The organism is Sporosarcina jeotgali (assembly GCF_033304595.1).
Classification (GTDB): Bacteria; Bacillota; Bacilli; order Bacillales_A; family Planococcaceae; genus Sporosarcina; species Sporosarcina jeotgali.
On record NZ_CP116341.1, the window covers coordinates 624,042 to 681,712 of the forward strand.

Annotated in this window: 43 protein-coding genes and 1 pseudogene (1 of these 44 only partly in view); 24 read left to right on the plus strand and 20 right to left on the minus strand. The window is 43.3% G+C overall.

From position 1 onward, the window contains the following. Positions 1-87: 87 nt before the first annotated feature. The gene (locus PGH26_RS02910) at positions 88-1,308 is read right to left on the minus strand and encodes a polysaccharide deacetylase family protein (RefSeq protein WP_323693455.1); all 1,221 of its coding nucleotides are present in this window, start codon (positions 1,306-1,308) and stop codon (positions 88-90) included. 295 nt (positions 1,309-1,603) lie between these two features. Between PGH26_RS02910 and PGH26_RS02915 the strand changes: the two genes are divergently transcribed. The 6 genes and pseudogenes from PGH26_RS02915 to PGH26_RS02940 all read left to right on the plus strand — a co-directional run bounded on the left by PGH26_RS02915 (position 1,604) and on the right by PGH26_RS02940 (position 8,155). Continuing rightward, complete coding sequence (locus PGH26_RS02915) at positions 1,604-3,004, plus strand: MBOAT family O-acyltransferase (RefSeq protein ID WP_323692534.1); 1,401 nt, start codon at positions 1,604-1,606, stop codon at positions 3,002-3,004. Positions 3,005-3,017: 13 nt separating this feature from the next. Further along, positions 3,018-4,073: a hypothetical protein gene (locus tag PGH26_RS02920; protein WP_323692535.1), complete on the plus strand. Its 1,056-nt coding sequence runs from the start codon at positions 3,018-3,020 to the stop codon at positions 4,071-4,073. Positions 4,074-4,204: 131 nt separating this feature from the next. Further along, on the plus strand, positions 4,205-5,608 hold the full coding sequence (locus PGH26_RS02925; protein ID WP_323692536.1) for a tetratricopeptide repeat-containing diguanylate cyclase: 1,404 nt from the start codon (positions 4,205-4,207) through the stop codon (positions 5,606-5,608). Positions 5,609-5,678: 70 nt separating this feature from the next. Further along, positions 5,679-6,017: pseudogene (locus PGH26_RS02930) on the plus strand (SDR family NAD(P)-dependent oxidoreductase); the annotation flags it as partial. Positions 6,018-6,404: 387 nt separating this feature from the next. Further along, entirely contained in the window at positions 6,405-7,499 is a 1,095-nt protein-coding gene (locus PGH26_RS02935; protein ID WP_323692537.1) for a hypothetical protein, read from the plus strand. A 14-nt stretch (positions 7,500-7,513) separates the two neighbouring features. Next, positions 7,514-8,155: a class D sortase gene (locus PGH26_RS02940; RefSeq protein WP_323692538.1), complete on the plus strand. Its 642-nt coding sequence runs from the start codon at positions 7,514-7,516 to the stop codon at positions 8,153-8,155. 52 nt (positions 8,156-8,207) lie between these two features. Here the strand turns inward: PGH26_RS02940 and PGH26_RS02945 are convergent, their stop codons facing one another. After that, positions 8,208-9,614 carry a trypsin-like peptidase domain-containing protein gene (locus PGH26_RS02945; RefSeq protein WP_323692539.1) on the minus strand — a complete coding sequence of 469 codons (1,407 nt, stop codon included), beginning with the start codon at positions 9,612-9,614 and terminating at the stop codon, positions 8,208-8,210. A gap of 307 nt (positions 9,615-9,921) precedes the next feature. On the opposite strand from PGH26_RS02945, the gene PGH26_RS02950 reads away from it, so the two are divergent. The 5 genes from PGH26_RS02950 (at position 9,922) to PGH26_RS02970 (ending at position 16,291) form a co-directional block, all read left to right on the plus strand. After that, positions 9,922-11,175 (plus strand): hypothetical protein, encoded by a 1,254-nt coding sequence (locus PGH26_RS02950; RefSeq protein ID WP_323692540.1) that lies wholly within the window; start codon positions 9,922-9,924, stop codon positions 11,173-11,175. 28 nt (positions 11,176-11,203) lie between these two features. Further along, positions 11,204-13,351 (plus strand): hypothetical protein, encoded by a 2,148-nt coding sequence (locus PGH26_RS02955; protein ID WP_323692541.1) that lies wholly within the window; start codon positions 11,204-11,206, stop codon positions 13,349-13,351. Positions 13,352-13,585: 234 nt separating this feature from the next. Then, the gene (locus PGH26_RS02960; protein WP_323692542.1) at positions 13,586-14,665 is read left to right on the plus strand and encodes an S-layer homology domain-containing protein; all 1,080 of its coding nucleotides are present in this window, start codon (positions 13,586-13,588) and stop codon (positions 14,663-14,665) included. Positions 14,666-14,836: 171 nt separating this feature from the next. Next, the gene (locus tag PGH26_RS02965) at positions 14,837-15,130 is read left to right on the plus strand and encodes a hypothetical protein (protein WP_323692543.1); all 294 of its coding nucleotides are present in this window, start codon (positions 14,837-14,839) and stop codon (positions 15,128-15,130) included. Between the two features lie 93 nt (positions 15,131-15,223). After that, positions 15,224-16,291 (plus strand): S-layer homology domain-containing protein, encoded by a 1,068-nt coding sequence (locus PGH26_RS02970; RefSeq protein WP_323692544.1) that lies wholly within the window; start codon positions 15,224-15,226, stop codon positions 16,289-16,291. A gap of 318 nt (positions 16,292-16,609) precedes the next feature. Here PGH26_RS02970 and PGH26_RS02975 read toward each other — a convergent pair whose 3' ends face one another. From PGH26_RS02975 to PGH26_RS02985, 3 genes are all read right to left on the minus strand, one after another. Next, positions 16,610-18,463 carry an LTA synthase family protein gene (locus tag PGH26_RS02975; protein WP_323692545.1) on the minus strand — a complete coding sequence of 618 codons (1,854 nt, stop codon included), beginning with the start codon at positions 18,461-18,463 and terminating at the stop codon, positions 16,610-16,612. A 113-nt stretch (positions 18,464-18,576) separates the two neighbouring features. Then, positions 18,577-21,090, minus strand: a complete 2,514-nt coding sequence (locus PGH26_RS02980) for a phosphodiester glycosidase family protein (protein ID WP_323692546.1) — start codon at positions 21,088-21,090, stop codon at positions 18,577-18,579. Between the two features lie 295 nt (positions 21,091-21,385). Continuing rightward, positions 21,386-22,006, minus strand: coding sequence for an S-layer homology domain-containing protein (locus tag PGH26_RS02985; protein WP_323692547.1), 621 nt, complete (start codon positions 22,004-22,006; stop codon positions 21,386-21,388). 252 nt (positions 22,007-22,258) lie between these two features. On the opposite strand from PGH26_RS02985, the gene galU reads away from it, so the two are divergent. Beyond that, positions 22,259-23,143: a UTP--glucose-1-phosphate uridylyltransferase GalU gene (galU, locus tag PGH26_RS02990; protein ID WP_323692548.1), complete on the plus strand. Its 885-nt coding sequence runs from the start codon at positions 22,259-22,261 to the stop codon at positions 23,141-23,143. A gap of 43 nt (positions 23,144-23,186) precedes the next feature. Here galU and PGH26_RS02995 read toward each other — a convergent pair whose 3' ends face one another. The 4 genes from PGH26_RS02995 to PGH26_RS03010 are packed head-to-tail and all read right to left on the minus strand — an operon-like array spanning position 23,187 to position 26,537. Then, positions 23,187-23,528 carry an EamA family transporter gene (locus PGH26_RS02995; RefSeq protein ID WP_323692549.1) on the minus strand — a complete coding sequence of 114 codons (342 nt, stop codon included), beginning with the start codon at positions 23,526-23,528 and terminating at the stop codon, positions 23,187-23,189. Further along, complete coding sequence (locus tag PGH26_RS03000) at positions 23,518-23,862, minus strand: EamA/RhaT family transporter (RefSeq protein ID WP_323692550.1); 345 nt, start codon at positions 23,860-23,862, stop codon at positions 23,518-23,520. The genes PGH26_RS02995 and PGH26_RS03000 overlap by 11 nt, the downstream gene beginning before the upstream one ends. Then, the gene (locus PGH26_RS03005) at positions 23,855-25,600 is read right to left on the minus strand and encodes a DUF6020 family protein (protein WP_323692551.1); all 1,746 of its coding nucleotides are present in this window, start codon (positions 25,598-25,600) and stop codon (positions 23,855-23,857) included. The genes PGH26_RS03000 and PGH26_RS03005 overlap by 8 nt, the downstream gene beginning before the upstream one ends. Before the next feature lie 4 nt (positions 25,601-25,604). Beyond that, positions 25,605-26,537, minus strand: a complete 933-nt coding sequence (locus PGH26_RS03010; RefSeq protein ID WP_323692552.1) for a glycosyltransferase family 2 protein — start codon at positions 26,535-26,537, stop codon at positions 25,605-25,607. Positions 26,538-27,038: 501 nt separating this feature from the next. Here PGH26_RS03010 and PGH26_RS03015 point away from each other — a divergent pair. Then, positions 27,039-28,763, plus strand: a complete 1,725-nt coding sequence (locus PGH26_RS03015; RefSeq protein WP_323692553.1) for a phospho-sugar mutase — start codon at positions 27,039-27,041, stop codon at positions 28,761-28,763. A gap of 309 nt (positions 28,764-29,072) precedes the next feature. Next, positions 29,073-31,598 carry an S-layer homology domain-containing protein gene (locus tag PGH26_RS03020; RefSeq protein WP_323692554.1) on the plus strand — a complete coding sequence of 842 codons (2,526 nt, stop codon included), beginning with the start codon at positions 29,073-29,075 and terminating at the stop codon, positions 31,596-31,598. Between the two features lie 67 nt (positions 31,599-31,665). On the opposite strand, the gene PGH26_RS03025 is transcribed toward PGH26_RS03020, so the two are convergent. The 3 genes from PGH26_RS03025 to PGH26_RS03035 all read right to left on the minus strand — a co-directional run bounded on the left by PGH26_RS03025 (position 31,666) and on the right by PGH26_RS03035 (position 33,089). Continuing rightward, positions 31,666-32,154: a YflT domain-containing protein gene (locus PGH26_RS03025; RefSeq protein WP_323692555.1), complete on the minus strand. Its 489-nt coding sequence runs from the start codon at positions 32,152-32,154 to the stop codon at positions 31,666-31,668. A 149-nt stretch (positions 32,155-32,303) separates the two neighbouring features. Then, entirely contained in the window at positions 32,304-32,528 is a 225-nt protein-coding gene (locus PGH26_RS03030; protein ID WP_323692556.1) for a hypothetical protein, read from the minus strand. Positions 32,529-32,597: 69 nt separating this feature from the next. Then, the gene (locus PGH26_RS03035) at positions 32,598-33,089 is read right to left on the minus strand and encodes a VanZ family protein (RefSeq protein WP_323692557.1); all 492 of its coding nucleotides are present in this window, start codon (positions 33,087-33,089) and stop codon (positions 32,598-32,600) included. Positions 33,090-33,817: 728 nt separating this feature from the next. Between PGH26_RS03035 and PGH26_RS03040 the strand changes: the two genes are divergently transcribed. The 3 genes from PGH26_RS03040 to PGH26_RS03050 all read left to right on the plus strand — a co-directional run bounded on the left by PGH26_RS03040 (position 33,818) and on the right by PGH26_RS03050 (position 37,142). Continuing rightward, positions 33,818-34,843 (plus strand): acyltransferase, encoded by a 1,026-nt coding sequence (locus PGH26_RS03040; protein ID WP_323692558.1) that lies wholly within the window; start codon positions 33,818-33,820, stop codon positions 34,841-34,843. A gap of 301 nt (positions 34,844-35,144) precedes the next feature. Next, positions 35,145-36,107 (plus strand): 2-hydroxyacid dehydrogenase, encoded by a 963-nt coding sequence (locus PGH26_RS03045; RefSeq protein ID WP_323692559.1) that lies wholly within the window; start codon positions 35,145-35,147, stop codon positions 36,105-36,107. Between the two features lie 303 nt (positions 36,108-36,410). After that, on the plus strand, positions 36,411-37,142 hold the full coding sequence (locus PGH26_RS03050; RefSeq protein WP_323692560.1) for a uracil-DNA glycosylase family protein: 732 nt from the start codon (positions 36,411-36,413) through the stop codon (positions 37,140-37,142). A gap of 43 nt (positions 37,143-37,185) precedes the next feature. On the opposite strand, the gene PGH26_RS03055 is transcribed toward PGH26_RS03050, so the two are convergent. After that, positions 37,186-38,661, minus strand: a complete 1,476-nt coding sequence (locus PGH26_RS03055; RefSeq protein WP_323692561.1) for a phytoene desaturase family protein — start codon at positions 38,659-38,661, stop codon at positions 37,186-37,188. Positions 38,662-38,955: 294 nt separating this feature from the next. On the opposite strand from PGH26_RS03055, the gene PGH26_RS03060 reads away from it, so the two are divergent. Continuing rightward, positions 38,956-39,909, plus strand: a complete 954-nt coding sequence (locus tag PGH26_RS03060) for a calcium/sodium antiporter (RefSeq protein ID WP_323692562.1) — start codon at positions 38,956-38,958, stop codon at positions 39,907-39,909. Positions 39,910-40,025: 116 nt separating this feature from the next. Here PGH26_RS03060 and PGH26_RS03065 read toward each other — a convergent pair whose 3' ends face one another. The 3 genes from PGH26_RS03065 to PGH26_RS03075 form a co-directional block, all read right to left on the minus strand. Next, positions 40,026-41,816 carry a M3 family oligoendopeptidase gene (locus PGH26_RS03065; RefSeq protein WP_323692563.1) on the minus strand — a complete coding sequence of 597 codons (1,791 nt, stop codon included), beginning with the start codon at positions 41,814-41,816 and terminating at the stop codon, positions 40,026-40,028. A gap of 219 nt (positions 41,817-42,035) precedes the next feature. Further along, positions 42,036-42,317, minus strand: coding sequence for a hypothetical protein (locus PGH26_RS03070; protein WP_323692564.1), 282 nt, complete (start codon positions 42,315-42,317; stop codon positions 42,036-42,038). Positions 42,318-42,352: 35 nt separating this feature from the next. Next, on the minus strand, positions 42,353-43,141 hold the full coding sequence (locus PGH26_RS03075) for a serine hydrolase (RefSeq protein WP_323692565.1): 789 nt from the start codon (positions 43,139-43,141) through the stop codon (positions 42,353-42,355). A gap of 528 nt (positions 43,142-43,669) precedes the next feature. Between PGH26_RS03075 and PGH26_RS03080 the strand changes: the two genes are divergently transcribed. From PGH26_RS03080 to PGH26_RS03095, 4 genes are all read left to right on the plus strand, one after another. Then, positions 43,670-47,146: a right-handed parallel beta-helix repeat-containing protein gene (locus tag PGH26_RS03080; RefSeq protein ID WP_323692566.1), complete on the plus strand. Its 3,477-nt coding sequence runs from the start codon at positions 43,670-43,672 to the stop codon at positions 47,144-47,146. 457 nt (positions 47,147-47,603) lie between these two features. Further along, positions 47,604-48,497, plus strand: a complete 894-nt coding sequence (locus PGH26_RS03085; protein ID WP_323692567.1) for a polysaccharide deacetylase family protein — start codon at positions 47,604-47,606, stop codon at positions 48,495-48,497. A 30-nt stretch (positions 48,498-48,527) separates the two neighbouring features. Further along, positions 48,528-49,166 carry a YkyA family protein gene (locus PGH26_RS03090; protein WP_323692568.1) on the plus strand — a complete coding sequence of 213 codons (639 nt, stop codon included), beginning with the start codon at positions 48,528-48,530 and terminating at the stop codon, positions 49,164-49,166. Positions 49,167-49,534: 368 nt separating this feature from the next. Further along, positions 49,535-50,824, plus strand: coding sequence for a Zn-dependent hydrolase (locus PGH26_RS03095; protein ID WP_323692569.1), 1,290 nt, complete (start codon positions 49,535-49,537; stop codon positions 50,822-50,824). Between the two features lie 121 nt (positions 50,825-50,945). Here PGH26_RS03095 and PGH26_RS03100 read toward each other — a convergent pair whose 3' ends face one another. The 3 genes from PGH26_RS03100 to PGH26_RS03110 are packed head-to-tail and all read right to left on the minus strand — an operon-like array spanning position 50,946 to position 55,199. Next, complete coding sequence (locus PGH26_RS03100; RefSeq protein ID WP_323692570.1) at positions 50,946-51,323, minus strand: carboxymuconolactone decarboxylase family protein; 378 nt, start codon at positions 51,321-51,323, stop codon at positions 50,946-50,948. Between the two features lies 1 nt (position 51,324). Continuing rightward, positions 51,325-52,959, minus strand: a complete 1,635-nt coding sequence (locus tag PGH26_RS03105; RefSeq protein ID WP_323692571.1) for a thiamine pyrophosphate-binding protein — start codon at positions 52,957-52,959, stop codon at positions 51,325-51,327. Positions 52,960-52,982: 23 nt separating this feature from the next. Next, the gene (locus PGH26_RS03110; RefSeq protein ID WP_323692572.1) at positions 52,983-55,199 is read right to left on the minus strand and encodes an EAL domain-containing protein; all 2,217 of its coding nucleotides are present in this window, start codon (positions 55,197-55,199) and stop codon (positions 52,983-52,985) included. A 438-nt stretch (positions 55,200-55,637) separates the two neighbouring features. Here PGH26_RS03110 and PGH26_RS03115 point away from each other — a divergent pair, with 438 nt between their 5' ends. Next, positions 55,638-55,895 (plus strand): PepSY domain-containing protein, encoded by a 258-nt coding sequence (locus PGH26_RS03115; RefSeq protein ID WP_323692573.1) that lies wholly within the window; start codon positions 55,638-55,640, stop codon positions 55,893-55,895. Between the two features lie 133 nt (positions 55,896-56,028). Continuing rightward, on the plus strand, positions 56,029-57,042 hold the full coding sequence (locus tag PGH26_RS03120) for an NADP-dependent oxidoreductase (RefSeq protein ID WP_323692574.1): 1,014 nt from the start codon (positions 56,029-56,031) through the stop codon (positions 57,040-57,042). Positions 57,043-57,113: 71 nt separating this feature from the next. Here PGH26_RS03120 and PGH26_RS03125 read toward each other — a convergent pair whose 3' ends face one another. Then, positions 57,114-57,671: the final stretch of a PepSY-associated TM helix domain-containing protein gene (locus PGH26_RS03125; RefSeq protein ID WP_323692575.1), read on the minus strand. Its footprint extends 813 nt past the window's final position; 558 of the gene's 1,371 nt are visible here — the last part of the coding sequence; its start codon lies beyond the right edge, outside the window; it ends in the stop codon at positions 57,114-57,116.

Here is a 57,671-nt window from a genome sequence, read left to right on the forward strand (position 1 = left end):
CCAAAAGAGTCTCCGTGACAAAGATTATTTAATGAAAGAAAACAAAAAACAGAGGCACGCTTGCACCTCTGTCTAAAAATCTATAAATTAGTATGCTCCGTATAACTTCTTTTCAAAGTCGTTCAGCGAATGAATCGGAGAAATACCTTGGCGTTTCAGTTCATAACGATTGTCACCAAGTTTTACATTTCCAGGATTCGTTGTAAAGGCCATCCGGATGCCTGCAGCAGAAATCGCTTTTTTACTTGTCTCATTAAATTGACCGAACGGATAAGCGAGATAACGAATATTGGGATCTTGCATATCGAAAGCTTTCGAAACTTGGAAACGTCCGAGATCAATATCAGCTTTAATTTCATCAGAGGTGGCCGTTGTTAAATAAGGTTCACGTGTTGCAGGTCTGCGTAAATGCATTCCGTGTGTGTGATGTTGAAACGAAAACACATCAACAGTTTCGCGAATCTCTTTTAGTCCTATATATTGGAATGCTTGGTCATCCCATGGCTGAGCTTGTTGTTTGATGCGCGATGTAATAAGAAATGACGTTGCTTGAAAGCCGTTTTCCGACAGTAATGGATAGGCGTATTTTTGAAGGGAAAGCAGACCGTCGTCAAAAGTGATTAAAACAGTTTTATCCGTCAAGTTTTTCCGCAGCAATAGCCAGTTATCTAAATCCTCGGGAGTAATCGTCTTCCAGCCATTTACTTTCAAATAGTTCATTTGCTGCTGGAATGGAGCTAAGTCAATCACCATATGATTGTCAGCGAAAGGCGTTGATGCCCTGTTCTCCACAATTTGGTGATACATAAGAACCGGAATTCCCGGATCCGCAGTCACGAGCGTTTTGGGAATGAATCCGCGAACACCGCCGAGGTTCACTTGGACGTGGGTTTTGGTTTCTGCAATCACTGGAAGGCGCTGTCCCGGATTAATATACCCAACACGATACCCCCCGCGCAGTGCGCTTGCCACTGACACGCGACTTTGGATAATCACAGTTTTGCGTCCTTTTGGCAAAGGCCTTTCTTTAGTTGGAGGAGCAGGTTGAACAACATGGATCGGCACAACTAATTTATCGTTTCCAAATGACAAATACCCGTATTTTTCATCTTGCGCAACCATCTCATAAGGAACACCTTTCATGAAAGTGGCAGTACCAATCAATTGATCTCCTTCTATTGCATAACCTCCCGTGGCTTTAGATAACGTGACAGTTGAACTTCGCGCAGCAGCTTGAGTGTTCGGGAGGATCAAAATTACTAGAAAACACGCAAATAGACTAGTCCATAAAACGGACCAGTTTCTCATTTTAAACACATGCAACATTCCTTTATATATAATAGTAAGCAGTTCAAATTCCTTAGATGATTATACCATAAAAGATTCAGATATTTGGATGGAATTAGAAAAAGATGAGAATATTTTCAGGTCAACCATGAAGGGACGAATCTCTATTGATGCGTGAAGTATTAAAAAATACTTAAACAGTTCTATTCTTAAATAAAGGTCCGGGACAACTTTATATTTACTTGCCGAACCTTTAGCGCTGTATGGTATACTTCATGACAGATAAAACTAACTAAATTTGTATGTGGGGTATCCTATGATCTTTAACTCGTTTGAATTTATATTTTTATTTTTGCCAGTCGTTTGGATTGTATTCTTCCTTGTAGGCAGAATCGCGCCGCCATTCGCAAAAACATGGCTATTGCTTGCTTCACTGTTTTTCTATGCATATTGGAATCCTGCCTACTTACCGCTGATTGTCGGCTCCATGATTGTGAATTACATCATAGGAGTGTTTCTTGGTAAAAACAAATGGCTCCCGACACGTAAAGGAATTCTGACACTCGGTATTTTGTTCAACGTCAGTCTGTTAGGGTATTTCAAATACAGGGACTTTTTTGCTGAGAATTTGAACGCCGTCCTTGGGACTGAGATTTCGCTGGTACAGCTGATTCTCCCTTTAGCAATCAGTTTCTACACATTCCAGCAAATTGCATACCTTGTCGACTCATACCGGCTTGAAACCAACGAATACAATTTCCTGAACTATGGATTATTCGTATCGTTTTTCCCGCAGCTGATTGCAGGTCCTATCGTGCATCATGGAGATATGATGCCGCAATTCAGTGACCGGAAAACCTATCGCATCAATTATGAAAACTTGTCAAAAGGACTCGTGATTTTTTCGATCGGTTTGTTTAAAAAGGTTGCGATCGCGGACACTTTTGCCGGGTATGCAAATAGCGGATATGGTTCTGTTGAAGCACTGACGATGGTCAGCGGATGGTTAACATCGCTTTCTTATACGCTGCAGTTATACTTCGATTTCAGCGGTTATTCGGACATGGCGATCGGCCTTGCATTATTCTTCAACATCCGATTGCCCATCAACTTCAACTCGCCATACAAAGCACTCGACATACAAGATTTTTGGCGTCGTTGGCACATTACCTTGTCCGGATTTTTAACAAAGTACATTTATATACCTCTTGGCGGAAGCCGTAAGGGCATTCCACAGACGTACATAAATATCTTTATCATCTTCCTGATCAGCGGTTTTTGGCATGGAGCTGGCTGGACATTCGTCATATGGGGGATTCTGCATGGTCTTGCAAGTGTCATCGCACGGATCTGGAAACGTTCTGGCGGCAGATTACCCAAGCTCTTGGCGTGGGCCGTTACCTTCTTATTTGTACATTTAGCATTCGTTATTTTCCGAGCTCCGGATGTGTCCGTTGCACTAAGTGTCTACAAAGCCATGTTCGGTTTGGAAGGAATCCAGCTAATGGGCATCAGCGTGCTATTCAATGAAGACCTGACACACTTAGCACTTGTCATCCTTTTGGGATTAGGCATCGCCTTATTTGCAAAAAACTCTGTTCAAATTATGGAAACACAAAAACGGACACCGCTCATGATGCTCTTTGTCGTCATGCTGCTCTATTACAGCGCGATGCAGCTTCAGCGTGTCAGTGAATTCCTATACTTCAATTTCTAAGGCGGTGAGTCAAATGACAGATAAAAAATTTGCACGAACAGCATTATTCCTATTCCTGGCATTGGCCGCCGCTACTGCGGGTGTCAATTACTGGATTGATCCACTTTGGCACTATGGACATGCCAACGCATTTAACTCGATACAAAAAGTGACGAATGAACGTGAGCAGAAAATTGCCATGCTGCACTATGGACCTCATGATTACGATACTCTGCTCATCGGAAGCAGTCGATCTACGTATATCCACCCAACCGCGTTTGAAGGATGGGATGTATTCAATTTTTCCGTTGCGAATATGTCGGTGCGGGAAGTGCATAGTATGATGCTTTACAGCCAATCTCAACTTCCTGATTTGAAACGGTATTTAATCGGGGTAGACTTCTTCAAATCCAGTGAGAGAGAAGCTGCGGCTCCAAGAGCATTGACGAATTACGAAAATAAAATCAACCAGCCTTTCTATCGTACAAAAAACTTGCTGTCATTGGATTCACTCGAAATCTCTATCCAAAATTTCAAGAAATCGGTAACAGACACGATTGATGAAGATCGTCTTTACAACCGGAAAGGGGAAGCGTTCGCAAATCGACTGACGGAAGAAGAAGTGGAGAAAAGTACGGAGTCAAAAATCAGACGGTTTGAAAATGTGTTTTATGGAAACAATTATACGTACTACAAAGACTATCCGATGATTCTTCAAAAAATCAAAGACGCAGCTGGAGATGACACGCTGACTTTTTACACTACACCTATTTCAACGGGGTTATTTGTTTCATTAGTTGAAACTGACCTTTTGGATGATTACGAACAGTGGATCCGGGATCTGGTCGATGTAAACGGGGGGATTTGGAATTTCATGTATCCGAACACGATAACGAATGACCAGATGAATTACATTGACGGACATCATTTTTATCCTGAAATCGGAACAATGCTTGCAAAGAGAATACAAAATAATAACGCTTCAGATATCCCCACCGATTTTGGGGTGTACGTGACTCCGGATAATGTAGATGAACATCTGGAAGAAGTTCGCAGATTAGCTGAAAAAGCAGTCAAGGAAAAGAATTGAGTCAATAGTCTTGATTTGAACAGTGTTGTTTTCGAAGTGTATGTGAGTCTATAGTCTATGCGCATGTTTATTGTTCTAGTCCTATGGGTATAAAATAAGGACTAAATAGAACAGTACAGGAGAACGTGGATATGAGCGAACATATAATAAATTTACAACAATCCATTCAGTCGCTTCGAAACCAAGGCAGATACAACGAAATGATAGAAAGTTGTTATCAGCTTTTACAATGTGCAACTGATATTGAAGATCGTCAGTTGCAAATGGATGCTTACGCTAACTTTGCGCTGGGATTTTATAAGATTGGTGACATTAAGGACGCTTTTTATTATATCGAAAAGCATGCAATGCTGTGTGAAATCTATGGGGACAAAGAAGACGAAATGGATTCCAATCACATTTTCTTCTTGTTATATGAATACACGGAAAACTACATGAAAGCCAAAGAAGTACTCGAGAATAGTATTGAACTGGCTTCGAAACTTAAAAAGTTTAACCTTGTCAGCGAAAATTGCAGTGAACTTAGTTCCGTGCTGAGCCGTATGGGGAAGTATGAAGAAGCTTTACGGGTAGGAAAAAAAGGGGCAAGCACTGCGGTAGAGCTTGAACCCTACTGCCCGTTTTTGGTAACGAAAGCAATTCTGGCAGTGGCGCAAGCATTTCTCGGCAAGTCTGATTTTGAAACAGCCGATGCACTGCTGCAGTCGGTAGTTCGAGATCCTATTTTGCACGATTACGCGAAAGAAAAAACAAAATGCTACCGTCTGCTTGCGCATCTGCAAAGATTGCAGCATCAATTAAAAGCAGCGCTGGAAAATTTGGCAATTGCAAATGAAAGCGCTATAAGTTCAAATAATTATAAACAACAAAAAGAAATCCAAGAAGTACAAATTGAGCTTTATCGAGAACTTAAGGACTTTGAAAAAGGATTCGAAATTCAAGATATGCATATCCGGCTTCTTGAAGAAATTCATCGCCAAGATACTGCAAATGCAGCGATGAAGCTTGAAATGAAAGTGAAACTGCAAGAGCTGGAAAGACAGGCGAATACCGACTTTTTAACGGAAGTGGCCAGCAGAAGAGCATTGGAGGAAACCGCAAACGAGTGGTTAGGCCAAGCTGCTCTATCCGAGGAAAATGTGGTTTGTATTGCTTTTGATATTGATAATTTAAAGACGTTGAATGATACGTATGGCCATCCATTTGGTGATCAGGTGATTCGTCTGGTCGCGCAGGAGTGCAGCGATCTGCTGCGCAGAAGCGACAAAACAGGAAGAGTGGGCGGAGATGAATTCGTTTCTATTTTAAGAGGGATTTCGCTCGAAGATGCATCTAAAAAAGCGCATCAAATGCTTGATACTGTAACAAACCTCTCACTTGAGCACAGTGGGGAGAGAATCCCGTTAACTTTAAGTATCGGGGTAGCTGAAAACTCAAATGGAAAGATAAAAGAGTACGACAAGCTATACCACAAAGCAGACATCGCATTATATCGCGCAAAAAACAATGGAAAAAACCAAGTTTGTATTTATTAATAGGGAACATAGTTTAGAACTCGATGTTTTATTATGAGTTCTTTTTTTTTGTAGATTGAAATGAACGAACATTCCTCATATGCAAAAAGCAGGCGGCGGTTCAATCATCAACACAGCTTCCACTGCTGCTGTAGCTGGAGATGCAATCCGTTCAGCATACGGTGCCTCTAAGACAGCTGTAACTGGTTTGACTCGTTACATTGCAACTCAATACGGAAAAGACAAAATCCGGTGTAACGCAATCGCACCCGGGTTAATCTTAACTCCTGCTGCAAAAGAAAACTTGCCTGCAGAAGTACGCGAAATCTTCAAGAAGTATAACGCGCTTCCATACCACGGAGAGCCGGAAGATATCGGTCACACTGTTCTGTTCTTGGCTTCAGATGATTCTAAATTCATGACAGGTCAATTTAATGCGTATGCAGCCAGCATGAAAAAATAAGGGTGAGTGAACGAACTCCTTCTTTGCCAATTTAGTTTGGTGAAGTAGGGGTTTTTTTATGTGAGTTTGGAAGGGACGGGTTTGAGTTGCGCTTCACGCGGACGCTTTCCCAGGGGCTTGCCCTAAGCCGTTCCTTCGCTTATTCCTAAGGAGTCACCGCATTCCATTTCAATCAAGGGAACATATGGGAAGTAGTTACTTCATTACAAGTTTTGAGAATAGGAATTAAAAGATGAAGTTGAAAAGAAAATATACAATGGAAAGTCCATCTGGGGTGTGAGAGAGGTAGGTTAGGAAAGAAGAATTAAGGGAATATTTCTGTAACTGCTTTATTTAGGAAGAGGGGGATGATCGGTGAATAGAGTGATGGTGTTGGTGGTTGCGGGGAGTTTGGTGTTTGGAGGATCGGGACCGGCGCTAGCGAATGAGGATGAAAGTGTACAGGCTTATGAAGAGGATTTGGCGTGTGTAGCGTTAGAAATTCCAGGTGACGTACCGCCAAGATCGGAGGAGACCGTTTCTAATGATGAAGGAGAGTTAAAGAGACTTAATTCAGAGGAATGTAAGAATGCAGATGCAGAACTAAAGCATGTACATAAAACGGATGATGAAATAGAAAGATCAAGTTGCCTGGATATGGATTTAAAGACTGCAGAAGATCCCGGGAACGAAAGGTATATTGCGAGTATACTGTCCGAAGAGGATCCTTTAACGGAAGTGCATATCAGCACGGACAGCGAAAAGGAAGAAGAATCGAACATAACTGATGAGGATGATGAGAAGCAGTTTTGCTCTGAAACGATAGCACCGGAAGATATTGATAGTGATGAAGGTGACCAAGAAGAGACAATAACTGATCAAATTCAAGATGGAGAAGAGCTTATTAGCAATAAAGAAGAACCGAGTGAAGAAACAATTGTTCCAGAATTAAGTAATGATCTTGATTCCACATTAGAATCTTCAAATGAACTGACGGAAGAGCAAGATGTCGAGTCTGTCTCAAATGACGATAGAGTAAATGACCTGGATGCAGACGATGTTACCGAAATTGAAGCACCGACCACAATCACAAAGGAAGCAACAGCGGATACTGTGAAGACAGCCAGTGTGGAAAACAGCCCCATCATCCAGACAGAAATTGAAATTGATACGATCACACACAAAAACACATCGAGCACGGATTCATCAAGTCAGTCAAGTGGTAATGGGGACTACTCAAATTCGAATGATATGCAAAACCGACCTGACAAAGGAATGGTAAATAAGTTTACCAACTTATCCTCAAATCACGGCTCTCAAAAACAAGAGGATTCAACTATGAACAGTGAACGGCTTCCTCAAACGGGCGGTATTTTGAATCAGACCAATATGCTGATGTTAAGCATAGCATTCATACTAGCGGGCGCAGCACTCCGAATAGGTTCATCAACAAAACGTCATTGCAAGTAAGGGGAGGAGAGAAAATGAAAAAGACAGGACGGTGGATCGGCAATGTTTTGCTCCTTATAGGAGTCTGTCTTCTAGTCTGGCAATTTGTCGGAACAAAGCGTACGGAAAATGTGCGGGATCAGCAGTTAGATGCATTTGCCAACCTGAAAGCTCAGGCAGAAACTGAAGAAAAACCAATTGAACCAAAAGATAAGGAAACTCAAATGCAGACTGAGGAAGGGGCAGCTTCTGATAAAGTACGTGAGAAGGACGTGGGAGAGCTGGTGGGTGTACTTTCCATTCCGCAAATCGACATTCACGCCCCGGTGTCCTATGGCGCAACACCCAGTATTTTAGACAGCGGATTTGGTGCGATACCAAGTAACTATGAGCCGGGTGTGCAAGACGGAAGTTATGCCATCGCCGGTCACCAGTCGCACGTATTCGGACAGTTTTTTAATCGTTTGGATGAACTCAAAACAGGCAGTCGATTCGATTTGGAAACAGTGAATGAAACACAAACCTATGAAGTGTATGAAACCCGCATCGTCTTTCCTGAAGAAGTAGAGGCGATTGCGGAAGAACCGGGAATTTCAAAACTATCTCTCGTCACCTGTTATCCACAGAACAGTAATAAACATCGGTTAATCGTCATGGCGAAACGTGTGGATAATTGAGATAAAGTCAAATCAAAAAGCAGACGGATTGCCCGCCTGCTTTTTGGTTTGATTAGTTATCAATTACGTTGCTGATCTGGTAGTACCCTTCCGCATCCATAACAATGGTATACGTCTTTGACTTTTCAATGTAATTCTCTTCACCGGCGCTATCTGAAACCGAATAGGAAAGGTCCAATGTAACAAGTGCTTGGTTTGCTTGGATAGTAATATCTGTTATATCTGTTGAGAAAAACTGATAGATCCTTCCATCCGAAGCCACTTCCTGTATAAATGTCTGGAACTCCCTAGTAGTTGGTGCACCGGGCAGCAAATAACTCATAAGAAAAGTAGAATCGCCCGCTTGTATGGACATTTCATATTCTTCCCGGAATGAAGTCATGAAATCTCTTAAGTTCTCTTCATAAAATCCACCTTCATAGGACGAGTCCTCATCATATAAGTCATCGGGAACAACTTCATCTTCCTCCTCGACTTCATAGAATTCCGTGTATTCATCATCGTAAGCGATGTCACTATCATAGTCGTGACTAGCTGTATAAGTATCATACACACCAAACAATGAGGCTATGGCAATTTCACTCATTGGAGAAGATGCCCAACGGTCTACGAGACTTATCACGCTATGCATCGGGATGGAGAAGCCGAACAAGTTATTTTCTTTGTACAGCAACGAATTGATGCCAATAACTTTGCCTGTCTTCGCATCAAGTAATGGGCCGCCGCTGCTCCCTTTATCAATCTGTGCATCGATTTGATAAATCTTTTCATAGACGAATCCCAGTTCCATATCCCTGTTCAAACCAGTCAAATAACCGACTGAAGCAGAGTTTTCAAATCCTTGCGGGCTCCCAAGGGCAATCACTTCAGTACCAATTGGTGTTTCTTTGCTTTCCATACCAAGTGGAGGCAAGTTGCTGAATGCATCCGCACGTATTAACGCGACATCATATCGATCCGAAATGCCAATGACTTTTCCAGCTGCATCTTTCCCATCGGAGTTCCGGACGACGACATCGGTGAATCCCGCTACGACGTGAGCGTTCGTTACAATAAGTCCGCCTTTCTTGTATAGGAAGCCCGAGCCGAGCCCGTCGCGTGTGAATATCGTAAATACACGCGGCAGAGATTCTTTGATGACCTCTGTCTTTTCTTTATCAGGTTTTACAGTCTTTGTCTTAATTTGTTGCGAAGAGATTGGCTTCAATGGTTTCTCTTTTTCGACAATTACTTCTTTAATAGGTGCAGGTGAGGCATCATCTGACAGATGCAGCAGCTTTCCATAATTCCAATCTGCAACATAACCAATCCCTGCGATTGAGCCGAGCAAGACAATCATGGAACTAAGAGCAACGGGTAACATCCAACTGTTTTGTTTCTTTGTTTTAAGTGGCTTCCCGCAATTCGAACAGAACTTCGAACCTTCATCATTTTGCGTTCCGCAATGTGGACAAAACATAAATCATTCCTCCTGTCATATGAAATAATTGTTAATTATATAGTATCATAGGTTTAGTTTGAATGAACTATATAGTTTGAGTATCTGCTTAATTTTTTTATGCTTAAATTGGGAGATAAAAAAATGTATGAAGAAAAATCTGACTAGCACAAAATTATTTTAATTGTGTGTAACAGTATAGGGACATGTATTCATGGAAATGTAATGGAAATGATAGGTTTAACAGATATACAGCTGGGTATGAGCGAGAGTAACGGGATTCTAACTATTTAAAATCCTTTACGCTGAAGACGAGGGAGGTGAATACGTGCGCAACTTCATAGTAGTCTTATGTACTAGTCTTTTTCTGATGGTAATGCCAAGTGTTGGCTATGCAAATGAAACGCCGCAGGATCAGCCTGAGGACAAACCAAAGAGGGGTCTTGTTGGAGGGTTATTAAATCAAGTGAAAAACACTGTGGATAAAACAGTGAAATCTACAGGGGAGCTTGTAGATGAAACGGTTAAATTCACAGGCGATACTGTCGAACGTACAGTGGAGTTAACGACTGGGACCGTCAACACAGTTGTGGATCCAAAGCAGAAACCGGTGAAAACGATCGTTGAAAATACGACGAATTTTGTCGGGGAAACTGTTGAAAAGACAGTTCCGGTTGTGGAGCAGACGACCAAAACCGTGCAAACTGTTACTAACGAAACTGTAAAAGTGACGAAACCGCTTCCGAAAGTGCCTGTCGTGACACCTGTTGTTGATAAAACAGCAGAAACTGTCGATAAAGCAACGGCGCAAGTGAAGAAAACGGTCGATGAAACGGCAGGAACTGTGGCAGAAACAGTTTCGAAGCCTCTTCAAAAGCAACCGGCGACAAATACACTACCTGCAGTCGGTGAAAAGCCTAATCAGGATTTATCCAGTGACTCTTCAGGAGGACAAATGGAACAGCCGAGTCGCCCGATCGTGACTGAAAAGCCGCGTCAGGAACAATTTCCTGCAGCAGAGGAAAACCAATCTGAAATACCAGGTGGGACCCGGCCGTCACAAGAAAAACTGCCAGAGCAGAAGCCAGAAGCGGATAACGAGACCAAATCTCCCGCTAAAAACAATGTCAAAAGCGATTCTGCTATCTCGAAAGACCCGGCAGTAAGCGCAGAGATTACACAAGTCAATACTTATTCAACACAAGGCGTAAAACCGATTGAAGAGAAGTTTACGGTGGAGCGGAAAGCGCTGCAAGAAGGCAAGCAGCAAAAGGTGTCTTCAAATAAGAGCGAAACGAGGAAGACCAGTTCAAACGATGCGTATCCACTGAAACCATCTGGCAAAAGTTCTTGGATATCCAATGTTCAACTGATAACCGGATCATCTTCAATTAGTGTACCTGCACCATCGATTTCTTCAGGAATAAGTGGAGTAGGTGCAGTCATCTCAGATGATTGGTTGATGAAAGCGGAGATTACTCGCCAGAAATGGTATTTAGAAGACATTATAGGAACTCTTCAATGGAGCCATGCACCACCAGGACAACCACCCCAATCCACTCCTTTTTTATACGTGATTTAAAAAACGATAAAAAAGGAGAGAGATTAATATGAAAACGAATTGGATGAAATACGTTGGAATGACGGCTTTGGCTGGTGCTGTAATCGTATCAATGCCTGCTGCTGGTTTTGCGGATGAAGGAGAACAACATACAGGTCAACAGAAAGAGGAAAAGTCATTACTCAATATTCAATTGGAGGATTTTCCGATTGTGGGTGACGTGTCTGTTGAGTTGCCAAATCAAACCGGGACAGAAGAAAACTCATTGGCGAAGGTCCAAGTAAATGATGGGATTTTGGACAATGTGCAAGTTGATGTTGCTCCTGTTACGAAAACGCAAAACGAAGAAACGAGTTCGGAAAAGCGTACTGTTGCCACTGTAAAAGTGGACACCGCGCTAACGGATTCGGTGCAAGCAGATGTTGCAGCGAAGAAAAACAGCCAGGATAAAACGAGCAGTGAGTCAAGTACTGCACTCGTAACTGTTGAAGCGGAAGAGTTACCTGCAGTTGGCGAAACGACTGCTAATATTGTCTCAAAAGACGTCAGTCAAAAAGACGGCGTAACGACAGTTGACAACGGGGCGGTCCAAGCGGATCTCAAAGAATCTGAACTACTTGGAGATACACATGTCGGGGTTATTGAAAACCAAGCAGAAACAGATGAAGATGGATCTGCTCAACTGGATCAATCGTTAGTAGAAGTAACTGTCGATGACGCTCCAATTCTAGAAGACACGCATGTGGGTGTGGTAGATAACCACGTGAAGGAAACGAAAGACGGTTCATTCAATAAAGACGGAGGCGCAGTGGACGCAACTGTCGGAGAAGCACTCGGAGGTGTGTTGGAAAATACGCATGTCGGAGTATTGGATGAACATGTTGCGGTGACTGAAGACGGTTCGTTCAATAAAGACGGAGGCGCAGTGGACGCAACTGTGGGAGAAGCGCTCGGCGGCGTGTTGGAAAATACGCATGTCGGAGTATTGGACGAGCACGTAGCGGTGACTGAAGACGGTTCGTTCAATAAAGACGGAGGCGCAGTGGACGCAACTGTCGGAGAAGCGCTCGGCGGTGTGCTGGAAAATACGCATGTCGGAGTATTGGATGAGCACGTAGCGATGACTGAAGACGGTTCGTTCAATAAAGACGGAGGCGCAGTGGACGCAACTGTCGGAGAAGCGCTCGGCGGTGTGCTGGAAAATACGTATGTCGGAGTATTGGATGAGCACGTAGCGGTGACTGAAGACGGTTCGTTCAAAAAAGACGGAGGGCTAATCGACGGTGTCGTCACTGATCTATTAGGACTTGGCGGACTTCACCTTGGTGTACTCGATGAGCATATTCGTCACACAGAAGAAGAAACGAGTCGTTCAAACGGTCTGCTGCAGTTAACCCTATTAGACAAATTACTTGGAAATACGGCTGTCAATCTGCTTGCGAATAAAGAGCGAACGACAGAAGATGGCACTTATCAAAAACAAGGTATCGGAATGATTACAATCGATTTGCCTTTGCTTGGAGCTATCGATCTTGACTTGCTAACACGTGAATCTTTCGTTACTGCTGCGGCCGAATTACCTGGAGAAGATACGGAAGAACCAACTCCTGAACCGGGTGATGGAGATTCAGGCACTACGCCTGATGAGGATACAATTATTCCAATCATTCCCATAGTTCCCGCTGAACCGAACAATCCCGATGGCGGAAATGGAAACCCCGATGAAGGAACAGATGAAGCCGATGACAGCACAACGACTCCTGAAGGTGAAACCACTGAACCTGAAGAAGGAGGCGGAGAAGCTGAAGATGGTACTGCAACTCCTGACGGTGGAAGCGAAAACACACCGAATATGCCTGAAGGCACGCAAGATGGAGATGATTCGATGCTGGATTCGGATGACGGGAAAAAAAATACGGAAGATGATGGTGTGACTTCAATTCCTGGAAACTCATCTGATACTAGCATGAACGATGGAATGTATAACGGAATGGATTCAAAAGATGACACGGGAATGTCCGAGAATCCTACAATTGCTCAATCCGGGTTCGGATTCAATGGGGTTGGAGACTCTTCTAATTCCATGATGTCGAAACTGCCGCAAACAGGCGGTCTGCTCGATGGATTCAGCATGTTGTTGATTGGTGTTCTCACATTGCTGTCTGGAGCATTTATACGCAAATGGTCCATCCAATAAAATTACTTGCTGGATTCCTGATCAGAATCTAGTAATCATTGCAGAGTTTTGATGCATAGACTGACAAGGCGCCATCCAATCCGGACGCGGAATGGATGGCGCTTTAGTGTGCCAAATGACATATATAGCTATTAATATTGTAGGCGGAAAATAGGAAATAACTGAAAATAATAGAACGTATGGAAATGAAATGGTACACTGAATTTACCAAATAATATATCGAGGAGAAATGAAATGAAACGTATTTCAACAATGATTACGGCGCTTGCACTTACACTTGTTCTAGCAGGTCAACCAGCAGCTGCAGCCGCAAGTTTCCCGGATGTTCCAAAATCCAACAGATTTCACGATGAAATAAACTATCTAGTGGGTCAACAAATTATTAGTGGCTATTCAAATGGTAATTTCCAGCCTAAGCGCAATGTAACACGCGGAGAAGCTGCAATTATGATTGGACGTACGTTAAAGCTGGATGGAACAAAGCGCAATACGAAATTTAAAGACGTACCGAAAAGTAATGGGGCAAGCGGTTATATCGCTGCAGCAACGGAAAAAGGGATTATCGGAGGATATCCGGATGGAACATTCCAACCAAACAAGCCAATCTCCCGTGGAGATATGGCGATCATTCTATCGCGCGGATTTGATTTGCAACTTGGAGGTAAAAGAGATTTCAAGGATGTTGGATATAATATGAAAGCATCGGAAGCGATCAATCACATGGCCGGAAATTACATTACAACAGGTTATCCTGATAGTACCTTCCGCCCGAATGGTCTGGTAACACGTGAACAATTCGCTGCTTTTGTAGCGCGCGGACTAAGTCCGGAATTCAAACAGCGTACGCAAAAGAAAGATGGTTATGCATACGATCTAACTAAAAAATATGTATACGGGCAATCTGATGGAGATCTTGAAGTAACTTATAAAAAAGTGTCTACAAAGTTTGCTGAAACTTCGTTTACAGGCTTCCTTTGGGAATTTAAAAATACGGGCACGGGGAAAATAACCTATTTAGCTCAAGACGAATCTGATGAAGGGTTATTGCTGGCTTATCCTTTCTCAAATGGTATATGGGAACTAATGTATCCTGTAAAAGTGAACTCGAAATGGCAGCCTGAGTTAGATATGCAGGAACGGAAGACAATCACAGGGATTAGCAAGTCAGTAAAAACACCTTATAAAACGTTTACGAATGCAGTCGAAGTAACAGATAATGATGGAATGAAACATTACTTTGTAAAAGGAATCGGTGAAGTCAAAGTAATCGCAAAATCAGGAAAGACAATTACAGAATTGAAGTCGATTCAATAAACGTTTTATTCATTTGTCCAATATAGGGAGGAATGAGAATGAAAAGACTTACAACATTTTTAGCAGCAGGAACCCTGTCACTTGTCTTAGCAGTCCAGCCGGCTGCAGCTGCAGCACAAAGGGTTTGCTTGGAAAGGAACAAATCTGAAAACAGGTGAAGTGGATTATTCATTGCAGGAGGAAACATCGGATGAATTGATAACAGGCTATCCTTTTTCAGAATACTATACTGACTTGAAGTTTCCACTTAAGGCAGGCGTTCCTTGGTTTAACGGTACGGGTGAAGGGACAGCTAAAATTACAAATTTATCTAAGACTGTGAAAACGCCTTACAAGACATTCACGAATGCGGTGGAAACGACTTCTGAGACGGGTTACAAGGTCTACTATGTAAAAGGTGTAGGCAGCGTTATGACAATCGACCAGGCAGGAAAAGTAGTACGCGAATTGAAATCTATGAAGTAAAGAAAAGCGTCAGCCTGGAGCTGGCGCTTTTTCCATATTAAAAAGTAGAGTTTTGGTATACTAGTTTTATTCATAATAAAGAGGAGTGAGTCCATGAAACGTCTATTTCCAATCGTCACAATTCTACTAGTATCAATTTTGCTAGCAGCACAACCTGCCGCGGCCGCTGTCAGTTTCCCGGACGTTCCGAAATCGAACCGGTTTCATGCTGAAATTCAATATCTTGTATCCAAATCTATCATCTCGGGGTATCCAGATGGCACGTTTGCTCCGAAGAAAGAAGTTACACGTGCAGAAGCAGCGATCTTTATCGGCCGCCTGTTAAATTTAGATGGAACAAAACGTGCAACTCAGTTCAAAGACGTAGGTAAGAATTTATCTGCAAGTGGATACATTGCCTCTGCTGCAAAAGAAAGCATAATTAACGGATATCCGGATGGTTCCTTTAAGCCGGATGCGCTTATTTCACGTGGAGATATGGCGGCAATCGTAGATCGTACATTCGACTTGCAATTCACGTCACAGTTTTTGTTTAGCGATGTCGGTCAGAATATGCGCGCAGCCATTGCCATCCGAAAGATTTCAGCAGCTTCGATTACTGCGGGATACCCGGATGGAACATTCAAGCCAACGGGGAACGTATCACGGGAACAATTTTCCGCTTTCTTAGCGCGAGGCCTTTCTGCAGAATTCAAGCAGCGTTCCGCAATTGCTGACACGTTTGCTCATGACAAAACGAAGCAGTACACATATGGAGGAGCCGCAGGTGACCGACTTCTAACTTATGTGAACAGTACGCTTCAAATCTCTGGCAGTAAGCTGGGGTTCGTTTGGCAGGAAAAGGACGTGAAAACAGGAGAGAGCCAGTACTTCATTGAGGATGAAAGTTATCAAGGCTTTGCAACTGGGCTTCTTCAATCCGACTACTATACCGAATTGCTTTATCCAATTGAAACGGGCAAGTCATGGAGCTACTATCAGGAAAAGAGTACGTACACAGCTGTGCATAAGACAGTGGCAACACCTTACAAAACATTCGCGAATGCAGTGGAAGTGACCACGTCAACTGGGTACAAAAACTATTATGTAAAAGGCGTTGGCCTTGTTAAAGTGATTGATAAAAACGGGGATACTGTGTCTGTCCTGAAAGGAATTAAGTGAGTTGATTTGTAGAGTGCACTTAAGTTCTTGTAGTCCGGATAAAACCTTGGAAAGCGATCATAAACATGCGGAAGTGATCATAACCCATGGAAAGCGCTCATAAACATGCAGAAGTGATCATAACCCGTGGAAAGCGCTCATAAACTTGCAGAAGTGATCATAACCCATGGAAAGCGCTCATAACCATGCAGAAGTGATCATAACCCGTGGAAAGCGCTCATAAACTTGCAGAAGTGATCATAACCCATGGAAAAAGCTCATAAACACACAAAGCCGCCACCCCTTACCCCAGGAGTGGCGGCTTTGTGCAGTCAAAAATCACTGCACAGCATCTTTTCCATACTGTTTCCCAAACAACAAATCATACTGCAGCAACTGATACTCTTTGCTCAGCGTCTTCACAGTAGCGGGCGTCTCGCGGGACAGTTTGCCATCCGCGTCAATCTTCACATCGCGTGTGAACCCTGGCATCTCTGCACCGAACTGCTCAAGCAATTCATAGTATGCAGGCTTACGGATCCCAGCCATCGTAAAGACTGCGGGTCCAAGCTGGTTCGGGCTCAAATGGTCGATGTCCGGAATTGGGGCATCGAAGTTATTCCACATCATTAAAGGAGTGGAACGCGTCTTCTCGAAATCACCTAAATCCCACTGACTTTCACCTAGCCCGCGAGGAACAAAGTCGGCAATTTTATACAATCGATAATCTTGTCCAATCGCTGGTAAATGATCTCCGAAGAAAGCAATTACTGTCGGTTCATCGGACTCTTTATAATGCGCAATTAATTGTTCCAATGCTTTATCCGCATCATAAACACCTTGTGTATACGAGCGCAGCAATACGTTATAAACGTCATCGATCCCTTCCGGCACGGTTGTCTGTACGTCAAAGTTTTCGTATTTATCTTCCGCATAGCCGGTGTGATTCTGCATCGTTACGGCATAAATGAACATTGGATCATCAGACGCATCTGTCCGCTCAATAATCGTCTTCGTCACTTGTTCGTCTGAAATGAACGGCCCTTTGTAAATGGGATCTTTAAATGAAGCATCGTCCAGGAATTCGTTGAATCCAAAATGCTTATACACATTCTCTCGATTCCAGAACCATTTTGCATACGGGTGGATTGCAAGCGTTTCATATCCAAGCCCTTTCAAATAATTCGGCATCGCAGCTGGCTGTTTTTCTTTAACGTATTGCTGATAGGGGACAGATCCTACTGGCAAGAAGTTGTTGGAAAAACCGGTCAGCACTTCAAATTCAACATTACTCGTTCCGCCGCCAAAGGTAGGGGACAGCAGCCAGCCTGTCTGATTTTCTCGGATGAACGGCATTGGATCAGGGGCAAATTGGATTTTCTCCAACAGCGTCGGGTCCCAGAATGATTCGTTCATCACAAAAATGATATTTGGTTTTTCATCAGAGGCAGTTGTCTCTTCTGAAGCCTCTTTTTCCAGTTTCTTTACGATATCTTCAATCGCTGATTTACTATAGCCATTGGGTGCCAGCACGATCGCACTTTGCATATTAAGCATGAACGCTCCATAAAAACCATTTTGCTGATAATTCCGTTCCTGGTTAAACGTAATGTTCGTAATCTCTGCTTTTTTAAGCGCTTCCTCCATATTTGGAAATGTTCGATAGAAGATGAACGCGCACATATAAGTAGCACCGAGCCCCACAAATAGGACGCGAACCCACCAAGGCAAACGCATAATGGGCTTGGGACGTTTCCTCAGCATATAGACAAACAGTCCAATGAGGATGGCAAGAACAACAATGATCCCAGCAAGCGCTGCTCCGACATTCGCTTCTTTATAAATATTCGGCAATAAGTTAAAGACATTATTAGCCAGCAATAGATCCCATGGAAATAAGTTCTCGCCAAGGAAGCTGAATTTGAAATAACTAAATACGGCAAGCAATATCGCGATGACATTCGTCACTATGAAACTGACGACAAAACGATTGATCACGCCCATTAGAATCAAGAATAAAGCAAATACGATGAGGACATTCAACAAGTAGGTTGTTGTCCGCTCTTGACTCCATGTCAACGCTTGTTCAAATGTACCAAGCAGGAAGGATTCCACGCCTATGATGAGGAGGAGGAACCAAATCATCGCAAATAGCATAGCGATAAAAGACTTTACATCAAATTTAAATTTCACGAAGGACACCTCTTCTCGAGTAGCAGATTTTCATTCCTCTATTGTAACATATTGGTCTCCATCACAACTTTCAGCAATAAAAAACCCTGCAGTTTCACACTGCAGGGTGACATTCATCGAACTTTAAATTCAGTTACACTGTCTTTGACCATCGATACACCTTGCGCATTTTTTGCGAAGTGAGTGACAACGAGACGATAGTTTTTGCCAGCTGTATACCCGGAAGCCGGTGCTTTTACGCTGACTTTACGAGCATCAGCTGTTTTGGAAACAGTAACGGGTTGACGCTCTCCGAATTCATTTTCTACATAAACATACTGATTCGTAAAGAATCTCTCATCCATTGCTTGTGTGAACTTGACGGTGAATGTCTTATCCTTATTTTCAGTTCGTGCTGATGTAGAAGGCTGGAAAGCGCGCTCTTGATGGGATTTGTTAGAATATCGGACTTGCAGCTGATCAAAGAGTAGGAATCCTTTGTCTTTTTTCGCCGATGATTGTTCTGCAACGTAGATTTTATCTAACGTTAATGGAGCTGGGGCAGAGGAAGGGATAGTTGCTGTGACGTACTTCCATCCGGTCCAATCCTGTCCGTTTTCCTTCGTAAAGTCCACGACAACTTCCTTGCCATTTGCATCTCGTAATGAACCGCGCAGCCAATGAGCATTTCCATCACCATATACCCAGACGCCGAGTTCTTTCGGGCTGGACGCTAACGGGAGTCCGCCGGTCCAGTTCAAGTAGGCTGCAGAAACGCCGTCTTTGTTAGCCGTATAATCATAATTCAAACGGGCAGAAGCATTTCCCTCGCGTGCTTGAATCTTCTTTTCAGAAGTGAGAGAAGCAGCAGCACGTATGCCTGAAGCATTCATACCTGATGTGGACTCAAATGATTCAAGACGAATCGGTTTGTCGGTAACTGTAACTGGCACTCTCTTCGTGGTACGGCCATAAGTTGCTGTCAGTGTTCCGGTTCCTTCTTTTGCTGCAGCAGTAAACGTTTTGTTATCCAGTGTTCCGATGCCAGCAGAGGCAGTTACATCGATTGCATCTGGATTGAAAATTACTTTACTGTTTTTAGATGTTCCCGATACATTCAATTTAATGGATTCACCTGTGCCAAGTGTTATCACAGATGGCGTGAAGACGATGTCATCAATTGTGTCTGTTACAGTAACAGGGACGTTAACTTTCGCATTTTCATACCCGACTGTTACCGTGCCGGATCCAGCTTTTACCCCGACGAACTTATTGTTTTCAATCTTCCCGATGCCGCTGGAGACTCCAAGAAGTTCTACATTAGCTTGATTGATGGTTCTTACATTCAAGTATTGATCGAGTGCAGAATCGACTTTAAAACCAACAGAAGCACCAATGCCTACTTGTCCTTCTTGAGCTTGGCTTGCTGAAATCGTTGCTGCTTTGTCATAAGGTGCAGTGCTGACTGCTTCAAGAATTGCGCTGACGGACCTGTCAGTCGAGCCTGAAGGACGGTTCGCAAGAGTCGGGTAGACGTTCCCGGGTTTACGGGTAACCATAGTCGTTGAACCGCCGCCATCCAAGTTCAACGCGTTGTATGCACCGATTGAAACTAAGTATTGAGCGAATTCTTTCATGGTCATGCCTGCACTATGACCTTTATAGCCCGAATCTGCAGTGACAAAGTAAACTTGCTGGCCGGTTTTATCCGTTGCAACAGCAGTACGTGCTGTGCGCTGAGTTGCTTTCCCGCTATTCGGATCGATTGTCATATCGACTTTTCCGTTCTGGACGAGCAAGGGACCAGATGCAAGCATGAATTTCGAGTCACGCCATTCTGGATCGACGTTGTAGGAAATCGAAACGGTATCGCCTTTTTTCATGTTTCTGATTTTATCAACTTCTGGTCCATGTGCAGAAAGGACAAAGCCTTTACTATTCGCGGGGACCGTCGCGGGTGTCGCTTGTCCGAATGGGCGGATAGCTGTTACAGTTCCAGTCACTTTTTCACCGAGGGCAAAGCCTCCTTCAGCAGATTTCGGAGTTGAAACGACCACTTCAAGTCCTGTTGCATTTGTACGAGTGGTCTCGTATGGCCAGCTGGAAGTGAAAAGGATGCTTTCGTTATCTTTACGCTCTCGATTCAACGAAGTCATCGTAACAGACTTTCCATTATGTTCAATCGTAGGGGAGAGCGTATATGTACCGATCTTTCCTTTATTGTCTGCAGTCATACCGAAAGCAGCAGGGGTATGCATGAAATCATTATAATTGGTGGAAACTGCACCGATATGCTGGATTTGACCGTCTTTTGTCAATAAATAACTCGGATATCCATTTTTGAAATGGAAAAGAGAAGCATTAATCGCACCGACAACATGGTGATTAATTTGTGTATGTGCGGTCGCAAGCGAATTGACGGTTGCCAGTTTGTTGAACGGTGTGTTAATGCCGACATCGACAGTTGTATAAGGCTTCGTCAGATTAATATTCAGCTGATTGAGCGTTTGAGGATTTCCATTAACAATAATGGATTGCTTGGCATGATAGACACCATGTGATACATTTGCAGCTTCTGCTTGCAGCAATGTGGTACTGAACAGGGCAACAGCGGCAACGCCAGAAAGCAGTGTGCGTTTCAAATTCATGAAAAAACTCCCTTAACTCTTATGATAAGACCAGTATAAGGAAAAAAATAAGGGAAGGATATAGGACTAACAATCTAATGATTACAAGAATAGAGAAAAATAGGCAAAAAGAAGCCTGGAGACACAGGGGGTCTCCAGGCTTCTTTTTCGGCCTCAACAATTCTTGCTATATTCTATAAAACAGGGTTTACCTACACGTATTATCTTACCACACTTTCAAGATAACACAAACACATTCGTTCACTTTTTTTAGAACCTTTGCAAGGGTGTCTTCGGACTTATTTTTTACAAAACGTCAAGAAACTTCTTCTACTTCTGGAGGTTCAATCTTGGATAACCCTTCTGCCTTATAAACAAAGATTGCAAATTCACCGCGAGTAATTGGGTCCACAGCTCCAAACTTAGTAGCAGACTTTCCTGATGTAATGCCGTTTTGAACAAGAGCGCCTACGAATGGTGCGAAACGCGAATTGACATCTGTGAATGGAATTGTCTCGTTTGATGAGGCCAATCCATAAGCGGCAGCGATGACTTTGGCCATTTCGTTTCGTGTCATCGTATCTGCTGCTCCAAATTGGGTTGCAGTTTTCCCGGAAATAACATCACGCGAAGCTAATGCATTAACCGCCCATGCTCTGCTTTTAGGGACATCTGTAAATCCAGCATCAGGCAAGTTGCTCGATTCAGAAAAACCTAGAGCGCGTGCTACCATCACAGCAGCGTCAATACGTTTAATGGAATTAGTTGTTCCGAATGTTGTACTCGTGATCCCTTGTGCATAATTGTTTGTAATTAGGTAATTGACTTCCTTTTCATAACGGGGACTGACGTCTGAAAATGCAGCGAGAGATGTGGATGCGGACATTGTAAATGCTAATACACCAGCAGCGAGTGCAGTTGTGATTCTTTTCTTCAAGTTAAGAGCCTCCTTAGGTACGTGCTTTGTTCAAGTCTACAATGTTTTCCAGTTGGGTGCAAAGGGACGAATGGCACAAAGGATGAATTCCTGACTTTTCGATACGTCCAATTTGGGGTATTCAAACAGTAGAAAGGCAAAAGTTACAGGTAAAGAGAAATGTTGAAAATAGTATTTGAGCAGTCTGTAAACATGAACTTTTCCGTTCTATGCTATACTTCAGCTATACAAATGAGCGTTCAGGAGGTTTCCATGAAGACAGTAAAAAAAGTGATCATACCAGCAGCTGGATTAGGCACAAGGTTCTTGCCGGCAACGAAAGCGATGCCAAAAGAAATGCTGCCCATTGTGGATATGCCGACAATTCAATATATCGTAGAAGAGGCGATTGCATCAGGGATTGAAGATATCATAATTGTGACAGGAAAAGGGAAGCGTGCAATTGAAGATCATTTTGACAATGCGCTTGAATTAGAAGAAAACCTCATGCAAAAAGAAAAATATGACCTGCTGGAAAAAGTGAAAGAATCAGCAGCGGTAGATATTCACTATATTCGTCAAAAAGAACCACTTGGATTGGGACATGCCATTTGGTGTGCTCGAAATTTTATCGGCGATGAGCCTTTCGGTGTCTTGCTGGGAGACGATATCATCCGCAATGATAAGCCGGCACTGAAGCAATTAATCGAACAGTATGAAGCGACGGGCTCGAGTGTTATTGGTGTCCAAGAAGTGCCGCACGAAGACATTCATCGATATGGAGTCATTGACCCGATTACGACAGACTCCGCACTTATGAAAGTCCGGAACTTCGTTGAAAAGCCCAGTCAGGAAGAAGCGCCGTCCGATTTCGCGATTGTCGGCAGATATGTGCTGACGCCAGAAATCTTTAAGATTTTGGATCAGAAGGAAGTCGGTAAAGGCGGGGAGATCCAGCTGACGGATGCGATTGAAAAACTAAATGCCACACAGGATGTGTACGGCTATGCGTTTGAAGGACGACGTTTCGACGTCGGTGAAAAGTTGGGATTCATCGAGACTACGATGACATTTGCGCTCGAGCGTGATGATTTAAAAGATGATGTGCTTGAAATGATGGAACGATTACTTGCAACGTACAAATCAAAAGTAAATTAAAAAGCATCGGCGTGAAGAGGAAATCTCTTCAGCCGATGCTTTTTCAAATGACAAGACAAACCGCACCGATAATAATCAATCCTACCCCGAACAATTTACGCTTCGTAATTGGCTCTCCTAATAGGAAATAAGAGAGTACGAATGTCCAAATGTACGTAATCGATGTGAGGGAGAAAACTATCGTGTATGGCATATAGCGGAGAACGATAATGTTCAGTATCGCTCCTGATCCGTAGCTCAATAATCCGATAATCAGCCATTTCACAAGTACAGGCAACTCTTTTTTAAAATCAGTATCAGACGCGAGCTTCAGAAAGTATCCGCCGAAAGCCCCGCACCAAGTCATGACGAGCAGCATTAGGATGAGCAGTAAGTTAATGCTCATCACCCCCTATCAACCAGACGCCCGCCAGGATTAATACGGTTCCAATTACGAGAGTGACACTGATGGGTTCATTCAAAAAGCTGACACCGTATACGAGTGCAATGACATATCCGATTGTCAGCAGCGGGTGCAGCACGGAAAGCCGTCCAAATCGGAAAGCGACTGTCATGAGTACGGCACCCATCCCATAGAAAACGAATCCGATCCACAAATGCCAGTCAAACAATCCGCCGCCAGCTGCGAGTTTCCAGAAAAATTGTCCGGTCGCCGTGCTGAAGGCAGCGGCAACCATTAGAATAATGCCAATTGGAGATGTCGAGCGTGTTTCACTCATCGTCCAGCACCTCCGTCGCCTGCGGTTCGAATTTCACGAAACTGATAAGGACCATAGGCAGCATAATCATTGAATTCGCCAATAGATACCGGAAGTCTTGTGCGGGAATACCGACGAACACGGCTCCGGTATTGAGCGCGACTGGCAGCAGTAATAACCAAGCGCGCCATCCGTTCCGCAAATAGGCAATGTACGTGAACAGTAGGGCAAGTGCTGTGTAAAATGCAGGACGCCACAAGAAAGGAATCGATTCATCTGCATTTTTCAAGTAATTGAAGGCATTCATTTTGCGGTCTTCATTCAACACAGGATTCACAAGGCCGAACTCGTTGTTCCGGGAAATGTGAGTCGTGTACTTACTCGTATACCCATCTTCCGGTTCATTGATTTGCCAGATGAGCGACGTTTGTTTGAATAACGCACTTGCAGCAATATCCGGATTTTGTTTCACGAGATGTAAATAAGTCCGTGCATATCTTCCCCAGTCGTCATAGATCGTAAAGCGATCATAGTCCCCCCACGAGAACTTAATGGAGTCGACACTATATGGATTATATTTCTCATGCCACTTTTCAATCGGAAAAATCCGATTTACATAATCACGCTGTTTCTCCGTCATGTCTCCGTCTTCCGTTACGATCGCTGCAATTTGCTGCGTCGGTAAAGCAAGCATTTCCTGCGGATCTGAAGGTTGTACGTCAAGTGCAGTATAAACAGGATTGACGACAATTTGGTAGATGAAAACCATTGCTGCGGCAACCGGGAATAACTTCATCCAATATGGGCGATACATGATAAGGACAAACGCTGTGACGATCAGGAATACCGGGAATCCATTATGTCGGAAAAACATCACCATGAAACCCGTTACCGCAAACCCGGCAATGAACGGCCAGCGCATGAGAACACGCCCGCCAGACCGGACAATCATGTACATCAGCAGCGTGAACAAAAGCAAAGCTGCACTGTATGCGACATCTTTCCAAAGTGTGATGGATGAAATGGCATGAACAGGACTAAGCGCAAACAGAATAAGTGCAATCCAAATGAAAGGCTTGGGAATTCTTGCCTGGTCAAGAGACCATCCAGCAATTCCTGTTCCAGCGCTTATCAATACGATTTGAAAAATCGCAATCATGGCGGGGGATTCCCAAATTGACAGCAAAACACTTAACAGCATAGTATGGACGACTGGATGCCAGTCAGTGTACTCATGTGTCAGTGCCTGATCCCATTGGGCAAGCGAATCAAGCGTCATGGCTCCCGGATAGAACGCAACTAAGAAGTATGTTGAAACCACTATGGAAGGAAGTGCATACAAGGCAATCTTCCAGCGGGAAACGCGAGTCTCAAAAGGTTTCAATGTGACAGACAAACACCAATAGACCACTGCAGTAATAATTGCCAGTACAGCTAAGATGACACCGAGCCAAACTGCTAAGATCACGATAATATGATTATCCGTTAAGTAAGGCTGTTCTCCGCGGATACTGGCAGCGATGAAAAGCGGGAAGAGCGTGCCGAAAATGGCATAACTGATTTGTTTTCCTCTCGGCAATTCACGCAGCATCGGCCAAAACCTCAGAGCATAATAGATAAATGCCACTAGGACGACCGCAAGGAGCAAGATAATCCAAATGGCAGCATTACGGATCGGCATGAAAAAGAATAGCAGCGATCCGCTAAAATAAAGTCCAAGAGCAGAAATGATCACCCAGCGAAGAAGATTCTTCGGCATTGGATCACCCTCTCTCTGAACGATCGCTTATACGATTCAATTGCAGCTCATAGTTTTTACGATGCGTCCCGGCAACCGTATCCAAAATGAGGCCGCAAGCCAAGGACAGCATGGAGAGCAGGACGAAGCCGACCGCTAGAATAGCTGAAGGTACTTTTGTGATGAAGCTCGATTGGACATATTCAACGATGACCGGTGTTCCAACGGCAAGACCGAGCACAAGGAACAGTGCTGCCCAAACAGAAAAGAACAGCATCGGTTTGTAGTCCTTGAATAATGTAAAGATCATGCGCAGCACTTTTGCACCGTCTGAAATTGTGTTCAATTTCGATTCACTGCCTTCAGGACGATCCCGATAGTCAATCTTCACTTCTTTAATGAGGAAACGGTTATCGAGTGCGTGAATGGACATTTCTGTCTCAATTTCAAAACCCGGACTTGTAACAGGCATCGATTTTACGAATAACCGATCGAATCCCCGGTACCCGGTCATGATGTCTGTAATATTACTTTTATATAGTTTATTAATGAGGCCCTTGACTAGATTGTTGCCAAATCCGTGGAATTGACGTTTGTTTTCATTAAAATAAGTCCCGTTTGACAAACGATCTCCAATCACCAGGTTAGCTTCACCTTTTTGAACGGGTGCTAAAATATCGTGCACGAATTCTGCAGGGTATGTATCATCACCGTCGACCATAACGTAATAATCGGCTTCAATGTCACGGAACATGGAACGGACAACGTTACCTTTACCTTGGCGCGGTTCAAATCGAACGATGGCGCCGTGTGCACGTGCCACTTCTGAGGTTCTGTCGGAAGAGTTGTTGTCAAATACATAAATCTTTGCATTGGGCAGTTCGCGCTTAAAGTCATCGATGACGCTGCCAATGGTCTGTTCTTCGTTATAGCAGGGTACAAGTATTGCGATTTCCATAGAGTATCTCCTTTTTGTGAGTAAGCTTAGAGTGCATTTTACCATGAACGGTGCGGATTATACAGTTTAGGTGGTTGCGCAATGGGAAGACGATGTTGATTTGCGCTTCGGGCGGACGCTTTCCGCGGGCTCGATCTCAGCCGCTTCCTTCGCTTTGCTCAGTCCAGGGTCTTCAATCTTCGCTAATTCCGCCGGAGTCGCCGCCCTGCGCCCCAATCAACAGTGTTGTCCAGGCGTTAGGATAGTAGTTCTGTAAAGGGCTAGTAGCGGTATGTACACATTGAATAAATAGAAGGGCAGTACTTGCCATAAGAGATTAAGTCAGTGGTGCTGTCATGGATTAAGAGTAGTCTTCTAAAAAAGAGCTAAGATAAAACCCTCATCAGTTTGATATCAAGTGAAGGCTAGCAGCTTCCAATGTTTTGAATTTCGGAATAGAACCTTGTATACTTTGGCTATTGAAATAGGTATTGAGAATGGGTAGATGTGGGGGAAGAGAAAATGACGGAAGAGATGGATCGATATAATAAGTGGTTGACACACGAGTCCCTGCCGGAAGCGCTTCGGAATGAATTGGAAGCGGTTGCGGGGGAGGAGAAAGAGGTGGCTGAACGGTTTTATCGGTGGCTGGAATTTGGAACTGGCGGAATGCGAGGTCTTCTTGGTGCTGGAACGAATCGGATGAATCAGTATACGATTCGCAGAGTGGCTGAGGGATTAGCAAGGATGATCGAGGACCACGGATCTGGAGCGAAGCAGCGCGGCGTAGCGATTGCCTATGATACACGCTATCAATCAAAGGAGTTCGCAATGGAGACGGCAAGTGTTCTGGGTGCACACAATATTCGTTCGTTTGTGTTCAGCGAACCTCGACCTACACCTGAATTGTCGTTTGCAGTTCGTGAATTGGATGCGTTCAGCGGAGTGGTGATTACGGCGAGTCATAATCCAAAAGAATATAATGGGTTCAAAGTGTACGGGGAAGATGGCGGACAGCTGCCTCCCGAGAAAGTGTCTTCCATCGTGCATCATATGGAAAGAATCGATGATATCTTTTCAATCCAGGCTCATGAGGAATCAGTAATCCTGGAGAATGGATTGCTAACGGTACTAACATCGGGAATGGATGATTTGTATCAGAATCAAATAAAATCACTTCGGCTCGGCGAGTTTCCGCGAGATGACGTTAAAATCGTCTATACACCAATTCATGGAACAGGGAATACACCTGTTCAGCAGGCGCTGAGAAACTTTGGCTACGAAGGTGTATCTGTCGTTCCTGAACAAGAACAGCCTGACCCTGAGTTTCCAACAGTTCCTTATCCGAATCCTGAAGAAGAAGAGACTTTCCGTCTTGCAATCCAGCTTGGCGCAAAACTAGATGCAGATTTACTGCTCGCAACGGATCCGGATGCAGATCGTTTAGGGGCAGCAATTGCGTTGCCAACGAGCGGGTATGATCTGTTAACAGGTAACCAGCTAGGGGCGCTGCTGCTGAATTATTTGCTGGAACAACGAAAGCAGGCAGGAACGCTGCCTCAGAATGGAGTCTTGCTGAAAACGATTGTCACGTCAGAAATGGGACGCGCAATCGCAAGCGAGTATGGAGTTGAAACGGTTGATACGCTAACCGGGTTCAAATACATTGCTGAGAAGATTGAAGAGTACAGCAATACGAATGAATATGAGTTCTTGTTCGGGTATGAAGAAAGTTACGGGTATTTAATCGGAGACTTTGTGAGAGATAAAGATGCGGTTCAAGCTGCGGTTCTCACTGCAGAGGCGGCTGCGTATTACAAGAGTCAAGGAAGTTCACTGCACGCAGAACTGCAAAAGCTTTACAAGAAAGTCGGTTATTACAGGGAATCACTTCAATCCATCACGATTCCGGGGAAAGAGGGAGCAGAAAAGATTGATAACCTGATGGCTTCCTTTAGAAAGAACCCCCCAACTGAACTGGCAGGCATGAAAGTGAAAACAATAGAGGACTACGAAACAGGTACGATTCATTCTATTGATGGAACGAATTTAAAAACAGCCCTTCCAAAATCCAACGTTTTGAAGTTCCGATTAGAGGACGAATCATGGTGCTGCGTCCGTCCTTCAGGAACAGAACCGAAATGTAAATTCTATATTGGCGTTCGCGGAGACAGCGGAATGGATGCCGTCAACAAATGTGATGCGCTCGAAAAGTCCATCATGTCATTGGCAGAGTCGTTAACCTAAATGAAAAGGGATTGCGTGACAAGCGTAATCCTTTTTATTGTTGGGAAAGGGAATATCTTCTTCAGGCCTTCTTGGAAGTGGATCTACACTTCCAGACCATGAAACTATGCAAATTGGTTTCTATTTTAAAGAGAGTAGTGTATATTAATCTACGAAACAATTTTGTGAAAAAAGTAATGTTTCTGGAATATTTTATTTACAAACGTAATGTTTACCACTACCATTGTGACGGGTATTGTCTTACAATAGAAATCTATTCTGCTTTCTATGAATAGATTCTAATTTTCAGTTTGAGAGGAAGATTTATTAATGAAAAAGTCTAATAATTACTCTAAATTTGTTGCTACGGCAGCTACAGCTACACTTGTTGCAACTGCAGTAGTACCAGCAGCATCTGCACAAGAAATGAAATTTACGGATGTCGGCGATCGTTATGCAGACGCTGTAAACTACTTAGTAGAAAACAATATTACGCAAGGTCTTACTGAAACTAAATTCGGTACACAATCAAATATTAAACGTGTAGACGTTGCAGTACTCATCGCTAAAGCAACACTAACTGAAGATGAAATCACGAATGCACCTGCTTCAACTTTCGGTGATGTACCAGCGCGTGCAACTAAATATGTAAGTGCATTAAAAGCAAAAGGCATCATCAATGGTAAAACAGCTGCATCATTCGGTTCTGATCTATCAATTACACGCGGTGAAGCTGCAATCATGCTTTCAAAAGCTTACGAGATTGAAGGCGACACAGCAAACGTGAAATTTGGCGACGTGGGTACACGTTACAAAGACGCAGTAGCAGCACTTGTCGACAACAAAATCACTACTGGTAAGACGGACTCTAGCTTCGGAACAGCACTATCTATTACACGCGGTGAGCTAGCAATCTTCTTACACAGATTAGAGACTCTCGACGCGACACCAGCTCCAGAACCTGAATACAAAGTAGACAGCGTTGAAGCTATCAGCGGTACACAAGTACAAGTGAAATTCACTGAAGCTGTTAATTCTGCTACATTGTTTGCAAATGGTAAGATGGGCGAGTTTAAAAAAGACGTATTCACAATGTCTCCAGTAGGTAGCGCTGAAAAAACTGGTGCAGTTTCAGGAATGCTTTCTGAAGACGGTAAAACGTTAACAGTTACAACTGGAAATGTTGTTAAGGGCGATTATACAGTAGTTATCAATCAATTAATGACTAAAGACGACAAAGTGATTGAGAAGTTCTCTAAAGTTGTAACAATTGCTGCAGATACAACTGCACCAAAAGTGCTTACAACTGAAAAAGTGAACTCTACACAATACGTTGTGAAGTTCTCAGAGCCAATGCAGACTTTAGGCTCAATCACATACAAAGATGAAAATGGAAAGACCCTTAATAATGTTGAAACTGTATTTAATGAAGGCGATTCAGAAGTGCTATTCAAGCTTCCTGCGAGCATTGAAGCCGGAAAATCTGTGAAGGTGCAAATGGTTGCGGCGAAAGATATGTCAGGTAACCTTATTTCTCCAAACCCGACAGAGCTTACATTAACAAAAGGTAAAAAAGATGGGCAAGCACCGACAGTGAATTCAATTGAACAAATCAGTGCAAAACAATTTACAGTAACTTTCTCTGAAGAATTGGTTGGGAATCCCGCTGTAACAATTGGTGGAAAAGAAGCAACTAAAGTTGAAGTGAATCCAGAAAATCCACTTGAATATGTGGTGACAACAGAAAGTGACCTTACAACAGCGCAAACTGTAGTAGTTGATAGCTATTCTGACTTAAGTGGCGAAACGGGCACAAAGTATTCAAAAGTTGTAACGTTCTCTCAAGATAATGAAGCACCTGCTGTAACATCTACAAATGTGGTAGCAGATTCTAACGACTTAAAACAATACGTAGAGTTCACATTCAATAAAGACGTAAACATTGATACTGCTCAGGTTACAGTGCAAGGTAAATACGTTAAAAACTATATCACTACTTCTATCGGACAATTGGATGCTAAATCATTGGCATACAAAGAAGAAGGAAACAAAAAGGTAGTGCGCGTTGCATTGAAAGACTTGCTTAATGGAAAAGATTTTGAAGGTGCAGCATATGACTTAACATATTCATTGGAAGACGTTAAGTCTGATGCGAATATTGCCTTGAAAGAAAAAACAGGAGAGTTAAAGTTCACTCGCGTTGCTGACGGTACACCTGTAAACACTCGAGTTGTGGCTGTGAAAACAGCTTTGAAGAATGAAGAAGATAACAACCAAGTCATCGTAACATTCGACCAAGCTGTAGAAGGTTCCACTGCGGTGAATAAAGCGAACTATTCAATCAATGGGGCTTCAATCGATAACGTGACATTACTTCCGGTTGCTAAAAATAAAACTCAGCAAGCTGTGTTGCATTTGACTCCAGGATCAAATGACTTTAATGGTGAGCGAGCAATGACAATTCAAAACGTCAAAGCATTGGGCTCAACACAAACGATGGCGGCTTGGAATGGTACGATTAACTTGAATGAAAATATTGCTCCGACAGTCAAGTCTGCTAAATTGACTGACACAAAAGAGATTACATTAACATTCTCAGAAGCTGTAACAAGCGGAACTGAAATTGATTTTGAAATTCTTATCGATGGTAAATCACTCGCAACTCCATTGAAAGTGAATGCAGTTGTTGGCGAAGAGGCTAACCAAGCAGTCATTACACTTGGTAAAAAAGATTCTGCATTCACGACAGAACAAATCAATAAGGGAATCACATTAAAGCCAGTCGATACTATGGACATTAAAGACATAAGCGGAAACATGCTTTCTGTACCAGCAAACATTACAATTACAAAGTAAGTTGAATTCGAAAAGGCTCTCCGCAAAAGCGGAGAGCCTTTTTCAATCTCTGGTTTTTTCAATACAATCAATACTTCGGCGGAATCGGCATTCCATTAGCATCCCGATCCTCAGCATGACGCACTTGCTGCACGATATCGTTATTCTCTGGAATGATATACCCGCCTAAATCCAACTTTTCAGTAACCGGGGACGTCAAATCTCCCTTATCGTGACTGGAAGTATCCCAGAAATCACCTTTATCTACGTACAATAAGAAAGACCCGTTTTCAACAGCCGCTAAATAACGATCCGTTTCGTCTTCTGTCAAATCCATCTCGGTCAATGCTCTCCGTGCAGGCTGTTCGTCGGATAGAAATGCTGTGAATCGGTCCCACCACGACGCATCGACGTCTTGTATCTCAGCATCTGTTCTGCCGCGGACAATCGAAACATCTTCTTTATCCTTCGTTACCACATACATATTGTCTTCAGCAATCCCATTTTTGTGCAGTTCCTGGATCTTATCCAACAGCTCATTTTCACTTTGAAAAACGCCGGCAAATTCTCGATTCATTTTCAATTTCCTCCATTCGAATTAAGTGTTGTACTACTAAGGCTTTGTTTATAGATACCCCATCCCTTTAACCCGAAACAATGAGAATGACCGAACCTTCGTATAAAGACTAGAAAACCAAGTTACTAGAAACATCCCAATCTGTATGTTTAAAGGTCTTCAGAAAACTTGTCGCGGTGATATTCGGAAAACTGGATTACACGGACATTCGCAGTGTTCAATTCATGATAGATCTCTCGGCTGTCCCAAAACGAAATGGTACGATCCCGTTCGCTTGCAAGCAGCGCGATGACTTCGTCTGCAGTTTCAAAGTGTACAAATCTTCGAATGTAATGCTCTTCATCAAAGAAATAAGTGATTTTAAATTCTCTCATAGTCCTTCATCCTTTCAATTTCAAAAATAAAAACGGGCAGCCGCAATAGATGCAGACTGCCCGTTTCGTTCAGTCCATAGTCCGCGGTTTGCGTGATTTGGAACGAAGTGATACGAAAAGTTGAATGATGATTAAAAATACAAATGCTCCTGACATGTCCAGTCGTACATCCAGCCAGGTAGCTGTACGTCCGCCAGTCAATGATTGATGGAATTCATCGGCTGAAGCTGCGAGGAATGTTAAAAACGCCGCAATGAAAAAGCGAAAACGAATTTTAGGCAATAGCCAAAATAGTACTGCTGCAAGTGCGCCGAACGTGAAAAAGTGTGCACTCTTTCGAAGGAGAAATTCTAGAAAGTAGTAGTAGCCGCGTTCTTCGACTGAAATGATTTTCCCCCAATACGGAATTTCAAGTTTGGATAAAGGACCTTCAAGCGGCTCATTGGGCAGAAGCCGTTCCAAGTCAGGCACAATCGATTGCTGTTCGTATGTCTGACTGGAGGAAATGAAAAGTCCTGCAATAATGCCCATGAGTAAGATGACCACGACGAGTTTTTTCATGGTGCGAGTATAACATATTCTGGTGGATAATGCAGAGACAAAGTGGCGGCACTCTCTAAATAGGGAGAGTGGTATGCGACCGCTTGGGGCTGGAGGATGCCTTTTGCAAAGAGCCAAGGAAGTACGCCTTGTCTCTTCGCTTCGGCGACCTCAGCAGTCCCCTGCGCTGGTGTTTTCGTAGTAAAAGTGGTGCTCAAGCAAGTGGTATATCCGCTCAAGGAAGAAGAAAAGTGATCAAGCACATGGGAAATCCGCTCAAAGGATAGGAGGCGGGCGACCGCTTGGGGCTGGAGGATGCCTTTCGCAAAGAGCCAAGGAAATACGCCTTGTCTCTTCGCGTCGGCGACCTCAGCAGTCCCCGGCGCTGGTGATTTTGTTTAATCAGAGTTTTAAGACCCTATACCATCTACTTTGTTTCTCTAATGAAAGTGTAAAATCACGCAAACAATACCCGTTGATCGAAGTGGAAGGCGGCGACTCCTTAGGGATAAGCGAAGACTGAAGACCCCGCAGGGAGCGAAGCGACCGAGGAGGCTGAAGTCGAGCCCCTAGGAACGCGTCCGCCTGAAACGCAGAGAAACACCATCTACTCTTCAGTTTTTAAATACCCCCTTACAACCGCTACCTACTATTACAAAGAGTTTACAATCTACATAACCAAGTTAGCATCCAAAGAAAAAGGGAATAAGGAAAAAGACTTAACTCTTTAATAGGAATGAGGGACCTCCATGAAACGGCTCGTCTACTTAGACTGGCTCCGCATTCTCGCCGCACTTGCAGTTGTCACGATTCACGTTTCGGCAGGGGTTGTGACAGATAACGCGCAAGACTATGAAAGCCCTTGGATGGCAGGCAACTTTTATGAAGCCATCTCCAGATGGGCAGTACCCATGTTTGTCATGATCAGCGGTGCGCTTATGCTCAGCAGCACACGGGAAATCACAATAGTGTCCTTTCTAAAAAAGAAGTTGGCGAAAATACTGATTCCATTAATTGCATGGAGCATCATTTATTATGCCAATGAAGTACGAAAAGGGGAAATTCCATTTTCCATACAGGACTTTATCAAACGGTTGGCAACAGATGACATTATGTATCATCTCTGGTTTCTGTATATGATTGCAGGCTTGTACATCATTACTCCGTTGCTGAAAATACTGATTCAGCATGCAAAGAGAAAAGACATCGAGTATTTTCTAATACTTTGGCTTTTCGCATCAGTCTTTTCGAAATGGCTGGAATACTTCATAGGATATAGTTTTAAAATTGAATTATTCTTTGTGACACATTACATAGGATATTACGTGCTTGGTTATTATTTATTTACGTTCGATTTTCATGCCAAATGGAAAAACATAATGTATATAGGGGGATTCATAGGGTTCATCACGACATTTTTCATGACTTATCATGAATCATTGAAACTAGATGAACCGCTCGAACAGTTTTGGTATGACGAACATTCGCCAAATGTATTACTGATGGTGATTGCGCTATTTATGCTCTTTAAATCAACAAAAATCGGCAATGCAAAGTTGCCATGGGTCGGAACTGTTATCAGTCATGCAAGTTTTGGAATTTATCTCATACACGTACTGGTCATGCAAACTCTTTATCAGCAATTTGAATTTGTTTGGATTAATTTGCATCCGATAATCGGCATTCCGTATAAAGTACTTTTAGTCGTTACGATAAGTACCTTGCTGGTATTCATCATTAAGAAAATACCTGTGCTGCGCTGGATTATTCCTTAAGCCCGTCTTAGTTTAGCGTGTATAGCCGCTGGTCCGTTAATTAGTCTGGCTCCGCAGAGTTTTTGATGTTTAAATCGCGTCATCATTATTATAAACGGGCGCTAAGTCGAGAATTGATAAGTGCAAAGACATATAAATCACTGCTTGTTTTAATCGTAAAGGCGTACTGATGCTTTGTTAAATGAAATGGACGTCTATGGAGTGACGACGAAAAAACACTCCAACACATCTTGGCAGCTGCCCGCCATAGAACCAATCTATGTGCTACACTATTGTCAATTGCAAGTATAGGAGGATTCCGATGAAGCCGAAAATCTTTATCACTAGAATGATGGATGAACAAGTGGCAGCACCGCTCCGGGAGAAGTTCGATGTCCGGATGTGGGAATCGGAAACTGAGCCGGTCCCACGAACTGTATTATTGAAAGAAGCAGCGGATGCAGAGGCATTGTGGACCGTCATATCGGATCGCATCGACCGTGAGATCATTGAGGCAGGGAAGAAGCTGAGGATTATTGCCAATATGGCGGTCGGATTTAACAATATTGATATAGAAGCTGCGAAGGAACACGATGTTGTAGTGACGAATACACCCGATGTCTTGACGGAAACGACTGCGGATCTGACATTTGCGCTTCTTTTATCGACGGCACGTCAATTGACGGTTGCTGAAAGTGAATTGAGGAAAGGCAATTGGAAGTCGTGGTCTCCTATGCAATACACGGGGATGGATGCAGGCGGCGCGACGATTGGTATTGTTGGCATGGGTCGGATTGGCGAAGCGGTTGCGCGGAGAGCAAAGGGTTTTAACATGACCGTCCTTTATCATAATCGAAATCGTAAACCTGATGCGGAAGCGGCATATGGGTTTGAATATCGAGAGCTCGACGACTTGTTGAAAGAGGCGGATTTCGTTGTCCTTCTTACACCGTATACAAAAGAAACGGCTGGCCTCATTGGTGCAAGGGAGCTAGCGCTAATGAAGAAGACAGCGGTTTTGATTAACGTGTCGCGTGGCGGAATTGTCGATGAAGCGGCTTTGTATAATGCATTGAAAGATCATACGATTTGGGCTGCCGGCCTCGATGTATTTGAAACAGAACCTGTCCCGCTTGAAAATCCGCTACTTACACTGCCGAATGTCACGGTTCTTCCGCACATTGGCAGCGCGAGTATTAGAACACGTTTAGCGATGATGAAATTGAATGCACAGGCGATGGTAGATGTCTTGGAGGGGCGTGAACCTGAGAATCGTGTGGAATAAGGATGGTGCACGAGTGGCTTTGCATCCAACATATCTGACGCTCTCCAAAGGTTTTTCAGATGAATACTTTTCAATTACTGTATTGTTTGAATGCAACTTATGGTATCTTCTCACTAGTAGAATTTTAGACTTTATGTTTATTGAAATGACCATTTAATACAAAAGAATTTTTCTTAAATTAGACTCGTATATTATTAAAAGTTCTGGGTTTAACCTAAGAAAGACTCTATTTGATGGAAGAAGTGGATGATCCAAAGATGGTGAGTATGTATGGATTTTCTGTTTAGGGAAAGGGGAAAACCCATGAAAAGAATCATCGATTTGCACCTATCGTTCATGGAACGGGTTTTACAAGACGAAACCGTATTGCAAGAGTTGGAGCGTGAGAGGATTTCCATATTACCTGGGTTTATGGAGCAGGTGGATCTTGTAAGGGCCTATTATGAAAAATTCTATTCCAAACCGGGCAACCGTCTCGTATTGTGTGGCATTAACCCTGGACGATATGGCGCAGGGAAGAGCGGTATTCCTTTTGTTGACTTCGATGGGTTGAGCCGGCTCCTGTCGGAAAATTACGGTCGTGATCAGGAGCGAAGTGCTCAATTCATCTTATCCGTCATTGAAGGATATGGGATTGGCGAGTTTCAGGATTCTGTGTATTTGACCAATCTATCCTGGTTTGGGTTCCGGCGTGATGGACGGAATATGAATTACTATAATTTGCCCCGTACTGTCCGACATCAGTTCATCGAATCGTTTGCTGAAGAGATGAAAATCGTACAGCCGTCTGCTATTGTGCCGCTTAGTGAAGAAGTGGCGCGGGAGCTGAGAAAACTAGCAGCTGCCGGTCAACTGGACTTCCCGATTGCAGATCGTATTCCGCATCCTCTCCACAGCTCATTCCCTACAAATGTGAAAAAGTCGCGCCTCCGGTATCACATGTGCATCGAAGAGCATACAGGATTGAAGCGGAAAGGTATTGGTTCGTCTGGTGAGTCATCTGAATCAGAGTCTAATCCACCTTTGTCGCGCTAGGTAAGAATTTGAATGAAGTTTCAACTTTTTCAACTCTTCTCTGTCATAAGCGCCCCTTCAACATTGCCCGTGCTGCATGATAGCCGCTGAGTGCTGAAGACAGTGTGCCGGGTCCAGGGAAAGATTGTTCACCGACGATGTAGAAGTTCGATAGAGGAGAACGTACACTTTTGGGTTTAAGGAGCGCATTTCGTACTGTCAGCGGAAATCCGCCGACTTCCGTTTTTCCGATATATTTTTCATACGTAAGGGGTGTTCCAGCTTCTGATGAAAGTACGTAATCTTGAATAGGGAAGACTCGTTGAATCTCTTCAAGCATCGCTTCCATAACGCGGTTCTTTTTCTGCAAGTACTCGCCGTCCGATAATGAATTCCACTGTTCCGACTGTGTATGTATGGAACAGGTCATCAACAGTTCGTCTTCGACCCGCTCGTTTTTTCGATTATAGGCGGGCTGGAATGTGACGTATACGGGACCATGCCCGTCTGTATATAAAATCGTTTGTTTTTTGTCGGGAACAATTTGGGCTGCAAAAGGGAGGGGGCGGCCGCCTAACACTCGCTGCCTGATCGTTTTCTTCAACAGTGCGTCAATCCGGAATGCTCCCCAAGAAAAGTCTTCTCCTTCTGCATGACTCGTCCCCGTGCCGAATGAAACCCCGCTGTTATTGATCACCGTATCATACAATTCCGAGCGTTTTTTAGTGACAATCCGCCATCTTTCCTCTTCTAGAATCAGTACTTTTACTGGCGAAGCGGTCCGCACTTCACCACCGAGTTCTTGAATCCGCTCTGCGAGTATTTCACTTAGCTGGCCGATTCCTTTGTCTACGTAAAAACTGCCGCGTCTGTAAATGGCGAGCGCAAGACTGGATGGCAGTAAAGCAGCTTTTGTACAATCGGTTTGAGCTGCGTCAAGCAATTGGGCATCTAAAAACTCCCTCAAGGGTTTGTATGTATCGAGGCGATGCATACGCAGCAAGTCTTCAACAGTCCGCAGAGCATTGCGAGCTAGACGTAACATACTTCCCGGATGGGAAACTGCATAACTTGGCAGCTTACCTAAATCATATTTACGCCGAATTGGCAACGATACGCCTGTTGCGGTCACACTGTATACCGCTTCACTAAGCTGTTCTAATGCGTGCCAAAAGGTGAGGACATCATCGCTTCTTTCAGGGAAGGCGCGAACGAGTTCCGCTTTCCATAAGGACGGATCGCGATATAGCGAAATACTCCGATCTTCCAATACGACGTCCATCGGATGATCCAGCACATCGAACGGGATCTTGATACCGAGTTGTTGGAACAGCGTATCCAGTAATCCTCGGTCTTCCAATCCGAAAGCAATCGTTGCGCCGGTAGGGAAGCGTCGGTTTTTCCGCGCATATATACCTGCTGATCCGCCGACGGTCGTCGCTTTTTCAAACACCGTCACTTGCCAGCCTTCCTGTGCCAAGAAAGCCCCGGCCATTAATCCCCCTATACCGGCACCGATAATACCAACCGTTTTCTTCAAGGAAAACACCTTCTTTCTTCGCTTAGTGGGTGAAGTACCTTATTAACGTCTATCCATCAATTGTTCTTATTGTTATTAACAGTATCATTTGCCCGAATCACTTGCACCTCGGACATCTTAGAAAATCATTCCAGGCACAAATCGAACACTATCCGGAATTGTGTCGTACACAGCAAACCGCTTTTTCAATGTTTTCGTGGTCTTGATATTAAAATTACGCTAACTGTGGTATGTATAGTAGAAGATGAAAAAAAGATTTGAAACTACATTTGCAGGATAGGGGATCACAAGCGCATGGTATATGTTTTACTGATTGTTGGATTTGTATTATTGATAAAAGGAGCCGACTTTTTCGTTGACGGTTCCTCTAATATCGCGAGACTGCTGCAAGTTCCGCCAATTCTGATCGGGTTAACGATTGTATCATTCGGAACAAGTTCACCGGAAGCGACTGTCAGTATTATCGCAGCATTCGGCGGAAACGCAGATGTTGCAGTCGGTAACGTAGTGGGCAGCAATATTTTTAATATTTCTGTTGTGGTCGGGTTGGCCGCATTCGTTTTTCCTTTGAAAGTTCAAAGTGAGACAATCAAGAAAGAAATTCCATTCACGCTGCTTGCAAGTATTGTCCTGTTTGTTTTGATGAGTGACCTTGCACTGCACGGTTTCGGCACTAATTTGCTTACTCGCGGTGACGGCATTATTCTTTTGCTATTCCTTGCGATTTTTATGTACTACGTGATTGAAGTCGGTCTGAAAAGCCGGAAGAATGCTGCACCGAACCCAGAGTACTTGGACATTAGCTGGGGGAAGAATATTGTAATTACGTTAGCAGGGCTTGTTGCGATTATTTTTGGCGGGGACTTAGTCGTTGATAATGGGACAAAGATTGCGTATTCACTTGGCATGAGTGAAACGCTGGTCGGTCTTACGATTATCGCAATCGGTACTTCACTCCCGGAACTTGTAACTTCTATAGCAGCGGCGATGAAGAAGGAAAGTGAAATCGCACTGGGGAACATCGTAGGAAGCAATATCTTTAATATCCTGTTTGTTCTCGGAGCCACGTCGACCATCACACCCATCGCGGTGGACAGTAAAATCTTTATCGATGTTGTCATTATGATTGTACTGACGCTGGTGTTGTTACTTTTCGCAAGGACTGGATACAGGATTGGGAAGCGTGAGGGCTTGATGCTGGCTGCTTCTTATGTGGTGTATTTGGTTTATATTATTATGCGTAATTAAGTGAGTGATAACTGCAGAGAACAAAAAATAGCAGTCTGGGAATTTCATCAATCCCCAGACTGCTATTTTGTAAGATTTTCTTGAATGTAATTTAAAACTATTCTTCAACTAATTTATTACTCCGTCAATTCCATAAACTCATTCACATCATCCACACACAGTTGAATCGCTTTTTCCCAGAAGTCCGGCTTTGTCAAGTCAACACCTAAGTGTTTCTGAGCCAGGTCTTCCACAGTCATGCGGCCGGTATCTTGCAAAAGGGCGATATACTCGTCTTCGAATCCGCTTCCTTGCTCCAGCGCATGTGCGTAGATACCGAGGCTGAATAAGTAGCCGAATGTGTACGGAAAGTTGTAAAAAGGTGTTCCGGTTTTGTGAAAGTGCAGTTTTGATGCCCAAAACATCGGATCGTATTCGCCAAGCGCGTCACAGTACGCTTCTTTTTGTGCGGTAACCATCAGCTGATTAAGCTTTTCTACAGGAACCATGCCGTCTTTTCGTTCTTCGTAAAACGCTGTTTCGAAGAGGAACCGCGCATGGATGTTCATGAAAAACGTAACGCCGCGGCGTACTTTGTCTTCCAGCAAAGCTACTTTTTCTTCTTTCGACACAGCTTGTTTCACAGCTGCATCTGCGAGAATCATCTCAGCAAATGTTGAAGCGGTTTCTGCAACGTTCATTGCGTATCCTTGGTTTTTAATGTGCAGATCATTCATGACATGCTGGTGGAAACCGTGTCCAAGTTCGTGAGCGAGTGTAGCGATATTGGAAGCAGACCCCGAGAATGTCATGAAGATGCGCGTCTGTTTTGTGTTAGGGAAACTGGTACAAAAGCCGCCGGGACGTTTTCCGGCACGGTCTTCTGCTTCAATCCAGCGGTTTTCGAATGCTGTTTTCGCAAAGTCGGACATTTTAGGGCTGAATTTATGGAACTGCTCGATGATCCGGTTGGCGGCCTCAGTGTATGTCACTGTCGTTACGCTTTTTCCAAGAGGAGCACCGATGTCATAGATACTTAATTTATCCAAATCAAGTAATTTCGCTTTTCTGTTCAGAAAGTCAACAAATGGTTTTTTGTTTTGCTCAATTGCTGTCCACATTGCATCGAGCGTTTCTTTTTGCATCCGGTTGTTTTCAAGAGGTTCCTGCAAGACATCATCCCATCCGCGATGACGGTACATTTGCAAGCGGAATCCGGCCAAGTGGTTCAATGTCTGTCCGAATAACGCTGCGTTTTTCTGCCACTCTTGCTGGGTTTTATCGAACATCTCTTTACGGACGTTTCGGTCGGAGTTCGACATTTTGTTGGATGCTTGCCCCATTGAATAATGCTTCGTTTCTCCGTTTTCTTCCTCCGTAACAGTCATATTTCCTACGACAGTTTCGTACATCTGATTCCATGCGTGGTAGCCATCCACCGCTAAGTCATTGATAAGAATCTCTTGATCCAGCGGCAGCAATTCTTTGGCACGATGTCTTGCTTCGCTGAGAGGGAATGCGATTTCCTTCAGTTCAGCTGACTGCATCAGCTGTTCCCAGGCTGCATCGTCAATCTCTTTCAGCTTCTGGTCCAGCTTCGTACCCATTGCTCCCATTTTCGCACTCAATTCACCGCGTTTCGCTACCCAGACTGCCGCATCCGCATCATGTACATCTTGTGCACTCAGGCAGCTGATAAAAGCGAAAACATCGCGCATCCGTTTTTGCACGGGCGACAATTGATCGGTGATTGCAGCTAATTCAGCTGCGGAAGCATGCTCGGGTGCAAAGTGTTCAATCTGTTCATCCATTCGTGAGATGTCTTTCGTCAGTTCTGAGAAAGTCGTTTGTAAGCTTTCCGATTGACTGCCTCCAGCGAAAATTGAGTCTAAATCCCAAGACGGGACGTATTCTTTTGTGTGCGTCATTCAAATCGCTCCCTTTTGAAAGTATATTCTAATTATAAGGAAAGGTCTGATAGAATGCGAAGGTGCTAGCTTGGCATTTACTTGGAATAGCTGGGGCCTGTACAAAATGTGCTGAAATAAATGAACAAAAAAAGCCGGCCTTCCGAATAAAATCATACACGGGAAGGTCGGCTTTCACTCTCTATATAGTTTGCTAGAAACAATCGATGATCCCATAACTTACGAATAAATCGCCTCAACAATCGAAACAATAAAAAATAAAAAAGGTAAAGCGCTGATGACTAGCCCGATTTTCACGGTCCTTTTCACAAAGGAGAGAACGGCACCTATTAACCAGACTGGAATAGGCAGCAGCCAAAGCGGGGCAGTAAACACACTGTCTGTAAAGTTTTCTCCAAGACCGCCTACAGCTAGAAAGCCGGAAAACAGGATGACGATGAAGCCTGTTACAAAGATGTGTATCGCTCGATAAACTTGAAAGACGATTTTGATTTCCTCCAATCACTAGTAATGTTATTTTATGAGTTAATATTTTTTTAGTCTCCCTGGACATACTGGATAACCGCTTTGCCGATCTGGGCAATTGTTTGCTGACCGTCGTGATTATGTTCCCAATTCGTTGTCAGAACGGCGATATTCACACGCTTTTCGCCGTTTTCAAAGTAAGCGATGTCGTGTTCGACACCGGGAAGCGTGCCGGTTTTGTTCCCGATAATTAGTGTTTCATCGAAAATCGGCTGGAAGGCAGGTAGCTTGTCGATCAGCTGCTGGTCGCGCATAATTGTTTTCAATTGCTGTTTGCTTGTCAGGGACAGAATTTCACTTGTTGGATCTAGGCAAGCAAGAAATCGGACCATGTCTTTTGCGGTTGCTTCGTTTTCCAATCCGCGGGCAAGGGCGTCATAGTCCATGAATTTCCGTGTCAGCTGCGAGTTTGTGGCACCGACTCGTTTAAAGAAACTCTGGATACGCTCAATTCCTACATGTTCAATCACGAGGTTTGCTGCTGTATTATCGGAGACAATGATGGACAAAGTCAGGGCATTCCTTAGCGTTATTTGCTCATTCCCGCACATGTAAGCTAATACTCCCGATCCTCCGACAGGTTCCTCGATATTTAACAGGGTGTCTAAGTCAATTTCTCCGCGGTCCGCTGCCGCAAGACATGCCATGGCGGCCGGTACTTTTAGAATACTGGCGGAACGTTTCACTTCATTCTCCCTTACGGCGATCTCCCCGTCAGGCGTGGTTGCGTAAATCGAGACGTCCCCTGCAGCGCCACTAGCAATTGTGTTGAGTTCCTCTTTTAATTGAATGTAATTCATATTTTTCACCTGCCTAATAGAATGTGAAGCGGCAATTTAATCTTGTTCTAACTAATGGATTCTGAATTGTGCTTCATTTGTTTGTTTTAATCGTAGCACCTAATAGATGAAAAAGCTCACCCTTTTTTAGGGGTTACGAGAATGCAGGCTAATTGCTTGCGATTCGTATCCGAAATCATTTCTTAGTTGAAATATACCTCTGTTTCCATCGCAACTAAGCAGGTGTGGAAGCGGTAATGAATGAAACTCTCTGATCTTAAATCTACTAAATATATACTTGTATCAGTATTTCGCAGGAAGGTCATTCCACTGCCTCCAAGCTGAATAGTATGATAAAATGGAGATAGATTCCGCGGATAATATAGGAATGAGACAGGTTAGGGGCTGTATCTTTTACAGTGTCTTTTTTTATGTCCTTTCTATACATATGGATAAATTAGTATTTCATCATGCGGAACATAAAAGTTTAGTTATAACGGTGAAAAAATAGAATGACTGAATTTATAAAGAGAAGGGAGGGAACGCAGAATGGCAATCATTCATGTTGCGGATTATCAAACAATCGATTTGGCGATTCGGACAGCACACCCGGGAGATACAGTGGAAGTTGAGGATGGGTTCTACCATGAATTTTTGAACATTGATAAGGAACTTATTCTGCGAAGTTCAAGCGGAGATGCTCGTTCAGTCTGTATAACAGGCGGTGTGCATGTCAATACGATTGAAGAAGTACGTTTCGAGTCGATTACGATCGGATGCGGCAGTGCGCCGATTGAGGTTGGACTTCATATAGAGTCAGGGCAGATAACTCTTCATCACTGTCTTTTCTCTGAGATTCAAGGAATGGCTATGCGAGTGGATGCTGCGGCAAAAGTATCAGCTGAGCATACGAACTTCAAAAAGAATATTCAGGGTATCGAAGTGTCTGGTCGTCTGTCTTTGTTTGATTGTATCGTGGAAGAAACCATCGAGAAGGCACAGGTTGCTGTGCGTGACGGAGGGGAACTCGCACTAACTGATTGCGGGATTTTAAGCGGTCAGGAGGAAGGGATCAGCCTCACAGGCGGCAGTCGCTGCGCGATTACGAAGTCCTCCATTATCGGAAATAGCGGAGCGCAATTATATTTAGCAGAAGACAGCTTCTTAGATTTGGAACAGACGAATTTCTATTTAGGGAAGGCAAACGGGATTTCTGTTGATCAGTCAAAAGGAATCATGAAAAACTGTACCTTTACTATGCAAACCCTGGCTCATGTAGATCTTATGAATGGATCGCATTTTGAAATAAACTCCAGCAAGTTTGAAAATGGAGAATCCACTGGGATGATAATCAATGGTTCTTCTGTTGAAATATCAGACTCTCTGTTTAAAGGTCAAAAAGATGACCAGCTGCATTGTATCGAACAAAGCAAGGTTTCGATTCATCGGACTCAGTTTCTTTCAGGGGAAGAACGAGGAATCGTTTGTGAAAATTCCTCGGCCGCGATTATTGAATCTGAGGTGAAGTACAATCAGATGACGCAGCTGTCCGCGACAGGCGGAAGTATATTAACGATCCTTGGCTGTGACATTGAAAAAGGGAAAAGCATAGGGATTTACGCTGCTGGCAGTCAGGTGAAAATCTCAGATTCGCAAGTCAGCCATCACGATGACATACAGATCTTTGCTGCTGAACAATCCGAATTAATCGTATCTGCAACTGAAGTGAAGAGTGGGAAAAGTTCAGGCGTGTCCGCTAAGAATGCAACCATGGAAGTCGCTAATTGTATCCTCTTCGGGCACAAAGGTTCGAACATCTTATTGAGTTCAGATGCGAAAGCCGAAATTACTGATTGCAGAATTTCAGACGGAGAAAAGAATGGTGTTCTTGCAGGTCCGGGGACCACTCTTTCGCTGGAACGAACGGTTTTGTTTCATCATAAAAAAGCGCAAGTGAGTGCAGCGAAATCTGTCGAAGTAGTCCTGACGGAGTGTGAACTCTATGACGGCAGCTCATCTGGATTGGCACTGCGTCAAGTGGAACGCGTTGAAGTGACGGACACGAATGTACACGGACATCGTGCGGACCAGATCGTTTTGCAGGAGTGTTCTGACGTTCACTTGAAATCGACGCAAGTGATGAATGGAACGAAAGCGGGAGTGCAGCTGGAAAAATCGATTCCTGTACTCGAAGACTGCCGCTTTGACAATAATCGCGGAGGAGATTTGAAACGGCTGGATGACAGCGAACCGGTATTGAAAAATACGGAATTGTCCCTTCCTCCTGTAATGAACGGATCTAAAGATAGAGGAATAACGAGTCGAATTGAAACAAAAGAAGCCTTCAGCAACCCAGAAATGCTGGATCTTTTAATGAAGGAATTGGATGAATTCATTGGCCTTGAAGACGTGAAAGACAAAATGCGAGACATGATGAATCTAGTGGAGATCAATCATTTTAAATCAGAACGCGGGTTGAAAACCATTAAGCTCGCAGCACCTCATATGATCTTTCAAGGAAATCCAGGCACTGGTAAAACAACCATTGCGCGACTTATGGGCGGTTTTTTTAAGTGGCTTGGCCTCTTGCCGAAAGGGCATCTTGTTGAAGTGAAACGGGAGGATCTGGTTGGAACCCACGTAGGGAGTTCTGAGGAATTAACGAAGCTGAAAATCAGGGAAGCGATGGGCGGGGTACTCTTCATTGACGAGGCTTATACGCTTACAGCAGGAAAAAACTCAAGCAATGATTATGGAAAAAAGGTCATCGACACATTGCTTCCTGCAATGGAAAATCATCGCGGTGAATTTGTTGTCATTGCAGCAGGATATACGGAGGACATGGATCAATTCTTAACATCGAACCCAGGATTGAAAGATCGTTTTACGGAAAAGATTCACTTCCAGGATTATACGCCGGATGAGCTGATGCAACTCTTCTTATCCAAGTGTGACGGGAGCTATTCGGTTACCACTACTGCCAAACAGGCAATCCATGATGAGTTCGTTGAACGGTATCGCAAACGGGACCAGACATTCAGTAATGCCCGAATGGTGCGCACGCTTTACGATCAGATTGGATTAGCCCAGTCACTAAGAATTGCGAAGTATCCGCGAGAGCAATGGACAGAAGCGTTATTGACGACTTTTGAAGCAGAAGACGTTCATCAAGTAGTGAAAGAGCGTGACGTAAAAAGTTATCAAGTTCCGATTGACGAGGAACTGCTCAAAAAGAAAAGAGACGAACTGCATCAATTTATCGGTCTTGAGACAGTAAAAGCTGAAATCGATGAAATGATTGAACTGATGAGGTATTACAAAAGAGAAAACCATTCAGCCGATAAGCTGATGAACCATACGCTGCTGATTGGAAAACCCGGGACAGGAAAAACCGAGGTTGCTCGGGTGCTGGCGGGCATTTACCAGGCGCTTGGATTACTCGAAATAGGCGAACTGATTGAAGTGGATCGAAGCGATTTAGTCGGTTCGCATATTGGTGAAACGGAGAAGCGGACAGCTGAACAGATTGAGCGCGCCATGGGCAGTGCGCTGTTCATCGATGAAGCCTATACATTAGCTGGCAGCGGCGAGAATGACTACGGAAAAAAAGCGGTGGAAGTGCTGCTGAAGCAGATGTCCGATCGTCAAGGCGAATTCGTGCTGATTGCGGCAGGCTATGAAAAAGAAATGAACAGCTTCCTGGACAGCAACGCTGGGCTGCGCCGCCGTTTTGGTCTCACCTTGCATTTTAAAGATTATACGCCAGAAGAATTGATGGAGATTACCTGGCTCTACATTCGTGGATATACTATAGCGGAGCATGCGAAGGATACGCTGTACCAACATTACCGGGACATTTATGAACGAAGAGACGATACATTTGGAAATGCAGGTTTGGCTAAAAAAATCGCGAAAGAAATGACCCGGAAAGTTGATTATCGATTGGCTGTGGCGAGCAGCAGCCGGCTGGGCAAGGAGATGAAGAAAGAAATTACTTCGGATGATCTGGTTTTGTTGGAGAGCTGAGCAAAACTTACGGTACTGAAACAGTAAACTAAATCTGTTTCACTGGTTCTGCATAGACGACATTTTCCCTGCTTGTTGTAAACTCATACAGATAAAAAGATCCCGTTTCAGCTGACAATTTATCATCTGAAACGGAATTTTTGTTTGGCTGTCGGGTTACTAAAATAAAATTTGTTGTAAGTGCTATATAGTTGTCTAAATATCAAATGCCAATAGGAATCCGAAGAATTTTGATAAGCATTCAAAATAGATAGTTATGATCAATGTAACAATTAATAATACGTTCCTGCACATCAAATAGGGAGATTTATGCTATTATATTCTAGTATATTAACTTCTGTATAGGATGAAAGACTTCATAGATATAATAATATAGAATAGAGTCAACTGGATAATGTGCATGTTGATTTTCTATTTTTGTTACAAGTTTAAAAAGAATAGAAGGGAGAACTTAAAAGTGCGATTAAACATTAAAGGAAAAGTTCTGTCTGCTATTCTAGTAGTTGCGGCAGTTATTCTACTATCTGAATTAGTTATTGCGAATAAGACCGACAAGGCAACAGCCACTTTACATATGACTCCACTGGAACCATTACCAGTTTCATTTGAACCGATTGAAGGTTTTGCGGATTCCCCATTGAGGCAGTCAATTCTTTTAAAAGAGAGACAAGAGAAAGAGATTGCGCGAAAAGAAGCAGTTGCTAAGCAAAATGAAATTGATCAACAAGAGAAAACGATTTATCTAACATTTGATGATGGCCCTTCAGCTGTTGTGAACCAATTGTTAGACATTTTAGGTGATTACCAGATGACAGCGACGTTCTTCATGTTAGGGCCCCACATGAAGGAGCATTCCAAATCTGTAATTCGCATGAAGAATGAAGGTTTCGGACTGGGCTTGCATGGAGTAACCCATGACGCAGGCAAGATTTATAGCAGTGCGTCTGCCCCGGCAGATGAAATGATCGAGGATCGCAAAATACTTGAAGATGTGACAGGTGTACACTCTAACCTAATCCGGCTGCCTTACGGGAGCATTCCATATTTAACGGAAGATATGCGGTTTTTATTGGACAAAAATGATTTTCAGGTCTGGGATTGGAATATCGATAGCCGCGACTGGGAACTAAAGGATCGGCGCTATGTCCAGCATACCAAGCAGGCCATTGATCAGTATATCGAGGCGGGAGTTACTCCTGTCGTGCTGCTGCATGATAAACCCCATACAATCGAATACTTGCCAGAGCTGCTGTCTTATATTAAAAAGCAAGGCTATCACACAAAAGTGTTAACCAATGAACAACCGCCCGTAACCTTTCAATGTAACGGACGCTGTCACTCGATCAGCTGATTTATAGGATGAGGCAAGGAGGGATTTAAGTTGAAACGTATAGGTTTTTTCGTAATGATTGCAAGTTTATTTACAGTGCTTACTGGATGTCAAACCGATAAAAAGGAAGCGGCGGAGATCCATAAAAAAATAGAAGATTCAGCAGTGTTAGAAGAGAAATTCGCTGAAAATCAAAAAGAGTTGGCGGCCAGCAGAAAAAAAGTCAACGAGAGCAATCAAAAGATACTCGGACTTAAAAGCACTGAAGCGGCGGCAATAAAACAAACGATAAATAATCAAGAGATTTCAACCGAAAGGCGTGAACTGGACGAAGCACAGGAAAACTTCCAGAACGCGTATGCTGCACTCATGACTATTGATGAAAACATTAAGCTAATTAAGGACAAAGATGAGAAGAAGTTGGCAACTAATGTCATGACACTCATGAAGGACCGTAAAAAGCTGATGGACAGCTACTTTGATATCTATCAAATGCAATTGAACTCACAGAGTAAATTCTTCGATAATCTTGAACAAGGGAATTTTCAACTGGATACACTGGAAGAACAGGTCGAAACCATAAACGACGAAAGTAAAAAAATGCACGATGTTGCCGAACAAGTGAATCAGGTGACGAAAAACTATAACGAAGTGAAGAGTAAGTATTTTGAGATGGCTGGATTGAGTTAAGAAAAAGAGATTTCACATTCTTAATTCCGTATAAAAAGCACCTTGATCCCATTAATAACTATCGGATCGAGGTGTTTTTTAGTCTGCGGTTTTGTTGAATGGAAATTAGTTTGACTGCTGTACTTCTGAGGTTCAAAGCTCCTCTTAATTAGGCGATTAATCAGCAGCAATAAGCCAAGCAATACAATTAAAACAAATATATAATGCTGGAAATGATGATTATTTCTTTTGTTCGTTACATCCACCGTGCATTTTTAATTGCGACAAATCCATTTAAGATGCAACAAAAAACACGATTATCTTAAATGCATTTCAATTTAATGATATAGTCAGTCTATTAATTATTTTTAACTAGAGGAGTGGCGACTATGGGTGCACCGGATAATTTGTTTACAAAACTGATTGCGGAATACGATGAGTCTCTCTCGCGCAATGGAATTAGTGGCAGAAGAATTGCAGAACGTTTAAGTGCATTGTCGGAAATCGGAAAGACTGAAGAGGGCGGTGTGACCCGTCCTGGTTTCTCAGCTGAAGAAAAGCAGGCCAAAGAGACCGTGCAGGGATGGATGAAAGCTGCTGGACTGGATGTAAGATCAGATGGCGCCGGAAATGTTATCGGTCGATTGAATGGATCTGAAGAGAATAAGACGATCATGTCTGGCTCCCATGTGGACAGTGTTCCGAATGGCGGGAACTTTGATGGACCGTTAGGAGTGATTGCTGCGCTGGAGGTTGTGGAAGCGTGGAAGGAAACCGGTTATCAACCAAGGCAGCCCTTTGAAGTCGTAATTTTTTCAGATGAAGAAGGAACACGTTTCGGTGCGGGTTTGACAGGCAGCCATGCGATGGCTGGCCATTTGACGGCGGATGAAACGGACTTGTTAAAAGACAAAGATGGCAAATCATTTGAAACGGTTATCGAAGAATATGGCAGTTCGATGCAAGGGGTTTGGGACGCAAAACGGGACTTGAAGGATGTCGAATTGTTTGTTGAACTTCATATCGAGCAAGGGAAATTACTTGAGAAGAACGGGGTGTCTGTTGGTGTTGTGCGAGGAATAGCAGGCCCTGTTTGGATGACGGTTGCATTTGAAGGCGAAGCAGGACATGCCGGCAATACGCCAATGGACGATCGTAAAGATTCATTGGTCGCAGCGAGTCATTTTGTTCATGCGATTTCCTCATTGCCCCGCCAGTTCAGTGAAACTGCAGTCGCAACCGTTGGGAAATTGAATGTCTATCCAAACGGCATTAATGTCATCCCGCAGAAAGTTGAGCTGACAGTTGATATACGTGACATACATGAAGAGAAACGCAATGCGCTGGTCGACGCAATCATAGAATCGGCAAAAGAAGCGGCGAGTACCCATAACGTACATGCAGATTACCAGCAGACGCTCGCTGTTGAACCTTTGCTAATCCAAGAAAAACTGGTGGAAGATATGAAGGAGTCTATCACAAAATTCGGATTCGAACCAATGGAGCTGATGAGCGGGGCCGGTCATGATTCGATGGTCATCGGACGGGAAATTCCTGCAGCAATGTTATTTGTTCAAAGCAAGAAAGGAATCAGTCATAATCCTGAAGAATGGACCGATTTAAAAGACTGCGTACTTGGCATACATGTTTTAAAAGACTTCATCGAAAGTCAGATGTGATTGTAATTCTACTAAAACGAAATTCAGTTGATATCAATAGAAAACGATCCGATTTCAGAGGATGGATCCTTCTGAAATCGGATCGTTTTTTAAATGGTTGCGTTAACTAGTACTGTATTCTTTACTTTTCATAGGTCTTGAAGATTTCACCCGCGATGCCCATCGCCTGAACAGCCTTTGGGAATCCAACATACCCTGCACACTGGATGATAAGTTCAATAATTTCTTCTTGAGTCATTCCGATTCTCAAGGAAGCATGGATATGGACTTTTAACTGGTCAAATGCACCTTGTGTTAGAAGTGTTGTCAAAGTGATATATTCGCGCTGCACAAGAGTTAACGCATTCCTCCCATAAAGATCACCGAATCCGAAAGATACAATCATATCCCAGAAGTCAGGTGAAATTTCTTGAATGTGCCGCATCCCGGATTGGACTTCTTGTGAAAAAAGTTCCTCCATTACTTGTGTTCCTTTTTCGTAGCGGTTGTTAGTTTCCATATCATTGTCTCCCCATCGTAGGTGGAATTTCGTTTTCATCGACTAGGGCCTCGATGACGAATGGCTTATTTATTTTCTGGATTGTGGTTAGTGCTCTTTGGATGGCCTCAACAATGTCTAAGGGTGTATGGCAAGTAATTGCCTCTAGTCCCATCGATTCTGCAAATTTAGTGGTGTCAAGTGGAGTTTCATAGATTCCTCCAATAGATGTACCAATCATTTTCCTCATGCCTTTTTCAACCATATCCAGCCGGCCGTTATTAACGACGATGAATAGTACAGCTGAATCGTAATTGTAGGCAGTGGACAACTCTGTTCCATGCATGAACATGCACCCGTCCCCAACTAAGCAGACAATAAGTTTTTCAGGCGCTGCAAGTTTTGCCCCGATGGCATATCCGATTCCGTTTCCCATTGCACCAAAGATGTCATCAAAGAAGAACGTGCCGGGTTTGTAAATATCAAAGTGTTGGATACCGTAGAACGAATGACTGCCATCATCTCCGAATACAATTGCTTCTTCAGGAAGCGCATTCCGCATTGCTTTCAGCACTTGGATTGCAGACATGCGCTTCCCAGTAGCATTCTCTTCCAATGGATGCAAATCAATTTTTGATAAAAACACGTCGCTATCTGTCTGTGGAATGTCTTTCAAAATCGTCGTCAAGTTCGATCTGATATCCCCAAGAATCGGAGTCGTTTCAACAGGAATCGATTTGCCGATAAATGTAGGATTGTAGTCAAAATGAAGAATGTGTTCAGGATACATCGCTTCTGTTAAGCCTGCGATCGACATGTCGCTCAGTTGTGAACCGATGACGATAAGTAAATCTACTCCGTCATTGAAATACGCGGATGCTTCAGGAGTTCCCCCTAGTCCGAACGCACCTAGGGAAAGTGAGTGATTGGAAGGGAATGTGCCTTTTCCTCCTGGCGTCGTAATAACGGGAATCTTCCAATGCTCCGCAAGATGTTGTACTTCTTCGTAGGATTTACTGGAATGAACACCTTTTCCGAGGAATAGCAGAGGGCGCTTTGCTTCAGACAGCCGCTTCGCCACTTCACCTGTGTGCAGTGAAATCAGTTCTTGAGATCTCGGAAATTCAAGTAGAAACGGTTCAATCTCTTCCAGTAAAATATCGAATGGAACGGAGAGATGCACAGGACCTTTCACAGCGGAGATTGCTTTTTCAAGAGCATGCTGCAAGTACGGTTTCAAAAGGTCACCCCGTTCCACACGAGCACTGAACTTTGTTACGGATTGAAACATGGCTGTTAGATCCGTTCCGAAAATACTTGAGTCTTGTCCCATCGCTTTCCCTGTATCTTTCATAGAAGGATGACCGGTTAGGAGCAACAAAGGAATGTTAGAGGCTTTCGCCTGACCTGCGGCGGAAAGCAAGTTGGTTCCGCCCGGTCCGGATGTTCCGATTGCTACCCCGATCGTTTCATTCATCAATGAATATCCTGCAGCTTCGTAGCCTGCTGCACCTTCGTGTTTACTCAGAACAAATTCCAGTTCATAACGTAAGAGTTCGAAAAGAATGGGGGAGATGGCTTTCCCCGGAATACCGAATACATGGTGAATCCCCCAATGTTTAAAGTTTTCTACTAAAACGGTCGAAACTTTCTTCATGGCCGACTCTCTCCCTATCTCAATTAGTGGTGCAAGTAGATGTTCTCAATTTCAGAAGCAGGCAGTGGCTTATTGAAGAAAAAGCCTTGTGTGATATCGCAATTATGATGTTTTAGGAAGTCCAGCTGTGCTTGAGTTTCAACACCTTCAGCAATCACTTCTTTTTGAAGATTGTGCGCGAGTGTAATTGTAGCAATCACAATAATGGCATCATTCACATCGTTCATCAGTTCACTGACAAATGATTTGTCGATTTTAATATAATCAATCGGGAAGTTTTTAAGATAGTTCAGTGAGCTGTATCCTGTTCCAAAATCATCAATACTTATGCCCACGCCCAGTTTTTTTAACTCTTTCAGGACATGGATGGAGTATTCGTATTCCATCGCCATATTCTCTGTGATTTCAATGACAAGGTATTTCGGATTAAGGGCTGTGAGCTCCAACACTTCTTCTACGTAAGAAATGAGATTTCGAGTCAAGAATTGCTGAGTCGACAAGTTCACTGAAATTTTGACAGGTGCCATTCCGGCATCTTGCCACTTTTTGTTCTGAATACAGGCTTCGCTTATGACCCATTCACCAATTTGAGTAATTAACCCATTTTCCTCAGCAAGTCTGATGAAACGTCCGGGGGCAAGTAATCCTAATCGCGGATGCTCCCAGCGAATCAATGCTTCGAATCCAATTAATGCCCCGGATACATTATGGATTTGAGGTTGATAATGCAAAACGAATTCTTGGTTATCCAGGGCATTGCGCAATTCGATTTCCAAGACGGATTCAGCAATCATTTCGTCAGATAAGTCACTCGTATGAACGACGAACTGGTTTTTTCCTTTAGCCTTTGCTTGATACATGGCGTTATCCGCATAAACCAAAAACTTTTCCATGGATAATGGAGTATCCGGATATATCGCAACTCCAATACTAGCAGTCGTGTACAATTCTTTGTGATTCACCAGAAATGGATCGTGGAACAGCTTGAGTATTTCTTCTGCTTTTTGTATGACATAGCTTGGACTGTCAAAATCGGTTAAAAGGAAAATGAATTCATCGCCGCCCATTCGTGCCAGGATGTCATTTTTTCCAAGGCAGCGGGATAAACGTTCGCTAACCCGCTGGAGCAACTCATCCCCGTAATAATGTCCGAAGTTGTCGTTAATGATTTTAAAGCGATCTAAGTCAATGAATAGCAAAGCCAGTTTGCGAGGATGTCCCGTATTAATGTCCTGAATAATGGTTTCCATTGTATTTTGAATGGATCTTCTGTTCGGCAGATGAGTTAAATCATCGTGGTAAGCCAGATAGTTATACTTTTCCTGCAGTAAATATCGATTCGATATATCCCTGAACTGCCCGAACGCACCGATCATTTTGTCATTCTCAAAAATCGGCTGAGCATCAAATAAGCACACGACTTGCTGCCCAGAATCATCGATGAATTTTATTTCCTCGTTGTTGAAGATTTTACCTTCACGCAGCACCTCTTTGAAATACTTTCCAGTGAGAGGTGAATCGAATATATTCCGGCCGACAACGGATTCCCTGCTGTTATTAGATATTTTTTCAGCGAAGTCATTGAACTCCGTTGTAATGCCGTTTTCATCTGTAATGACAATCCCATTACGAGTTCTTTTTAACATAATCTGATTCATAATATTGAGCTTGCGATTCTGCTTACGAAGCAATAATTCACGCTCAATTGAATCGACAACCTGTGCAAGCATAGAAAGGTAAAGGGGATTTTGGAACCCGATCGGCATCATAATTGAAATGCTTCCAAGGAGATTGTTTTCATCTGTATTGTGAAAAGCCGTCCCATAACACGCGATATCATGGAGAGGCGAATGATAGTGCTGATCGCCAATGATGCTGATTGGATGCATCTGCTGCAGGGATAGGCTGACTACATTTGTTCCTGTATCTTCTAAAGTGAATTGCGCACCGAGCCTGATACCGAATTGATCACTCATCGCTTTGATGCTTTCATCTCCTTCAAATAAGAGGAGGTATCCATTTTCATCGGAAACGACGACTAAAATGGGTGTCCCTTTTAATGAGTTCAATAACTTATTTGAGAAGAAGCTGACAACTGACAAGATCTCGCTATATGCCTTTTTTTTCTCTTCAAACTGAGCCGTACTCAAAAAGTGCTTCGGGGCAGATAATTCATTTTGATCCATCCCGGCCTTTTTACACATTTCATTGGCTGCTGCAATGTAGTGGGGGTCTGACATTCTATCAATCTCCTCCTTCTTCTCATGGTGAGTATAAGGATACACATGAGGCTAGAGTACAAAATATAGTAAATACGTATTATTACGAATAATCCATTAGTTATAATTTAACACAAAAATTTAACCAATCATAGTTGATCGGTACTTAATCTAATGCTTTAAAACAAGGCAATATGTCAAGCGTTTCTTAGAAATATGAATAACCTTTTTATCGTATGCTGCTTTTCCTTATACATGAGCAAATAGAACCAATTGAATGATTGTATGCTTCAAACAAAGAAAATAATGTTCGAAGACTTAAAACACGGACTCAGCTGAAAGATAAGAATGAGGAGGTATCGGATCTCGTTACACAAACAAATCACTCTATAAAACTTTATCACACATCGCCTAATCATGAATACACTGTCAGAGAGAACTGGAACTGGAGGAGATCGATTGACAAATCAGAATTGGGCGGAGCCGAATTCCTACTGGGCAAATCATTGGCAAAATCCTCAATACCGTATGATTTCTATGGAGGAAGCAATGGTGATTGCCCTGCGGCAAGTGCCAGGGAATGTAGTTAAAGCAGAATTGGAATATGATCATGGTGCAGTCATCTATGAAATTGAAGTCCGGGCCAATAATGGTCAAAAGTATGAAGTGAAAGTGGATGCAATCACTGGAAATGTCTTGAGAGTGAAACTTGATTAGTGAAGGTAGCTACTGCGCGATATGGGCGGTAGCTATCTTTTCTTAATATCTGGATTTATTTAGAGACTCGAAGGGTATAGTATAATTGCAGTTACTAAATACGTTAGCCTATGTACAAAGGAGATCCTTACAAATGACATCATTAAAAAATAGACAGATCCAATTAGCTTATCGACCTGAGGGCAAACCGCAGTCGAGTGATTTTGAATTAGTAGAAACCGAAGTACCAGAACTGAAAGATGGAGAGATTCTCATACAAACGCTTTACTTATCCGTCGATCCCGGGATGCGGAATATGATGAAAGACAAAAAATCGTACACGTCTCCGTTTGGGTTGCACGAAGTATTGACGGGGAGATCGGTCGGAAAAGTCATTGAGTCCAAAAACAAGAACTTTGCTGAAGGAGATGCAGTTTTTGAACGCCTGGGCTGGCAGGATTATTCAGTATCCAATGGTGAAGAGACAAAGAAAATTGATTTGGAGATTGCGCCAGCTTCTGCATACCTAGGAGTTCTAGGTGTCCCAGGTTTAGTCGCGTATTTCGGATTTACTGAAATTGCGTTGCCTGAAAAAGGGGAGACCGTGGTAGTTTCCGGCGCATCAGGAGCAGTCGGGATGAATGCGGGGCAAATCGCAAAAATTCATGGCTGCCGGGTTGTTGGGATAGCAGGGTCTGATGAAAAAAATCGCTTTCTAACAGAGGAACTCGGGTTTGATGCTGCCATTAATTACAAAACCACAAAAGACATGAAAGCTGCACTTGAGAAAGCGTGTCCAGATGGAATCGACATTTACTTTGACAATGTTGGAGGCGAGATCACGGACGCTGCACTGCAGTTGATCAATTACCATGCACGGGTTGTCATCAGTGGACAAACGTCTCAATATAATGATGAAAAACCAGACGAAGGACCGCGTTTCTTAAACCAATTGGTAACTAAAAGTGCCATGATTAAAGGATTCGTCGTCTATGATTATGAAGACAAAAATGATGAAGCAATTGAACAAATGGCAAAATGGATTCAAGAAGGAAAGTTAAAATACAAAGAAAACATCGTCGAAGGACTAGAAAACGCACCCCAAGCTTTTATAGATTTATTCGATAGTAAAAGTTTTGGAAAACAGGTCGTTAAAGTCTCTGAGTAACGAATGAAAAAAGAGGAAGCCGACTCCGTGTGGAGAGGCTTCCTCTTTTCGTGTAGCAACATTTCCTGTGATTAGTTTACGTTCGAAGTGTCTTTACCTTTAGTAACCAAATACAAAATCCCTTCTATCGCCAGCACAATCAGAAGTGAAATCCCAAACAGCGGCATGATGACACCTAGTATCACCATTAATGCAATGAAACCAATGGATATGCTGCTCGTCGTTTTAGGCGGTGCCGAAAGATTCCCTTTTCGTTTTCTTGACAACCACATCTTGAATCCGTAAAAGATCAGGAACAAGAACGCGAGGCAGACGACCAAGTTAATGATTTTGTTCGGCCAGCCGAACAAGTGACCTTCGTGCAGCGGAATTCCCCAAGTGAACCACTTCGCCAAAATTCCATACTCGTCATATCCCACTTTGGAGATTAAATCGCCGCTGTATTGATCGAAATAAGAAGTCATCTCTTCAGCCGGACTGACATCCATCCCAGTTACGCCAGTATTGCTTCCTTTCGATACAGTGAACACGCCATCTTCAGAAAAAGGATAGACAATTGAATACGGTTTCGAAATCTTCTCATCCCGTACTTTCCACATCAGCTTTTCAACTGAGATTCCGTCATTCTC

What these genes read in the sequence shown, in the direction of transcription:
- PGH26_RS02910 (WP_323693455.1), bottom strand. Translation starts at nt 1,308, where the DNA reads ATGAGAAACTGGTCCGTTTTATGGACTAGTCTATTTGCGTGTTTTCTA.
- PGH26_RS02915 (WP_323692534.1), top strand. Translation starts at nt 1,604, where the DNA reads ATGATCTTTAACTCGTTTGAATTTATATTTTTATTTTTGCCAGTCGTT.
- PGH26_RS02920 (WP_323692535.1), top strand. Translation starts at nt 3,018, where the DNA reads ATGACAGATAAAAAATTTGCACGAACAGCATTATTCCTATTCCTGGCA.
- PGH26_RS02925 (WP_323692536.1), top strand. Translation starts at nt 4,205, where the DNA reads ATGAGCGAACATATAATAAATTTACAACAATCCATTCAGTCGCTTCGA.
- PGH26_RS02940 (WP_323692538.1), top strand. Translation starts at nt 7,514, where the DNA reads ATGAAAAAGACAGGACGGTGGATCGGCAATGTTTTGCTCCTTATAGGA.
- PGH26_RS02945 (WP_323692539.1), bottom strand. Translation starts at nt 9,614, where the DNA reads ATGTTTTGTCCACATTGCGGAACGCAAAATGATGAAGGTTCGAAGTTC.
- PGH26_RS02955 (WP_323692541.1), top strand. Translation starts at nt 11,204, where the DNA reads ATGAAAACGAATTGGATGAAATACGTTGGAATGACGGCTTTGGCTGGT.
- PGH26_RS02960 (WP_323692542.1), top strand. Translation starts at nt 13,586, where the DNA reads ATGAAACGTATTTCAACAATGATTACGGCGCTTGCACTTACACTTGTT.
- PGH26_RS02970 (WP_323692544.1), top strand. Translation starts at nt 15,224, where the DNA reads ATGAAACGTCTATTTCCAATCGTCACAATTCTACTAGTATCAATTTTG.
- PGH26_RS02980 (WP_323692546.1), bottom strand. Translation starts at nt 21,090, where the DNA reads ATGAATTTGAAACGCACACTGCTTTCTGGCGTTGCCGCTGTTGCCCTG.
- galU (WP_323692548.1), top strand. Translation starts at nt 22,259, where the DNA reads ATGAAGACAGTAAAAAAAGTGATCATACCAGCAGCTGGATTAGGCACA.
- PGH26_RS02995 (WP_323692549.1), bottom strand. Translation starts at nt 23,528, where the DNA reads ATGAGCATTAACTTACTGCTCATCCTAATGCTGCTCGTCATGACTTGG.
- PGH26_RS03000 (WP_323692550.1), bottom strand. Translation starts at nt 23,862, where the DNA reads ATGAGTGAAACACGCTCGACATCTCCAATTGGCATTATTCTAATGGTT.
- PGH26_RS03005 (WP_323692551.1), bottom strand. Translation starts at nt 25,600, where the DNA reads ATGCCGAAGAATCTTCTTCGCTGGGTGATCATTTCTGCTCTTGGACTT.
- PGH26_RS03010 (WP_323692552.1), bottom strand. Translation starts at nt 26,537, where the DNA reads ATGGAAATCGCAATACTTGTACCCTGCTATAACGAAGAACAGACCATT.
- PGH26_RS03015 (WP_323692553.1), top strand. Translation starts at nt 27,039, where the DNA reads ATGACGGAAGAGATGGATCGATATAATAAGTGGTTGACACACGAGTCC.
- PGH26_RS03020 (WP_323692554.1), top strand. Translation starts at nt 29,073, where the DNA reads ATGAAAAAGTCTAATAATTACTCTAAATTTGTTGCTACGGCAGCTACA.
- PGH26_RS03025 (WP_323692555.1), bottom strand. Translation starts at nt 32,154, where the DNA reads ATGAATCGAGAATTTGCCGGCGTTTTTCAAAGTGAAAATGAGCTGTTG.
- PGH26_RS03030 (WP_323692556.1), bottom strand. Translation starts at nt 32,528, where the DNA reads ATGAGAGAATTTAAAATCACTTATTTCTTTGATGAAGAGCATTACATT.
- PGH26_RS03035 (WP_323692557.1), bottom strand. Translation starts at nt 33,089, where the DNA reads ATGAAAAAACTCGTCGTGGTCATCTTACTCATGGGCATTATTGCAGGA.
- PGH26_RS03040 (WP_323692558.1), top strand. Translation starts at nt 33,818, where the DNA reads ATGAAACGGCTCGTCTACTTAGACTGGCTCCGCATTCTCGCCGCACTT.
- PGH26_RS03045 (WP_323692559.1), top strand. Translation starts at nt 35,145, where the DNA reads ATGAAGCCGAAAATCTTTATCACTAGAATGATGGATGAACAAGTGGCA.
- PGH26_RS03050 (WP_323692560.1), top strand. Translation starts at nt 36,411, where the DNA reads ATGAAAAGAATCATCGATTTGCACCTATCGTTCATGGAACGGGTTTTA.
- PGH26_RS03060 (WP_323692562.1), top strand. Translation starts at nt 38,956, where the DNA reads ATGGTATATGTTTTACTGATTGTTGGATTTGTATTATTGATAAAAGGA.
- PGH26_RS03065 (WP_323692563.1), bottom strand. Translation starts at nt 41,816, where the DNA reads ATGACGCACACAAAAGAATACGTCCCGTCTTGGGATTTAGACTCAATT.
- PGH26_RS03075 (WP_323692565.1), bottom strand. Translation starts at nt 43,141, where the DNA reads ATGAATTACATTCAATTAAAAGAGGAACTCAACACAATTGCTAGTGGC.
- PGH26_RS03080 (WP_323692566.1), top strand. Translation starts at nt 43,670, where the DNA reads ATGGCAATCATTCATGTTGCGGATTATCAAACAATCGATTTGGCGATT.
- PGH26_RS03095 (WP_323692569.1), top strand. Translation starts at nt 49,535, where the DNA reads ATGGGTGCACCGGATAATTTGTTTACAAAACTGATTGCGGAATACGAT.
- PGH26_RS03100 (WP_323692570.1), bottom strand. Translation starts at nt 51,323, where the DNA reads ATGGAAACTAACAACCGCTACGAAAAAGGAACACAAGTAATGGAGGAA.
- PGH26_RS03105 (WP_323692571.1), bottom strand. Translation starts at nt 52,959, where the DNA reads ATGAAGAAAGTTTCGACCGTTTTAGTAGAAAACTTTAAACATTGGGGG.
- PGH26_RS03110 (WP_323692572.1), bottom strand. Translation starts at nt 55,199, where the DNA reads ATGTCAGACCCCCACTACATTGCAGCAGCCAATGAAATGTGTAAAAAG.
- PGH26_RS03120 (WP_323692574.1), top strand. Translation starts at nt 56,029, where the DNA reads ATGACATCATTAAAAAATAGACAGATCCAATTAGCTTATCGACCTGAG.